This window comes from Nocardia sp. NPDC055321 (assembly GCF_053645575.1).
On the sequence record NZ_JBSHMS010000039.1, the window covers coordinates 1 to 57,671 of the forward strand.

48 protein-coding genes are annotated in these 57,671 nt (G+C 69.3%); 30 read left to right on the forward strand and 18 right to left on the reverse strand.

Annotation, left to right across the window (positions count from 1 at the left end; all coding sequences use genetic code 11):
* Nucleotides 1-363 precede the first annotated feature (363 nt).
* From ACWIGI_RS37785 to ACWIGI_RS37810, 6 genes are all read left to right on the forward strand, one after another.
* Entirely contained in the window at nucleotides 364-1,323 is a 960-nt protein-coding gene (locus ACWIGI_RS37785) for an RDD family protein (RefSeq protein WP_454208398.1), read from the forward strand.
* A 128-nt stretch (nucleotides 1,324-1,451) separates the two neighbouring features.
* Nucleotides 1,452-1,817, forward strand: coding sequence for a hypothetical protein (locus ACWIGI_RS37790; RefSeq protein WP_454208399.1), 366 nt, complete (start codon nucleotides 1,452-1,454; stop codon nucleotides 1,815-1,817).
* Nucleotides 1,818-2,261: 444 nt separating this feature from the next.
* A complete protein-coding gene (locus ACWIGI_RS37795; RefSeq protein WP_454208400.1) occupies nucleotides 2,262-6,743 on the forward strand; it encodes a hypothetical protein in 4,482 nt (1,493 codons plus the stop codon).
* Between the two features lie 174 nt (nucleotides 6,744-6,917).
* Complete coding sequence (locus tag ACWIGI_RS37800) at nucleotides 6,918-7,730, forward strand: ankyrin repeat domain-containing protein (protein WP_454208401.1); 813 nt, start codon at nucleotides 6,918-6,920, stop codon at nucleotides 7,728-7,730.
* A gap of 24 nt (nucleotides 7,731-7,754) precedes the next feature.
* Nucleotides 7,755-8,348, forward strand: coding sequence for an NAD-dependent epimerase/dehydratase family protein (locus ACWIGI_RS37805; protein ID WP_454208403.1), 594 nt, complete (start codon nucleotides 7,755-7,757; stop codon nucleotides 8,346-8,348).
* Nucleotides 8,349-8,423: 75 nt separating this feature from the next.
* Nucleotides 8,424-9,131: an HAD-IA family hydrolase gene (locus tag ACWIGI_RS37810; RefSeq protein ID WP_454208404.1), complete on the forward strand. Its 708-nt coding sequence runs from the start codon at nucleotides 8,424-8,426 to the stop codon at nucleotides 9,129-9,131.
* On the opposite strand, the gene ACWIGI_RS37815 is transcribed toward ACWIGI_RS37810, so the two are convergent.
* Both ACWIGI_RS37815 and ACWIGI_RS37820 read right to left on the reverse strand, forming a co-directional pair.
* The gene (locus ACWIGI_RS37815) at nucleotides 9,062-9,475 is read right to left on the reverse strand and encodes a hypothetical protein (protein WP_454208405.1); all 414 of its coding nucleotides are present in this window, start codon (nucleotides 9,473-9,475) and stop codon (nucleotides 9,062-9,064) included. The genes ACWIGI_RS37810 and ACWIGI_RS37815 overlap by 70 nt on opposite strands.
* A 153-nt stretch (nucleotides 9,476-9,628) precedes the next feature.
* Complete coding sequence (locus ACWIGI_RS37820) at nucleotides 9,629-10,384, reverse strand: hypothetical protein (RefSeq protein WP_454208406.1); 756 nt, start codon at nucleotides 10,382-10,384, stop codon at nucleotides 9,629-9,631.
* Nucleotides 10,385-10,535: 151 nt separating this feature from the next.
* On the opposite strand from ACWIGI_RS37820, the gene ACWIGI_RS37825 reads away from it, so the two are divergent.
* Nucleotides 10,536-11,570, forward strand: coding sequence for a DUF6670 family protein (locus ACWIGI_RS37825; RefSeq protein WP_454208407.1), 1,035 nt, complete (start codon nucleotides 10,536-10,538; stop codon nucleotides 11,568-11,570).
* Between the two features lie 253 nt (nucleotides 11,571-11,823).
* The gene (locus ACWIGI_RS37830) at nucleotides 11,824-12,558 is read left to right on the forward strand and encodes a dienelactone hydrolase family protein (protein WP_454208408.1); all 735 of its coding nucleotides are present in this window, start codon (nucleotides 11,824-11,826) and stop codon (nucleotides 12,556-12,558) included.
* A 62-nt stretch (nucleotides 12,559-12,620) separates the two neighbouring features.
* Here ACWIGI_RS37830 and ACWIGI_RS37835 read toward each other — a convergent pair whose 3' ends face one another.
* The 6 genes from ACWIGI_RS37835 to ACWIGI_RS37860 all read right to left on the reverse strand — a co-directional run bounded on the left by ACWIGI_RS37835 (nucleotide 12,621) and on the right by ACWIGI_RS37860 (nucleotide 22,211).
* Complete coding sequence (locus ACWIGI_RS37835) at nucleotides 12,621-16,601, reverse strand: ABC transporter ATP-binding protein (RefSeq protein WP_454208409.1); 3,981 nt, start codon at nucleotides 16,599-16,601, stop codon at nucleotides 12,621-12,623.
* A gap of 352 nt (nucleotides 16,602-16,953) precedes the next feature.
* Nucleotides 16,954-18,309 (reverse strand): LLM class flavin-dependent oxidoreductase, encoded by a 1,356-nt coding sequence (locus ACWIGI_RS37840; RefSeq protein WP_454208410.1) that lies wholly within the window; start codon nucleotides 18,307-18,309, stop codon nucleotides 16,954-16,956.
* A 10-nt stretch (nucleotides 18,310-18,319) separates the two neighbouring features.
* On the reverse strand, nucleotides 18,320-19,042 hold the full coding sequence (locus ACWIGI_RS37845; protein WP_454208411.1) for an ABC transporter ATP-binding protein: 723 nt from the start codon (nucleotides 19,040-19,042) through the stop codon (nucleotides 18,320-18,322).
* Nucleotides 19,018-19,866 carry an ABC transporter permease gene (locus ACWIGI_RS37850; protein ID WP_454208412.1) on the reverse strand — a complete coding sequence of 283 codons (849 nt, stop codon included), beginning with the start codon at nucleotides 19,864-19,866 and terminating at the stop codon, nucleotides 19,018-19,020. Before ACWIGI_RS37850 ends, ACWIGI_RS37845 begins: the two co-directional genes overlap by 25 nt.
* Entirely contained in the window at nucleotides 19,863-20,906 is a 1,044-nt protein-coding gene (locus ACWIGI_RS37855) for an ABC transporter substrate-binding protein (protein WP_454208414.1), read from the reverse strand. The genes ACWIGI_RS37850 and ACWIGI_RS37855 overlap by 4 nt, the downstream gene beginning before the upstream one ends.
* Nucleotides 20,907-21,071: 165 nt before the next feature.
* Nucleotides 21,072-22,211, reverse strand: coding sequence for an ROK family protein (locus ACWIGI_RS37860; protein ID WP_454208415.1), 1,140 nt, complete (start codon nucleotides 22,209-22,211; stop codon nucleotides 21,072-21,074).
* A 362-nt stretch (nucleotides 22,212-22,573) separates the two neighbouring features.
* Between ACWIGI_RS37860 and ACWIGI_RS37865 the strand changes: the two genes are divergently transcribed.
* The 6 genes from ACWIGI_RS37865 to ACWIGI_RS37890 all read left to right on the forward strand — a co-directional run bounded on the left by ACWIGI_RS37865 (nucleotide 22,574) and on the right by ACWIGI_RS37890 (nucleotide 29,752).
* Complete coding sequence (locus ACWIGI_RS37865) at nucleotides 22,574-23,416, forward strand: SGNH/GDSL hydrolase family protein (protein WP_454208416.1); 843 nt, start codon at nucleotides 22,574-22,576, stop codon at nucleotides 23,414-23,416.
* Between the two features lie 44 nt (nucleotides 23,417-23,460).
* Nucleotides 23,461-23,895: a T6SS immunity protein Tdi1 domain-containing protein gene (locus ACWIGI_RS37870; RefSeq protein WP_454208417.1), complete on the forward strand. Its 435-nt coding sequence runs from the start codon at nucleotides 23,461-23,463 to the stop codon at nucleotides 23,893-23,895.
* A gap of 66 nt (nucleotides 23,896-23,961) precedes the next feature.
* On the forward strand, nucleotides 23,962-24,375 hold the full coding sequence (locus tag ACWIGI_RS37875) for a nitroreductase family deazaflavin-dependent oxidoreductase (protein WP_454208418.1): 414 nt from the start codon (nucleotides 23,962-23,964) through the stop codon (nucleotides 24,373-24,375).
* A gap of 389 nt (nucleotides 24,376-24,764) precedes the next feature.
* Nucleotides 24,765-26,285 carry a PucR family transcriptional regulator gene (locus tag ACWIGI_RS37880; RefSeq protein WP_454208419.1) on the forward strand — a complete coding sequence of 507 codons (1,521 nt, stop codon included), beginning with the start codon at nucleotides 24,765-24,767 and terminating at the stop codon, nucleotides 26,283-26,285.
* 217 nt (nucleotides 26,286-26,502) lie between these two features.
* Nucleotides 26,503-28,131 carry an amidohydrolase gene (locus ACWIGI_RS37885; protein WP_454208421.1) on the forward strand — a complete coding sequence of 543 codons (1,629 nt, stop codon included), beginning with the start codon at nucleotides 26,503-26,505 and terminating at the stop codon, nucleotides 28,129-28,131.
* A 118-nt stretch (nucleotides 28,132-28,249) separates the two neighbouring features.
* A complete protein-coding gene (locus ACWIGI_RS37890) occupies nucleotides 28,250-29,752 on the forward strand; it encodes a DUF222 domain-containing protein (protein ID WP_454208422.1) in 1,503 nt (500 codons plus the stop codon).
* A gap of 905 nt (nucleotides 29,753-30,657) precedes the next feature.
* On the opposite strand, the gene ACWIGI_RS37895 is transcribed toward ACWIGI_RS37890, so the two are convergent.
* The gene (locus tag ACWIGI_RS37895; protein WP_454208423.1) at nucleotides 30,658-31,599 is read right to left on the reverse strand and encodes a polyprenyl synthetase family protein; all 942 of its coding nucleotides are present in this window, start codon (nucleotides 31,597-31,599) and stop codon (nucleotides 30,658-30,660) included.
* Between the two features lie 550 nt (nucleotides 31,600-32,149).
* On the opposite strand from ACWIGI_RS37895, the gene ACWIGI_RS37900 reads away from it, so the two are divergent.
* Nucleotides 32,150-32,602: a nuclear transport factor 2 family protein gene (locus ACWIGI_RS37900; protein ID WP_454208425.1), complete on the forward strand. Its 453-nt coding sequence runs from the start codon at nucleotides 32,150-32,152 to the stop codon at nucleotides 32,600-32,602.
* Here the strand turns inward: ACWIGI_RS37900 and ACWIGI_RS37905 are convergent.
* From ACWIGI_RS37905 to ACWIGI_RS37925, 5 genes are all read right to left on the reverse strand, one after another.
* Complete coding sequence (locus tag ACWIGI_RS37905) at nucleotides 32,557-33,339, reverse strand: hypothetical protein (RefSeq protein WP_454208427.1); 783 nt, start codon at nucleotides 33,337-33,339, stop codon at nucleotides 32,557-32,559. The two genes, ACWIGI_RS37900 and ACWIGI_RS37905, sit on opposite strands and share 46 nt — an antisense overlap.
* A 10-nt stretch (nucleotides 33,340-33,349) precedes the next feature.
* Complete coding sequence (locus tag ACWIGI_RS37910; protein ID WP_454208429.1) at nucleotides 33,350-33,913, reverse strand: hypothetical protein; 564 nt, start codon at nucleotides 33,911-33,913, stop codon at nucleotides 33,350-33,352.
* A gap of 77 nt (nucleotides 33,914-33,990) precedes the next feature.
* Nucleotides 33,991-35,730, reverse strand: coding sequence for a cholesterol oxidase substrate-binding domain-containing protein (locus tag ACWIGI_RS37915; protein ID WP_454208431.1), 1,740 nt, complete (start codon nucleotides 35,728-35,730; stop codon nucleotides 33,991-33,993).
* A gap of 231 nt (nucleotides 35,731-35,961) precedes the next feature.
* Nucleotides 35,962-37,515, reverse strand: coding sequence for a succinic semialdehyde dehydrogenase (locus ACWIGI_RS37920; RefSeq protein WP_454208432.1), 1,554 nt, complete (start codon nucleotides 37,513-37,515; stop codon nucleotides 35,962-35,964).
* A 217-nt stretch (nucleotides 37,516-37,732) separates the two neighbouring features.
* Entirely contained in the window at nucleotides 37,733-37,987 is a 255-nt protein-coding gene (locus ACWIGI_RS37925; protein ID WP_454208433.1) for a hypothetical protein, read from the reverse strand.
* 170 nt (nucleotides 37,988-38,157) lie between these two features.
* On the opposite strand from ACWIGI_RS37925, the gene ACWIGI_RS37930 reads away from it, so the two are divergent.
* From ACWIGI_RS37930 to ACWIGI_RS37985, 12 genes are all read left to right on the forward strand, one after another.
* Entirely contained in the window at nucleotides 38,158-38,742 is a 585-nt protein-coding gene (locus tag ACWIGI_RS37930; protein WP_454208434.1) for a TetR/AcrR family transcriptional regulator, read from the forward strand.
* Nucleotides 38,739-39,383, forward strand: a complete 645-nt coding sequence (locus ACWIGI_RS37935) for an alpha/beta fold hydrolase (protein WP_454208435.1) — start codon at nucleotides 38,739-38,741, stop codon at nucleotides 39,381-39,383. Before ACWIGI_RS37930 ends, ACWIGI_RS37935 begins: the two co-directional genes overlap by 4 nt.
* Nucleotides 39,313-39,570, forward strand: a complete 258-nt coding sequence (locus tag ACWIGI_RS37940) for a hypothetical protein (protein ID WP_454208437.1) — start codon at nucleotides 39,313-39,315, stop codon at nucleotides 39,568-39,570. The genes ACWIGI_RS37935 and ACWIGI_RS37940 overlap by 71 nt, the downstream gene beginning before the upstream one ends.
* A gap of 138 nt (nucleotides 39,571-39,708) precedes the next feature.
* Nucleotides 39,709-40,926, forward strand: a complete 1,218-nt coding sequence (locus tag ACWIGI_RS37945) for a Rieske 2Fe-2S domain-containing protein (protein ID WP_454208438.1) — start codon at nucleotides 39,709-39,711, stop codon at nucleotides 40,924-40,926.
* Between the two features lie 608 nt (nucleotides 40,927-41,534).
* On the forward strand, nucleotides 41,535-42,434 hold the full coding sequence (locus tag ACWIGI_RS37950; RefSeq protein WP_454208439.1) for an alpha/beta fold hydrolase: 900 nt from the start codon (nucleotides 41,535-41,537) through the stop codon (nucleotides 42,432-42,434).
* A 252-nt stretch (nucleotides 42,435-42,686) separates the two neighbouring features.
* On the forward strand, nucleotides 42,687-45,011 hold the full coding sequence (locus ACWIGI_RS37955; protein WP_454208440.1) for a sensor histidine kinase: 2,325 nt from the start codon (nucleotides 42,687-42,689) through the stop codon (nucleotides 45,009-45,011).
* Nucleotides 44,989-45,393, forward strand: a complete 405-nt coding sequence (locus ACWIGI_RS37960; RefSeq protein ID WP_454208441.1) for a roadblock/LC7 domain-containing protein — start codon at nucleotides 44,989-44,991, stop codon at nucleotides 45,391-45,393. Before ACWIGI_RS37955 ends, ACWIGI_RS37960 begins: the two co-directional genes overlap by 23 nt.
* A gap of 14 nt (nucleotides 45,394-45,407) precedes the next feature.
* Nucleotides 45,408-45,992 (forward strand): GTP-binding protein, encoded by a 585-nt coding sequence (locus ACWIGI_RS37965; protein WP_454208443.1) that lies wholly within the window; start codon nucleotides 45,408-45,410, stop codon nucleotides 45,990-45,992.
* Between the two features lie 100 nt (nucleotides 45,993-46,092).
* Nucleotides 46,093-48,561 carry a nitrate- and nitrite sensing domain-containing protein gene (locus ACWIGI_RS37970; RefSeq protein WP_454208444.1) on the forward strand — a complete coding sequence of 823 codons (2,469 nt, stop codon included), beginning with the start codon at nucleotides 46,093-46,095 and terminating at the stop codon, nucleotides 48,559-48,561.
* Nucleotides 48,539-48,964 (forward strand): roadblock/LC7 domain-containing protein, encoded by a 426-nt coding sequence (locus tag ACWIGI_RS37975; RefSeq protein ID WP_354988472.1) that lies wholly within the window; start codon nucleotides 48,539-48,541, stop codon nucleotides 48,962-48,964. The genes ACWIGI_RS37970 and ACWIGI_RS37975 overlap by 23 nt, the downstream gene beginning before the upstream one ends.
* Nucleotides 48,964-49,338, forward strand: a complete 375-nt coding sequence (locus ACWIGI_RS37980; protein WP_454208445.1) for a DUF742 domain-containing protein — start codon at nucleotides 48,964-48,966, stop codon at nucleotides 49,336-49,338. Before ACWIGI_RS37975 ends, ACWIGI_RS37980 begins: the two co-directional genes overlap by 1 nt.
* Nucleotides 49,319-49,924, forward strand: a complete 606-nt coding sequence (locus ACWIGI_RS37985; protein ID WP_454208446.1) for a GTP-binding protein — start codon at nucleotides 49,319-49,321, stop codon at nucleotides 49,922-49,924. The genes ACWIGI_RS37980 and ACWIGI_RS37985 overlap by 20 nt, the downstream gene beginning before the upstream one ends.
* A 112-nt stretch (nucleotides 49,925-50,036) precedes the next feature.
* Here the strand turns inward: ACWIGI_RS37985 and mtnC are convergent, their stop codons facing one another.
* The 3 genes from mtnC to mtnA are packed head-to-tail and all read right to left on the reverse strand — an operon-like array spanning nucleotide 50,037 to nucleotide 53,131.
* Complete coding sequence (gene mtnC / locus ACWIGI_RS37990; RefSeq protein WP_454208447.1) at nucleotides 50,037-50,735, reverse strand: acireductone synthase; 699 nt, start codon at nucleotides 50,733-50,735, stop codon at nucleotides 50,037-50,039.
* Complete coding sequence (locus tag ACWIGI_RS37995) at nucleotides 50,732-51,304, reverse strand: 1,2-dihydroxy-3-keto-5-methylthiopentene dioxygenase (RefSeq protein ID WP_454208448.1); 573 nt, start codon at nucleotides 51,302-51,304, stop codon at nucleotides 50,732-50,734. The genes mtnC and ACWIGI_RS37995 overlap by 4 nt, the downstream gene beginning before the upstream one ends.
* 18 nt (nucleotides 51,305-51,322) lie before the next feature.
* Nucleotides 51,323-53,131 (reverse strand): S-methyl-5-thioribose-1-phosphate isomerase, encoded by a 1,809-nt coding sequence (mtnA, locus tag ACWIGI_RS38000; protein ID WP_454208449.1) that lies wholly within the window; start codon nucleotides 53,129-53,131, stop codon nucleotides 51,323-51,325.
* Nucleotides 53,132-53,365: 234 nt separating this feature from the next.
* Here mtnA and ACWIGI_RS38005 point away from each other — a divergent pair, with 234 nt between their 5' ends.
* Together ACWIGI_RS38005 and ACWIGI_RS38010 are read left to right on the forward strand one after the other, a co-directional pair.
* Complete coding sequence (locus tag ACWIGI_RS38005) at nucleotides 53,366-53,647, forward strand: hypothetical protein (RefSeq protein ID WP_454208450.1); 282 nt, start codon at nucleotides 53,366-53,368, stop codon at nucleotides 53,645-53,647.
* Complete coding sequence (locus ACWIGI_RS38010) at nucleotides 53,644-54,057, forward strand: hypothetical protein (RefSeq protein WP_354988466.1); 414 nt, start codon at nucleotides 53,644-53,646, stop codon at nucleotides 54,055-54,057. Before ACWIGI_RS38005 ends, ACWIGI_RS38010 begins: the two co-directional genes overlap by 4 nt.
* Nucleotides 54,058-54,111: 54 nt before the next feature.
* Here ACWIGI_RS38010 and ACWIGI_RS38015 read toward each other — a convergent pair whose 3' ends face one another.
* Nucleotides 54,112-55,788 carry a cation:proton antiporter gene (locus ACWIGI_RS38015; RefSeq protein WP_454208451.1) on the reverse strand — a complete coding sequence of 559 codons (1,677 nt, stop codon included), beginning with the start codon at nucleotides 55,786-55,788 and terminating at the stop codon, nucleotides 54,112-54,114.
* A 366-nt stretch (nucleotides 55,789-56,154) separates the two neighbouring features.
* On the opposite strand from ACWIGI_RS38015, the gene ACWIGI_RS38020 reads away from it, so the two are divergent.
* Entirely contained in the window at nucleotides 56,155-57,666 is a 1,512-nt protein-coding gene (locus tag ACWIGI_RS38020; RefSeq protein WP_454208453.1) for an MFS transporter, read from the forward strand.
* Nucleotides 57,667-57,671: the final 5 nt, after the last annotated feature.

Consider the following 57,671-nt stretch of genomic DNA (forward strand, 5'->3'; position numbering starts at 1 on the left):
TTGAGGTGCTAGTGTCCTTAGGGACGTGGGGGTTCAAGTCCCCCTCTCGACACAGCAGGGCCCCAATTTCTCTGTAAAGCAGAGAAATTGGGGCCCTTTTCTGTCCGATCTTCTGAACCATGTCGATTGCCCGCGTCCGTCGGCAACGCGTGCCGGTTTTCGGAACATGCTGGACGGCAGGGTTCTGGAAGTCTTTCGGTATCAATCGCGCGCGAACTCCCGGATTCGGAAACATACGCCGTAAATGACCGGACGCAGTGCGATAGGCGGAATCGAATACGCGTCGAGGACAACAATTGTCGCGCACGTGATGCGCCGACGGGCAGTCGGCGCATCGGATTCCGGATAGAGATGCGTACGACGATGACCAGTGCCCCGGCCACTCCCCTCGCAGCACCGTTCGCTCGGCAGTTGGCCGGCTGGATCGCCGACTTCGCGCTCATCCTGGGTGTGGCGGCGTTGCTCGCCTGGGTTACGCACTACCGAACCACCGATTACCTGTCGAGCTGGCCGGAACTCACGCAGACCGGCGTACGCGATGTGCTCGGCTCGCGCGGTGATTGGGGCGGCGCCGGAAAGCAGTTCGGGACCGATGTCGTCCGGCAGGTCCTGATCTTCGTCATCCAGGCGTTCGTCGCCTTGATCGTGGTCACCTTCGCCTATCGGTTCGTGAGCCTGGCGTGGAAGGGCTGCACGGTGGGCAAGATGCTCGCTGATGTGCGGGTGGCCCCGAGGCTCCGCCCCGACAGCGGCCTCGGCACCTGGCCGGCGGTGGCGCGAGCGTTCGGGAGCACGATGACCGACGTCGGGATCTACTCGATCGCCTGCATCGCCCTGCTCGCCGGCGAGTTCGCCCTCTCCTTCGTGCTCTGGCTGGTCGCGGTGGGCGTCCTGACCGTGAACGCCGTCTTCCTGGCTGGCGCCGGCCGCCGGACGCTGATCGACAGACTGGCGGGCACGGTGGTGATCCGCGCGGGCCGGTATCAACGGTCCTGGGACGCGGCACGCGACAACGCCACGGTGCGGCGTGGAATCAGCACCGCGCGAAACGGATTGGGAACCGCCCAGTCCACGACCCGCGCGGTCCGGGAACAAGCGAGTCAACTCGCAGACAGCGATCGCCTCCAGCACCTGCTCGATTCCGACCGGGCGACCCAGATACGACAGCGCGGCCGCGATGTCGCCCGCCACACCGGGGAGTCGGCGCGCCAGGCGCTCGCGTCCGAACGTGGCCAACAGGCCCAGCGTGCGGCCAAACGGTTCAGCGCCGATGTCAAGAACGCCTACACCAAACGCCGCGATGGCGGCGACCACCGTCCGTGAGTCCCCGGATCGGCGGACGCTCGGCCAGCCCCCATTTCCATGGGGTTGAGCCAATTATGCTGCAGCATAATGATTCTCGGCAGCACCGAGCATTCGCTCGGCTGTTGGAGAAATAGAGAGCGCTAACGATGATGAAGAGATTCGCCGCCACCGCCGCCCTGCTGGTCGCGGGCCTGGGCGTGATCGCGGGACCGGCCGCCACGCAGGCTTCGGCCGACAGCAAGTTCGGCTGCAACTACCCGTACGTGTGCTTCTACAAGACCGGCAACGACGTCGCGACCAACCACCCCACGGCGATGTATCAGGACATGGGCTACTGGCAGACCCTCGGCCCGAACAGTCGTGGCGCCCTCCGCGTGGTCAACACCAGGAACGACGACGGTGCGCTGCTGAAGTTCTCCGACGGCTCGACCCAGTGCATCACCCCGAACTACGCGACGCTGCTGTACAAGACAGTCACCCAGATCAAGATCATGAACAACCCGAACTGCTGAGTGCATCTGGGTGCGGCAATGTCACGCTGTCGCACCCAGATGCGGTCGAGTGTCGGCAGCCCGGATCCTGCACTGAGCGCGGCTGTCTCGGCTTTCTGTGCCAAGTGCTTCGGTGTTCTCCATGGGAAGGACCGACCTGGCGCTGGCGCGCTGCTGTTCGCGCGTTGCCGGAGAGCGCGATTCCCGGTTGCCGGCACTGGTGGAGGCTGGGGTCAGCGGGTAAGGCCGCTCGCGGATGCTGTGCTACAGCATCCTTCGTGGGTCTGTTCAGCACCGCGGCCCCGCCAGTTGTCGAGTTTCGAGCGTTCTTCTGACGTCGGCGCTGCGTCCTCTTCCTTGAATTCGGCCTCACTTCAGCCTCGGCCCGCCCAGCGAGGATGGGTCCGGTGCTCGCCCACACCGCTGGGCGACCTGGGTGTCGTTGCCCTTTGGCACAATGCGGCCATGTCGAACTTGGTGCCGTCGGATCCGGAGAATTCCACGTCGTACGCCGAGTGGGTTCGGCAGTTCGATCCCGGCGTCGCCGACGCCGCCGAAAGGCTCAGCGAAGAGGCCCGGGGCACTGTGCACGGCACCGACAAACCGGGGGCGGTCGTGGACGCGCTGGCGCGGGAGGCCGAGCGCCTGCCCGAAGCGCATCGGCCCTGGTTCTGGGACACGGTGGGGCACTGGCTGAGTGCGCACACAGGTAGCTTCTGGTGGGGGAAGCGATTTCGCAGGGCCGCCGCAACCGCCTACGGTCGTGCGCGGGCCGCCGAGCGCGCGCATTTGCTGCCCGTGCACGTGGACTTCCATCGCGCGAACGCGCTGATCTTCGCCCGTGCCGGTGCGCTTCCGGCGGTTGAGATCGCGGCCCATCAGCGCTGGCTGGCCAACGTCGGGTCGGCGCACGAGGCACATCGGGACTTCACGGCCCTGCTCGTGGCGCTGGCCCAGGGTGGGGCGGCACTGGGCGCCGACATCCCGCGCCGGGTACGAGCCTCGGCCGAGGACGCCGGCCTCGGATACGGGGAGGACTCCCGCGTCCTGACGGCGGTGCTCGCGGCGTGCACCTCTGCCAAGGTGTCCGACGGCCTGCTCGACGGCGCGGCGAAGGTGTTCGCGCGAGTGCGGCCCTCCGACCCCGCGCCGCTGGTGGAATTGTTCCCCGAGACCGCCTCCACCGGTGCCGCGCTGCTGCGCATGCTCGACGCCGCCGGCGCGGTCGAGGTCATGGCCGCCGGAACCCTCACGCCCACGCGCGGATTGGCGGGCTGGGTGAGCCGCTTCTTCCACATGTACTGCTGTACCAAGGCGCGCTACGGCGGTGTGACCATCCAGCAGATGCCCGCCGAACTCTTCGACGTGGTCGAGCGGATCGGGCCGAGACTGGCCGAAGCCGGTGTGCCGGTGGATTTGTCGTCGGGCCGCTGGTTCGCCTACCTGGATGCCGACCTGGCCGATCTGCTGCTCGCCCACGGTGTCGGCATCGCGGGCGCGGACAAGGTCCAGATGCAATTCTGGGGCCCGGCTTCGCGCCGTGACCTGCGCGCACTCGCGGCCCACCCGGTCCTGGGCCGCAGACTCGAACGCGTCGTGCACGCCGATGCGCGGACCACCAGCACCGCGATCGGCCGACTGCCGGAGAACCCCGGCATCGAACGCGAGGTGCATGCCCGCATCGTCGCGGTGATGGATCGCGTGGCGGGCAACAGCCTGCTCGACGCCGAAGCCGCGATCGACGAACTCGACAAGCTGCTGGATCAGCCGACCATTCGGGCGCTCGACGGTATCGAGCAGGCACTGGAAAGTCTCGACGGCGTCGATCCCCTCCTGTGGACCCTGCGTGCGGGAATCCCGCACGAATTGTGCTGGCCCGCGCTGGATACCGCGATCGCCGAAGTGGGCGTGGTGCGGGGCGTGACCGCCACCTGGCCGATGCTCACCGTGTACGGCGACGACCGCGCGGTGGTGATAGACCCGCACGGGAAGATCGCCGACACCACGTTCACCCTGCCCCCGGACGTCGGAGGGCACGCGGTGTTCTACGCCGGTGGCGAGTTCTTGATCGGCTACGGCGAAATCCCGAAACCGGTGCCGCCGATCCGTTTCGCACCGGCGCTGCGCGTGCAGGAAGCGTTCTGGGCCAATGCGCCCGAGGAGCGATTCACCCCGGACACCGTGTGCGACTTCGCTCCCCTCGGGAACGGGTGCAGCGGCGATTTGGGCTACAGGTTCGCCACCCCGAACGGCCGGCTCGATGGCACCCACCTGCTGCGGCCCGGCGACCGCTACGGCGTCGGTGACTGCGACGGTCAGATGAGTGACGGTGTGCGGGTATGGAGTTCGAACGGTCTCCGCGCCGGATCAGGCGGTTGGGCCGAGATCGACCAGGCGACCGGCAACCGGGGTGAGTCGGCGCAGCTACCGGACTTCCACACCGAGAAGCCGCTGCCGCGCGGCAGGGTCCCGGCGTGGGATCTGCTGTCGTACGCACGGTTGCCCGCGGGGGTGACCGACTCGCCGCTGGGCGCGGTGGCCGGGCAGAGCGGATATCGCATCACCAGGAACGACCGGCGCGGCTACCCCGCGGATTTTGTAGTGGAGGGCATCGACGCCCGCCGGGCAGAGTTCGCGGGTGGGCCGAAACTGGGTGACCCGTGGGGCCTGGTCCGCATGCCCGAGGGCGGCGCCGAACTGGTCATGACCCGCGTCGGGTCGAATGTTCTCGGCCTGATGCGCGGCTACGACGCCGAGTCGCCGCTGTGGGAGGTCCGTTCGTTCCCCACCTGGCGATCGCAGGTCACCGGCGACCTGGCACGGCTGCCGATGTTCCCGCCCCCGGCCTTCTGGCATTTCCTCATCCCGCGCGATCCGGCCGGTTCCCGGGCGCTGCGGACCATCGACGTGGCGACGGTGCTTGCGCTGCTGGCCGGCATATCGCCGTCCGCGGTCACCGATCCCGTTCTCGCCGAGTCGATACGGGAGTTCGCCGATCGAGCCACGCGGCTGGTGCGCAAGCGGGAGATCATTTCCGCACGCGTGGCATCGGTCCGAGCCGGTGCGCTCGCCGCACCCCGGACACCGGTACCCGACTCCGAGCTGCTGCCCGCCCTGCTCGGGCTACTCGATCACGACTCGCGCTCGTACCCCGCGGTGGCGCCCGCGACCCTCACCGCCATCGTCGCGGACGGCCGTTTCCTGGCCGGGCAGATCGACGACACCGTCCGCCGCATGAGCCCGCCCGCTCCACCGCAGGACTGGACTCCCCTGCTCGGAAACATCGATGCGGTGGCCTGGCGCGCACTCAACGCCCGCACCCCGGACGCCGACCGCGCGGCGCTGATCGCGTTGCTGACCGAGTGGGCCGCACAGCCTTTCGCCCAACCCGGTGCCTGGCGGCTGGGGACGGCCCCGGCGGTCTCGGGCAACCGTACTGTCGCGGTGGGCAAGGGCTTCCTCCAGCCCGCGGACGCCGCGATTCCGCTCGATGCCACCGACGTCCGAACCGTCACGGTCACCCGGAACGATGCCGCCTACCTGACCACTGTCCTGGATCTGCTCGCGCGCAACGGTGTTCGCACCCCTGGCATGCCCGCCGTCCGGTTGTTCGTCGAGCGCACCGGCGTTCGTGAGCCCGTCGCTCGACTGGTGCTGGACGGCATGCCCCGTCGTGCCCACCTCGGCGGCGGATTCGCGACCATGGGCGCCGCGCATACCAAACTGGTCCGGACCAAGCCGTACGGTGCGAATTCCGAGGTTGCCGAGCAGTACGAGGAATACACCCGTCAGCTCGGATTCGAGGGCTGCCTGAGGCTGGTGGCCGCGGGTATGCCCGATGATCCCGCCGAATTGTGGAGCAAGGCGGGCGACCTGGCCGCCGCGGAGCGGATGGCCGCGGTGTGGACAGAGCTGCTGGGCACGCGACCTCGGGTGCCGGAGGATCTCACCGCCGAACTGGAGGCGGCCACCGGTCTGTCGTCGTACTACGCTCGGGCCCTTGCACATCCGGACAGCCCGGATGCCGCGCGAGATGACGTGTTGCTCGGTGCGCCGCGCTCCCGCCCGATGATCCTGGCCCGTTCGAACCGCTTCCGAAGCGTGGCGACAGCGGCGGTCTGGGCGCTGACCGAGCGTCCGGTCCACGACCCCGCCTGCCGTGGAGCCACCGAGCTGTTCGAACGGATTCGAGCGGGACTGCGCGCACCGGATACCCGGGTCTGCCCCGGCTATTTCATGCTCACCGCAGCGCATTTCGGACCGGAGCGCTATGCCTCGGCCCCGGTTGGCAGCACCGTCTACGACGACGGACTGCTCATCGTCGACGGCGCGATCCGGCTCGTGCAGCCGATACTGCGGACGGCCGCGCTGCTGGACCCCGAGCGGGTCGACCACACGCTCGCGACCTGCGCGACCCACGGCTACACGAAACTCGCGGACGCGATCCGCCGCGAACTCGCGATGATCTCCGGCCTCAAGGTGATCATCGACCGCGCCGCCACGACCCCGGTAGCTCCCGGGCACTACGAGGCCGATCCGCGTCAGAGCGTGCCCGACCTGGTCGAACACGTCCGCGCGCAGACCGGAACGGGCGAGGATGCCGCCACGCTCCTGCTGCAATTGCTCACCCTGGCCCGCCCCACCGATCGCAACATCCGCCGCTGGAACGACTGGACGACAGCCCGCCACAAGCAGGCTCAGGCCGAACTCCTCGCCGGGGGCCTGATCGTCGAAGACCGCCGTTCCCGCGCCGGACGCACGGCGTTCATCCCCGGCGGCTGGGCCGACAAGCTGACCAAACCCCACCTGCCGCTGGAGTCGGCGAAACTGCCCCGTTACCTCATCGAAGTCGGCTACGAGGAGATCCTCGGCCCCTACGACGTGATCCTGCCGCCGCGCCCCCTGCACGAAATGTTCGCCGACGCTTGGGCATTCCGCGACAGGTAGGGCGCCCGCCGGTCCGGACCGCCGGCAGTGCGCGGTTCACTGGGTCAGCCGATCGGCTGACCCGGCTGTCAGCCGATCCGCTCGGGTATCGCAGCCGCCGCGCCGATTCGCAGTCGCGACCGGACTCGCAGTATGGAGGTCATGAACCCTCCCTCGGGCGATCAAGCAGCGGATATGAGCGCAGGGCGCCGGCGCTCGCGCGAACTTCGCCTCGCCATCGCCGTGCTGTCCGGCGCCATCGTGCTGGGCGCCTGCGCGGCCGATCCCGGCGCAGGGGTTACCGAGAACCGCTCCGTACCAAGCGAAGCCGCCACGCAGTCGCGCGAATCAAATGCCCCCGCGAATGAACCGGGCCGGGTTGCCCCCGAATCCGCGCCCGCCCCGATCGACATCCCCGTCGCCCAGAACCGAGCCCTGTTGTCCGCGACAGTGTCAGGCGACCCCGCCGCGGTCCGCGCCGCCCTCACCGACGGCGCTCAGGTCGACACCCGCGACACCGCGGGCCGGACCCCGCTGATGCTCGCGGTCCTGTCCGACGACCTCCCGGTCGCCCGCGTCCTCCTGGAATTCGGCGCCGACCCCGACGCCCGCGACGCCCGCGGCGAAACCCCGTGGGTCAACACCGGCGTCACCGGCAGCGTCCCCATGATGGAGGCCCTGCTCCCCGCGCACCCCGACCTCACGCTGCCCAACCGTTTCGGCGGTAACGCGCTGATCCCCGCCGCCGAGAAGGGCCATCTGAACTACGTGCGGGAGGTGCTCCGGCAGACCGACATCGACATCGATCACGTCAACGACCTGGGCTGGACCGCGCTCCTGGAGGCCGTCTACTACGGCGACGGCGGCCCCCGCTACCGCGACATCGTCCAGGTGCTGGTGGACAACGACGCCGACCTCACGATCCGGGACGCCAACGGCCGCACCGCTTTCGACCACGCCGTTCGCCGCGGCTTCGACGACATCGCGGCCCTCGTGAACCCCCACTGACGCAATCCCTTAGCCTCGATAACTATGCGGATCTTTCTGGCGGGCGCCAGCGGCGTCCTGGGCACCCATCTGGTGCCGCTCCTGGTGGCCGCGGGTCACGAGGTCGCGGGCATGACCCGGTCCCCCGCCAAGGCCGGCCCGCTCGCCGCCGCCGGCGCGACCCCCGTGGTGTGCGATGCCTTCGACGCGCCGGCGTTGACCGCGGCGGTCGTCGCGTACGCCCCCGACCTGGTCATGCACCAGCTCACCGACCTGCCCGACAGCGCCGCCGATCTCCCCGCCGGCCGCGCCGCCAACGCCCGCATCCGCCACGAAGGGACCGCGAACCTGCTGTCCGCCGCCCGCGCCGCGGGCGCGTCCCGCTTCATCGCCCAGAGCGTCGCGTGGGAGATGATGGGCGAGGGCCAGGCCGCCAAGGAGTTCCTGGAGTCCGCCGTCCTGGCGGCGGGCGGGGTGGTGATGCGCTACGGCCAGTTCCACGGCCCCGCAACCTATTACCCCGACACCGTGCCCCCGGACCCACGAATCGCGTTGTCGGAAGCCGCTGTCCGCACGGCACGCTCCCTCGAACTCCCGTCCGGCAGCTACGAGATCACCGACCGGACGACCTCCCCCTAGCTGTGGTTCGCGGCCGCACCCCGTCCGTGTGATGATCATGAATCGATACCACCGAGGGCAGGAGCGAGGAGCCCGATGAGCGCGCGTGCCTACGATGCGGTGCTCTGCGATATCGACGGAGTGCTTCGGATCTGGCCCCCGGCCGACGATATCGAGCACGAAAACCGGCTTGCGCCAGGCACACTCGCCGCGATTGCGTTCGCACCCGAGCGGCTGGTCCCGGCGATCACCGGCGAAGTCACCGACGAGCACTGGCGGGCGGCCACCGCCACCGCCGTCGCGGAAGTCTGCGGCTCGGCCGAACGGGCTCGTGCGGCCGTCGCCACGTGGTCGCGACTCGAACCCGAGGTGGATGCCGAGGCCGTGACCCTCCTGCGCGCCGCCCGCGTCCTCGTGCCGATCGCGCTCGTCTCCAACGGAACCACGCGCCTGGAACGGGACCTCGCCCGCCAGGGCCTGCACGACGTGGCGGATGCCCTGATCAACACCGCTCGAATCGGTTTCATCAAACCCGACCCTCGCGTGTATCGGATCGCGAGCGAGAGAGTCGGTGTCCCCCTGCACCGCTGCCTGTTCGTAGACGACTCCGAGCCCAACGTCACCGCGGCCCGCGAACTCGGTATGCCCGCCGTCCACTTTCGCACGATCGCGGATCTCCGCGATGCTCTCGGCCCGCTGCCCGCTCTCCCGGAAACGTCGTCGCCGACGTTTTCTCACGCCGCGCGCAGCGCCTCGCGGATCTTGCCGGCCATCGCGACCACCGCCGGGCTGGGCGTTCCGTGATGCACCCCGAGCGCGGCGTCCACGGCGACCAGCACGGTCGCCCGGAAGTTCTCGGCCTCGGCCGCATCCAGCTGCTCGAGCACGGCCACGGCCGAACTCAGCGCGGGCAGGATCTGATCGGCCAGCGCCGCGACGGTCCGGCCGGGCAACTCGATATCCTTGGTCTTCCCGGCGAGCACGTGCCCGACCAGGCCGGTCGCCGAGTACAGCGCGTAGCTTCCCTGCACGGAAGCCCTGTGCGGCTTGCCTTTTCCGTCGGCGGCGGCGATGAGCGCGACGGCCCCGAACGCGGCGGTCCGGATGGTGGCCTTGTCCTGGTCGGTGAGGGTGGCGGTGATGGTCATGATGTCGTCCTTCGACTCGTCTCGTTCGGTTCGGCGTATCTCCTGTGTGCCGAACCGCTTACGAGAAGAACCTTCGCGCCCCGCGCTGACAGCCCACTGACCGCGCGCTGACACCCCCGCTGACAGGGCCCTGACACCCGCGCACGACCGGTGCTAGTCCTCGCGAACCTGCCAGCCGCCGCGGCGCAGCCGGTCCAGCCCGCGATCGAGCATCGCCCGGCCGGGGGCGTCCCGATTTCTCCATATCGACCAATTGACGTAGATCAGCAGGCCAACCGACAGGTAGTGCCGATCGTTGTCGGACGAGCCGAAGTCGGGGTACGCGCGCAGTTGAAACGGCGGGCCGAACGTCGAATCGCGGGGACCCGTCCAGACACCGTCGGGTCGGCGCTCGATCGGGACCTTCCGATTCCGGAAGCGGTTGTCGGCGTCATCCACCACGACGTGGTCGCCGATGGGAGGGACCAGCGACTCCGGCAGCAAGGCCATGGTGTCGAGCACCTGCATGCCCGTCCAGGACACCCACTCGCCCTCGTTCAGCTCGCACGGCGCGTCGAACAGGGCGTCGACCACCGACAGCATGGTCGCCTCATCGACCGTGTCGACAATTTCCGAATCACCGTGCTCCCGAACCGATTCCGGTTCCCAGTAACCAGGCTCCGGATGACTGTCGGTCTCGAACCAGAGCCCGTCCGAGTCCTCGGTGACGCGCCGGAGGAGCCCGAAGTCCAAGGGCCGGAAGAAATCCCGGCACAGCTCGCCGATCCCGGCCACCGTCAACCTCGCGGCCTCCCTGGCGCATTCGGCCGGCGTGATACCGCCCCGGGCATCCCACTCGAATTCCAGATCCGCGTGGATGAACCGGCCCGAGGTGTAGATGTAATGACCGGAATGTTCGATTTCCCGCATGGGAGGAGATGCTGCCCGCCGAGTCCGGTGTCGGCGATCGAATATTCGTGCCGTCCCCGCGTCCCGAGGCCAAGCCCGCCGCGCTGCCGGCCGATTGACTCCACGCCGACAGTAAACGGTACTGTCAGTAACAGAAACTGTGGAGGTGGGCATGGACAGGGTGACCGGCATCGAGCGGGCCATCGGCGTGATCAACCGAACCCGGCGGCGCAACGCCCGCCCGTTCGACCCGGCCACGCCGATGTCCCCGCCGAGCGGACGCCGGCGCAACTGGGCGCACTACGGCGTCATGGTCCCCGGCCTCGCCGCACCGCACCGTTTCTTCGGCGTCATGTCGATTCTCGGCACGCCGGGTGTGGCGATCTTCGCCAACGACCACGCCATCACCTCCACCCCGGCCGACACCGTCTACCTGAGTTCGGCGACCGGATCGATGACCGGCGGGCAGTTTCTGGTGCGCGAGATCGACCGCGACTGTGAGTTCCGTTCCGACGGAACACGTTTGAAGTTCGGCGACGAGCTCGTCATCGAGGGTGAATACCCGAAGTTCGCCCTGCGCCGCCGCCATCCCGAGATCGAGGTCGACCTCGAGATCGACGCCACGGACGTGGTGTCGCATTTCGCCCACGTCCCGGGTCTGTACGACCACTGGAGCGTGCTCGCCCGCGCTCGCGGCAGCATCACCGACCGGCACGGCGCCGTCCCGATCGACACCCTGTGCACGGTCGAATACGCCACCGGCGTCGGCGTGCACAGCGTTCTCCCGGGCACCCGAGCCACCCTGCCGGTGCCGTTCTTCACCTACCACGTGCTCAACATCGACGAACGGACCCAGGTGCTGCTCGTGCAGGTGCTGGGGCCGGCGGGTCTGCCGATCCAGCGCCGGGTGTACGTGCGCGGGCTCGACGACCACGGGACCGTCCACACCCGCGGCTTCGAGTTCACGGTCGACCGGCACCTGGATCAGCCCACGCCGACCGGCACGACCATGCGCCTGCCCGAGCACCTGCGCTGGCGAGTCCTGGACGACCGCGGCGAGGTGCTGATCTCCATCGCGGGCGCGGCCAACCACGACTACAGCTACGGGCTGGGGGCGGGGTTCGTGGGCAGTTACGACTACGTGGGGAGCTTCCGGGGGGCTCCTATCGCGGGGACCGCGTATATGGAGTACATCGACAGAAGGTGAGAGTGCGAATTTTCGTGCGCGATCCACTCCCTCGTGGCAGGAACCCGCCGCGAGCAGCGCGATTGTGCACGAAAATTCGTCCCGAAAACCTTTTGCCTCCGATTACCAGCCATTGCTACCCTTCCCCCCGACCGTGAACCGGACCAAGGAGGTGATACCCGTGAACGCAGTATCGACATGGGTGCTCCCCTCCGGAGTCATGGTCGGGCGATAGGTCGTCCGGGAGCGCCACGCACTCCCGAAAGGCACGACCATGCACTTCATTTCCGAGAACCGGCTCGATGGCGTCATCGAGCGTGAGTTCACCCTCGGCGAGATCCCCGGCATCCTGTGGACTCCCGACAACGATTCCGAACCGAGGCCGTTGATCCTCATCGGCCACCCCGGCGGACTGCGGGCGATGTACCCGCGACTGGCGGGACGGGCCCGGGACACGGTCGCCGCCGGATACGCCGCGGCCACCCTCGAACTGCCCGGGGCCGGTGACCGCCCGCGGTCGGCCGCCGCCGACCGCGCCCGCGCCGACCTGCGCGCGGCACTGAGCACCGGACGACCGGTGACCGACGGCATCGTCGACCGCCTGGTCCTGCCCCTGGTCGACCAGGCCGTCCCGGAATGGCGAGCCCTGCTCGACGTCCTTCTCGACCGGCCCGAAATCCGCGGCCCGGTCGGCTATTCCGGCGGTGTCATCGCGATCGGCATGCGCCTGGCGCTGGTCGAACCGCGCATCGCCGCCGCCGTGCTGTTCGCGGGCAGCTACGTGCCGCGCTCGATGTTCGAGGAGGCCGCCCGGGTCAGCATCCCGCTGCAGGTGCTGCTGCAGTGGGACGACGAGGGCAACGACCGGCAGCTCGCGCTGGATCTGTTCGACGCCTTCGGCTCCGAACAGAAGACCCTGCACGCCAACATGGGCGGGCACACCGGCGTCCCGGCGTTCGAGGGCCCGTCGGGCAACGCCTTCTTCGCCCGGCACCTGTTGCGAGAGTGACGATTCCGTCCGGATGAGCGACCGGCGGCGGGCAGTGACCCGCCGCCGGTCGGCCCGCACCCCTACCGCGCGGGCGTGCCGACGTCCTCCCCCACGTACGCCGCCCAGAGTCGCCGGTACGGCCCGTCTTCCACGAGCAACTCCGCGTGCCGCCCGACCTGCAACAGCCTGCCCTCACCCACGACCACGATCACATCGGCGTCGGCGGCCGTGGCGAGCCGGTGCGCCACCACCACCGTGGTGCGCCCGGCGGTCAGCACATCCACCGCCGCGCGAACGCGGGCGTCGGTCGCCAAATCCAGCGACGCGGTCGCCTCGTCGAGAATGAGGATGTCGGGTTCGACGAGTTGCGCCCGGGCCAGCGCCAGTAGCTGCCGCTGACCGGCGGACAGGCTCGCGCCGTGCGCGCCGATGGGCTGGCGGTACCCGTGCTCGAGCGCGGCGATCATCTCGTGCGCGCCGACGGCCCGCGCCGCCCATTCGATGTCGGCGGGTGTGGCGCCGGGTTTGCCGTAGGCGATGGCCGAGTGCACGGTGTCACCGAACAGGAACGGTTCCTGCGGCACCACGCCCAGGCGCTTGCGATAGTCGCGCAGCCCGTAGTCGCGCACGTCTACTCCGTCGACGAACACCGCCCCCGCGCTGGTGTCGTACAGTCGCGCAAGCAGTTTCACCAGCGTGGACTTGCCGGCGCCGGTCTCGCCGACCACCGCGACCTTCTGTCCCGGCTCGATCCGCAGATCGATACCGGACAGCACCCGCTTGCCCGCGGGGTCGTAGGCGAACCCCACGTCGCGGAACTCGATCTCGCCCGCGAGCCGCTCCACCGCGATCGCGTCGTCGGCATCGGGGGTGGCGATGGGCTCGCGCATGAGCACGGCCAGCCGCTCCACGCCCACCACCGCCTGCTGGTAGCTGTCGAACACCTGCGACAGCTGCTGAATCGGCGCGAAGAGCAGATCGATGTACAGCAGGAACGCGATGAGCGTGCCCGCGGTGATCGCGTCGTCGCGCACCTGGTGCACACCGACCGCCAGCACCGCCACGGTCGCGATCACCGACATGATCTCCACGAACGGGAAGAAGATCGCCATCAACGTCTGGCTGTGCAGCCGAGCCTGCCGGTAACCCCAGGAGCGACGCTCGAATTCGCGCTGGTTGACCGCCTCGCGGCGATAGGCCTGGGTGACGGCGATCGTGTCGACGTTCTCCTGCAGGTAGGCGTTCGCCGCGCTGACCTGTTCACGCGCCAGGTTGTACGCGGGCACCGAGGCCCGCCGGAACCAGACGGTCGCCGCCACCAGCACCGGCAACAGCGGCACGATCACCAGCGCCAGCCCCGGATCGATGATCACCAGCGCCACCAGCACCCCGGCGATGGTGAGCGAGCTGGTCAGGGCGACCGCGAGCCCGGTCTGCAGGAACGTGGAGAGCCCGTCCACGTCGGTGATCATGCGAGTCATGATGCGGCCGGACAGTTCTCGTTCGTAGAACTGCAATCCGAGGCGCTGCAACTGCGCGAACACCTTCACCCGCAGCCCGTACAGCAGCCGCTCGCCCGCTCGCCCGGTCACCCGCACCTGCGCGACGGTGATCGCCCAGTCGACCGCGACCACCAGCAGCGCGAGCGCCGCCGCGATCAGCAGCACGTCGCGCGCGCCGGCGAGCACGCCGTGGTCGATGCCGTAGCGCACCAGGAACGGGATCAGGATCTGCGCGAGCGCGTCCAGGGCCACCAGCCCGAGCCCTGCCAGCAGCGGCAGCGCGAACGGCCGGAGCAGCCCGCGCAGATCGAACGCCGTGTCCGGGGTGTGGGAGAAGTGTTCGGGTACTTCGGGTTCCCCGGTCACCGGCGGCAACCGGTCGATCAGCGCCCGCACGTCGCCGCTGGGCGGCGCACTCGACACGATCCCGCCGCCGGCGTTCGCGCCCATGGGCCCCGGCGCGCCTGCGGCCCGCTGGGAGAACGCCTTCGCCATCTGCTCCAGGGTGCGCGATTCGTCCCCGTCGGCTTCGGTGTGCGCCCACAGGCCCGCGGTGGCAGCGCCGCGCTCGGCGCCGTCGAGATCGTCGCCGATGCCGACCGGATCGGGCGGGGTGAACAGGGCCCGGAAGAGCTCACCGGACCGCTGCAGCTCGGGCAGCGTGCCGAGTTCGGCGATCCGCCCGCCGTCCAGCACCGCGACGCGATCGGCCAGCGCCAGGGTCGACATGCGGTGGGCCACCACGATGGTGGTGCGCCGCCGCACCTCGGCCGCGATCCGCGCGAAGATCTGCTCCTCCACCTGCGCGTCGATGGCCGAGGTCGCATCGTCGAGCACCAGGATCGGCGCATCGGTGACCAGGGCGCGCGCCAGCGCCAGGCGCTGGCGCTGTCCACCCGAAAGCCGTTGCCCGCGTTCGCCGATCATGGTGTCGAGGCCCTCGGGCAGGGCCGCGACGAACTCCTCGGCCGCGGCCAGGCGCAGCGCGTGCCAGACCTGCTCGTCCGTCGCGTCCGGCACACCGTAGGCGACGTTGGCGCGCACGGTGTCGGCCATGAGCGAGGGATCCTCGAACACCATGGCGACCCGCGCCCGCAGATCCGGGATCTCGCGAATATCGGTGTCGTCCAGCAGAATCCGGCCCGCGTCCGGATCGAACAGGCGGGGCAGCAGCTGCACCAGCACCGACTTGCCCGATCCCGCGGTGCCGGCGATGGCGACCGTCTCCCCAGGTTCGACCACCAGATCCAGCCCGTCGAGCACCGGCGGCTGGTCCTCGAACGCGAAACGCACGCCCCGGAACTCGATCCGATGCACGTGTTCGGAATCGACCGGTGCGCCCCTGTCCTCGACGTGCGCCTTCGCCGTGCGACTCGCTGCCGTTCCGGCACCGGGTGCTGCCCCCGCGGATTCGGCCGCGACCGGCGTCTCGATCACCTCGCGCACGCGGTCCAGCGACGCCCGACCCTGCTGGCTCACGGTGAGCAGCATCGAGAACATGCGAATCGGGTGCACGAACGAACCGAGATAGGTCATGAACGCCAGGAACGTGCCCAGCGTGATCGACTGCCCCAGCGCCAGCAATCCGCCCACGATGAGCACCAGCGCCTGTCCCACCGCCGGAATCGTCTGCAGCGCAGGGACATACCGGCTCGTAATCCGCGTGATCCGCAGCCGCGACCGGTACAGATCCCGCGCCGACGCCGCCAGCCCCGCCAGCTCGTGCGACTCCTGACCGAACCCCTTCACCACACGAACGCCGGTCACCGCGGCCTCCACGCGCATGGCGACCTCGGCCGCCCGCGCCTGCGCGTCCCAGTTGGCGGGGAACAACTCGCGCTGACTACGCCGGGTGATGAACCACAGCGCCGGAATCACCAGCAGGGCAATGGCGGTCAGCGCCGGGGACATGGTCGCCATCAGGGTCAGCGAGACCGCCAGCAGCACCGCGTTGCCGCCGACCATCGGAACCAGCTGCAGGAACATCTGAATCAGCGTCACGTCGGTGATCGCCCGGCTGACCACCTGCCCGGTGTACAGCCCCGAGCGCTGCCGCCCGTTGAGCCGCAGCAGCGCCGCGAACAGATCCCGGCGCAGATCGTGCTGCACGTCCAGCGACAACCGCGAGGACCCGGTTCGCCGCGCGTAACTGGCGATGAACCGCCCGACCCCCACCGCGAGCAGCAGTAGCGCCCACGGCAGCACCGAGGCCGCACCCACGGTGAGCGTGTCGACCACGTGCCGCACGATCAACGGCAGTGCGGCCGTGGCGATCGCGGCCAGCACCGCACCCACGACGGTGGCGACCACGGTGCGCCGATGCGCACCGCACCGCCGCAGCAGATACCGAATCCACCCCGTTCCGGTGTCCGTCCCGCCCGCGCCCGGGTCGGGCTCGTCCAGGTGCGAGTCGCTCCGCATCCGCTCGCCGCTCACTCTCGCGGAGTCCGCGACGACCTCGGGCAGTACGCTCGCCGCCGCTATCCCTGCCCCGGAACTCCTGATCGCCTCCGCGTCACCGGCCCCCGAACCCGGTTCTCCGACAGCTGTCTTCGTCACACCAACTCACCAACTTTCGCACCCGAGAAGGTGCTGCTATCCGAAACCGAGCCACCCGGCCCGACGTACTCGCCCCGTGTGCCTTCGGCTTTCGGCCCCGCCCGCGGCCCGCCCCCGAAACCGGCGGCACCTCCCACGACCTCGCCGGCACGCCACCCACCGCGCGGGAACCGCACATCGGACCCCAGCCGCCGCCCGGGCACATCCCTCAGCTCCGGCGGCCGCGCACCGTCGCCACCGATCAACTCGACCGGACATCGTTCCAGCGCCCCGGAACTCCCCGTCCCCGGAAACGCCGAAGCCGCGGCCTCCGAAACGGAGACCGCGGTGTCGAAACAGTCGGAGTCCGAACTCATCCGGCGACCGCGAGCGGTTCGGCGACCGGCGGCGCGAGATCGTACTGGTTCTCCGGTCGATCCAGCCCGTAGTGTCCGCGCAGCGTCGACTCGCTGTACTCGGTGCGGAACAGCCCGCGCTGCTGCAGGATCGGCACGACCTCCTCGACGAAGCGGTCCAGCCCCGAGGGCAGCACGGCGGGCATGATGTTGAACCCGTCGGCGGCCCCGCGCGTGAACCACTCCTCGATGACGTCCGCGACCTGCACCGCGGTGCCGGCGAAGGTCTTGTGCCCGCGCCCGCCGCCGAGCCGCCCGATGAGCTGGCGCAGCGTGAGGTTCTCGCGCCGGGCGAGATTCACGATCAGCGTGAACCGGCTCTTGGCGCCCTGGATCTCGTCCTCGGACGGCAGATCGTCGGGCAGTTGGCTGTCCAGGTCGAGGTCCTCCACCGGGATCCCCCACACCTTGGCCAGCTGCCGCTTGGCGTATTCGGGCGAGATGAGCCGCTCGAGCTCGGCGTCGAGTTCGCGGGCGTGCTCCTCGGTGTCGCCGATGACGGGCACGATGCCGGGCAGGATCTTGATCGACTCGGGATCGCGACCGAACGCCACCGCCCGGCGCTTGACGTCGCGGTAGAACTCCAGCCCGTCCTCGAGGGTCTGCTGCGCGGTGAACACGGCCTCGGCGTAGCGGGCCGCGAACTCCTTGCCGTTCTCCGACGAACCCGCCTGCACCAGAACGGGATACCCCTGCGGCGACCGCGGCAGGTTCAGCGGTCCGGCGACCTTGAAGAACCGGCCCTCGTGGTCGATGGCCCGCACCTTGGCCGAATCGGTGTGCACCCCCGACTCCTTGTCGGCCAGCACCGCGTCATCGGCCCAGCTGTCCCACAGCTTGGTCGCGACCTCGACGAACTCCGCCGCCTTCTCGTAGCGCAGCTTGTGGTCCGGCACGTCGTCGAGCCCGAAGTTGCGGGCCGCGTCCGCCCCGGCGGTGGTGACGATGTTCCAGCCGACCCGCCCGTTGGACACCCAGTCGACCGAGGCGAAGCGCCGCGCCAGGTTGAACGGATCGTTGTAACTGGTGGAGGCGGTGGCGATGAGCCCGATGCGCGAGGTCTGCACGGCGATGGCGGTCAGCAGCACGGTCGGCTCGAGCTTGCCGCTGGGCCGGCGGCCGGTGTCACCGAACAGCACGGGGCTGTCGGCGAAGAAGATGGAGTCCAGTTTGCCGCGCTCGGCGATCTGGGCCAGGTGCACGTAGTGCTCGATCTTGGTGTTCGAGTACGGGTCCGATTCCGGCAGCCGCCACGACGCCTCGTGGTGGCCGGTGGACATCAGGAACGCGTTGAGGTGCAACTGTTTCGACATGGGGGTCCTTTCAGACACCGGCCGGGACGACGCCCAGCGCGGTCAGCAGCGTGCGGCGGATGCGCTGGAATTCCGGATCACCGGGATCGCGTTCGCCGGGCAGTTCGATGGGCAGGTCGATGGTCAGGCGGCCCGCGTCCAGCACCAGGACGCGTTCGGCGAGCGCGATCGCCTCGTCGACGTCGTGGGTGACCAGCAGGACCGCCGGGGTGTGCCGCCGCACCAGATCGCGCAGCAGCTCGTGCATCCGAATGCGGGTCAGGGCGTCGAGCGCGCCGAAGGGCTCGTCGGCCAGCAGCAGGGCCGGGTCGCCGACCAGCGCCCGCGCCAGCGCCACGCGCTGCTGCTCGCCGCCGGAGAGCTCGTTCGGCCAAGCCCGCTCCCGCCCCGCCAAACCGACCTCGGCCAGCAGCGCGGTGGCGTCGGCGCGCTTGGAACGCGGCTGCCCGAACAGCACGTTCGGCAGCACCCGCTGCCAGGGCAGCAATCGTGAATCCTGGAACACCACCGAGGTTTTCGCGGGCACCCGCAGCGAGCCCGAACCGATCACATCGTGATCGAGCCCGGCCAGCGCGCGCAGCAGCGTGCTCTTGCCCGAACCGCTGCGCCCGAGCAGGGCCACGAACTGGCCCGGCGGGATGGTCAGCGTGATGTCGTCCAGAATCGTCCGGTCACCGAAGGATCGCTTCAGATCCCTGGTCTGGACGCCTAGTTCGCGATGGTCTGACGCCATGACAGCACCTTGCGCTCGAGCAGACGGATGGCCGCGTCGGAGATGAGTCCGAATACGCCGTAGATGACCAGGCCGACCAGGATGACATCGGCCTGCCCGTAGTTCTGCGCGCTGTACATCATTTTGCCCAATCCGTCGGTGGCATTGACGGATTCGACGACGATGAGCGAAAGCCACGCACCGGTGACCGAGAGCCGCAGCCCCAGGAAGAAGCCGGGCAGCGAGCCCGGGATCACCACGCGGGAGATGAACTCGGTGCGCGAAACACCCTGCACCTCGGCCAATTCCACGAACCGCTTGTCGATGGTGGTGAGCGAGGCGTGCGTCTGGATGTACATGGCCACGATGACACCGAAGGTGATCAGCACGATCTTGAACGATTCGCCGATGCCCAGCCACAGGATCATCAGCGGAATCAGCCCCAGCGTCGGCACCGCGCGCTTGAGCTGCAACGGCCCGTCCACCAGCGATTCCCCGAAGCGGGACAACCCGGCGACCAGGGCCAGGGCTGTTCCGACGACCACGCCGATGCCCAGGCCGAGCAACGCCCGGCTCAGCGACGCCGAGACGTTCTCCGCCAGCGAGCCGTCCAGGAACAGCTCCCAGCCCGTGGTCACCACGGTCCACGGCGCGGAAAGCTTGCGCTCGTCGAGTAGTTCGAAGTGCGACCCGGCGGCCCACGCGCCGATCAGCAGCACCACACCGAACAGCCGCGCGAAGGGAACGGCCTTGCGCAGCCCGAGCCGGCGCAGCCGGCGCCGATCGACGAAGCCGTCGGTGACCGGGGCGGTCGCGACGGACAGCCGCGGAATGGCGATCGTCATGACTGCACCTTCTCCCGGTAGGTGGCCGGGACGGCGTCGGTGGCGAGCCCCTCGAAGCGCCGGTCGAACAGCGTCGCGGCGTCGAAACTCTTACCGAAATAGCCGGAGCCGGTGACCAGGTCGACCGTTTCCTGCTCCCACTTGATGGCGTCGTCCCAATTCGCCGGGTAATACGGGCGTTCGGTGTTGCCGATGATGCGCTTGGCTTCTTCCGGCGAAACCTTCTGGTCCTTCACGTAATACGCGTCGGCCCATTCTTCGGGATGTTCCCAGGCCCAGATATCCGCGCGTGCCCAGATCTTCACGAATTCGGTGACAGCGGCGAGTTTCGAGGAATCCTGCAGCACCGCGGTCGGGGCCCACAGCACGGTCAGCGCGTCCACAGCGGGAGTGACGACCGCCTTCGCGCCCTGATCGCCGTACTGGTTGATGTATTTGGTGAGCTGCGGCTCGAACAGCGGGGCCACATCGATCTGATCGCCCTGCAGCGCGGTCAGGAACTGGGGGCTGTTCAGTTCCACCAGCTGCACGTCCTTGGGCGTGAGCCCGGCGGCCTGCAGCGTACGCAGCACGACCACGCCCTGGGCTTGCCCGGGCGAGAAGCCGATCTTCTTACCGCGCAGGTCCTGAATCGAGGCGATGCCCGACTTCGGCGCGGTGGCCAGCTTGTATGCCGGGGTCGTGCGCACCTTGACGCCGACGATCTTGGCGTCGACGCCGGTGGCCCGCGCGTGAATCGGCGGGATGCCCGCGTTGCTGGCCACGTCCACCGAACCGCCCCGGAAGGCCTGGATCACATCGGGTCCGGCCGAGACCGCGGGCCAGTCCGACACCGTGAACGGCAGCGAGCCGAGCTGTCCGGAGGCCTGCAGCGCGATGCGGGTGGTGTTGATCGAGATCGAGAGTTCGGTGTTCGGCGGCACCTGGGTCGGCAGGGCGGCGGTCAGCGCGGTGTCGCCGGTCTCATCGGTGGCGCAACCACTGGCGAGCAGGACCGCGGCGGTCGCCGCCAAACCTATTCTGCGAATGGATTTTCGCACTGTGTTCTCCCTGATTGAAATCGCCTGAAGGTTTCTCGGAAATTCGGGCGGCATCGACAATCGAGGAATTCGAATCGATCGGCGGGTGCGTGCATTTCCATGCTGAGACTGTCCTGGAAGACGCTGTGCTCGAGCAACATTCGTTCGACTTAAAATTACTCGGAATCAAAGGGCGGCCGCCGCGGGCACCGCGACGACGGCCAGCGGATCGCTGTAGAGGCGCTGCAGCACCACCGCTCCCGCCGCCATCTCCAATACCCGGCCCAGGAACGAGGACTCGGTGACGATCTCCTCCGGTCGCTCACACGAGGAGAAACGCCGCACGGTATCCAGATAGGCCGCGCGCACCCCGGGCACCCGCACCAGCGCCGGATCGACGATCACCACCGCGTCCGGATCCAGCAGATCCACCAGGACCGCCACCGCGCGCCCGAGCACGCGGGCCCGTCCGGCGAACAGCTCGCGGGCCACCTCGTGCCGCCCGGCCGCGACGATGAGATCGGGAATCGTCTTGACCGCCAAGCCCTCCCGCTGCCCCCGCGCCACCAGCGCGCGATCGGTGCACTCGGTCAGCGCCTCGGCCACCTCCCCGCCTGCGAGCCGGGTGATCGCGCCCGCCGCCGAGCGCGGCCCGTAGTGCACCCGCCCGTGCACGGCGAACGCCACGTCGATGACGTTGCCCGCGAACAGCGCCACCGTCGCCGAGGCGTGGCGCACCTTGCCGAACAACTGCTCAGCGTGCAGCAGCGACCTGGTGTGACTGTCCAGGCTCACCGGTAGGCCGGTGTGATCCGAGAAGTACTGGCGCACAGCCACATTGCGCCACCGCAGGAAGCCGTGATCGATGACCGACCCCGCGGAGCTGTCCACCCAGCCGCCGATCGCGACCCCGAGCCCGATCACCCGCTCGCTCAACTCGCCCAGCAGCCGCCGGACCTCGGCCGCGGCCCCGGCCAGTATCTCCCCGGGACCCAGCCCCGGATGCGGGATGCGATGCGAGAGCCGCACCGCCCCCGCGATGTCGAGCACGGTCACCGTGACCTGTTCGGCCGCGATGTGCACCCCGATCACGACATTGCCCGCGGTGTGCAACGCCAGCGGCGAATGCGGCCGCCCCATCCCCGCCGGACTCGCGGTCTCGGCCTGCTCGATCAGCAGCCCGGCCTCCACCAGCGCCCGCACCTGCATGGTCACCGTCGCCGGTGACAGCCCCGCCACCTTCGCGACGGCGCTGCGCGGCACCGTGCCGCCCTCCAGCACCGCCCGCAGTACCGCCCCCGCACTCGTGCCCCCTGTCGTCACCATCCGAACGCACCTCCGGTCGACCGAAGCCCCCATGGTCGGTGTGAATTCGACGGGGCGGAACCGTTGCACTCGACGTGATTCCGAGCGGCCGTTCTCGGAGTGATTCCCGAGTGCGCGCGATCGGCGGTGTGTCGCGCACACGCCGTCGCCTGATTTCGACTCGATCTCGTGCGATGCGACTATGACCGGGCGCCGGACCCGATGGCGGAAGAACGGTTATCCGAGGGAGTCCGGTTCGACACAGTCGACCCGCTAGCGGCAAGAGATTATTCGGTATCGTCACGGATCTGTCGAATGAATCTATTGGCAGATGTACTGCATGACAATGGAATTCCGTCGGTCACGAGAATGCTGAGATCGAGATGCGCAAGCTTTCCTTGGTTCTGGCTGTCGTTGTCGGTGCCGCGCTGTTCGCGGCCGCACCCGCGCGGGGCACGCCGCCGCTGGGAAAATATGTGGCGCTGGGTGATTCGTACGCCGCGACCGCCGATGTCACCGACGTCTACGGACCACCCCTGTGCCTGCGGTCGCGCCAGAGCTATCCCAATCGCCTCGTCGCCGCGCTCGGGCCCGCGGTCTTCGTGGACAACACCTGCAGCGGGGCGGTCGCGCGCGAGTTGACGATCAAACAGTTCGACGGGCTCACCGCGGACACCGACCTGGTCACGGTGACCATGGGCTGGAACGATCTCGACCTGCTCGGAACGCTGGGCCCGTGCCTGGCGGTGTCCCTGCTGGAAACGCCCGTCACTCCCGTCGGCAACCCGTGCGAGCGGCAGTTCACCGGCGCCGGCGTGGACACCCTGGCCGCGCGCGTGGAGAACGAGGCGCGGCCCGCGATCGCGGGCGCCCTGGCCGCCGTGCGCGAGCGCGCGCCGGAAGCGATCATCGTCGCGGTGAACTATCCGTCGGTGCTGCCGCCGGCCACCGCCGACTGCGGCTACGGCACCGGCGTCGCGCGCGGCGACGTCCCGTACATCTACCGCACCCTCCGGCACATTTCCACGGTGCTGCTCGAAGAGGCCGCGGCGATCGGCGCCCTGACCGTCGACGCCAATGCCGTCACCGGCCACGATGGCTGCCGCCCCGGACCGCAACGCTGGGTCGAGCCGCTGATCAGCAGTGCGACGACTATCCCCCTGCACCCGAATCCGCGCGGCGCCGCCGCCGTGGCCGACCTGGTGCTGGCCGCCCTCGGCCGGTGACGCCGCCGTCGGGAGGTCCACCGGGCTCTGGTTGGATGGGCTCAGTGACTAGTGTGCCCTTCAAATTGGTCGGCCCCCACCCGTTCGAACAGGTGATGCCGGGGTGGGCCGACCACTTTCCCCGGTACGACCGGGTGGTCGGCTACTCCGATCTCGGGCACGCGTTCCTCATGAGCACCCGCACGGGGGAATACGCGGTGCTAGACCCGTACAGCGCCGGGGCCAAGGCGCTCGGAATCCATTCCGACATCGGCGCTTTCGTGGATCGGGTGCTCTTCGACCCGGACTTCATCACCTATGTGCTGCAGCCCGGTCACGTAGCCGCCATTCGCAAGCGTCTGGGCCCGCTCGCCGAGAACGAGGTGTACATCGCCACCCCGTACCCCTTCCTCGGCGGCTCCGAGGACCCCGAATCCTATGACCGGGGCGGGGTCTGGGTGTTCTTCGACCTGGTCGCCCAGGCGCACGGCTTCGAATAGCCCTTCCCCGGAATTTTCCGGGCCGCGGTGCTGGTTGCTGCCACGAGACACTGCGAGAGGACGGGCATGAGCACCTTCGACGACACCGTGATCGACGAGTTCCGCGCCAACGGCGGCAAGGTGGGCGGCCCCTTCGAGGGCCGCACGAACCTGGTGCTGATCACGACCACCGGCGCGAAGTCCGGGCGTGCGATCACCAACCCGCTCGTCTACGTGCCCGACGGCGACCGCATCATCCTCATCGCCTCCAACGGCGGCGCCGACAAGAACCCCGCCTGGTATCACAACCTCCGCGCCGACCAGCGGCTCACCGTCGAGGTGGGCACCGAAACCTATTCCGCGAAGGCCGAATTCGTCGCGCCGCCGGAAAGTGACGAGCTCTACGCCCGCATGGTCGAGATCATGCCCCAGTTCGCGGACTACAAGCTGAAGACCGCCCGCGACATCCCGGTGGTGGCGGTGTACCGCGAAACCGCCTGACCTGGACCGCCGGACCCGCGCTCGTGAACCGTGTCGGTGCGAGTGCGGGCGTCGGCGAGCCGGGGCGTGTTTGCCGGTGCGGGGGTGGGTTGCCGAGGGTGGAGCCGATGGGAGTATGCTGTGGAAACGAATCGCCCGCGTCGGGCACTCTTCCCACTCTTTCCCCGGGAATCGAAGTATGTGTAACCGACGGTTACATGTAAACCGGCGCGACTCGCCGCCCTCCCGGCAGCCCCCTTCTCACTGATCTTCCAGCCATGTCTTCTCGCCGCTCGAGCGGTGCTTCCTTCGGCCGTGAACCCGCGTTCGCGGGGCGTGACACTCCGGCCCGACTGCGCCGGATCGTCGATCAGGTCGGCGCGCCATCACCGTTTTGTACACTCCACAAGGTGTCGGTTCCGGTCAGTTGGATCCTCGCGCAACCCGATCTGTCGATACCGCTTCGCGGCGGTGCGGCGGGGCTCGCACGCACGATCGACCTGGTCATCACCACCGAACTCGAAGATCCCTTCCGCTGGCTCTCCGGCGGCGAACTGGTGCTCACCACCGGCACGCGCCTGCCGCACGCGCCCGCCGCCCGCGCGGACTACCTGCGCGGCCTGCACCGAAAAGGCGTTGCCGCAATCGGTTTCGGGATCGGCGTCTCGCATCCGGAAGTGCCGGCGGATCTGGTGGCCGCCGCCGACGACGTCGGCCTGCCGCTGTTCGAGGTTCCGCTGCCGACCCCGTTCGCCGTCATCGTCAAACGCGTCGCCGACCGCGCCGCGCAACTGCAGGCCGACGCCGTGCAGCGCGCCGCCCGGGCCCAGCCGCGCATGACCCGGGCCCTGGTGCGTTCGGGCGCCCGCGCGATCGTGCGCGAACTCGCCACCTCCCTGCGCGCCACCGTGCTGGTCCTGGACTCGGCCGGGCGCGTGACCGCCGCGCACCCCGACGCACCCGACGACGCCCTGCTCGAGACCGTGCGCGAGGCCCTGGCCACGGAGTCGGTCGCCCCGCCCGACACCCGCCCCGAGCGCACGAGCAGCGGCGTGACCCATCAGCGCATCGGCGTCGGCGGCCGCGCGCACGGCGATCTGGTCGTCGTCGGCCCCGGACCGCTGGGCCCCGCCGAACAGATCCTGCTCGGCCACGCCAATTCGCTGCTGTCCCTGGCATTCGAGAAGCCGGCCCGCCTGTGGGAGGCCCAGCACCGCCTCAACAGCACCGTGCTCGGCCTGCTCCTGAGCACCGAAACCGATCTCACTCCCGCCTGGACCCAGCTGGCCCAGGCCGCCGACGCCGCCGGGCGCATCCGCGTGCTCGCCGCCGACTGCGACTCCGCCGAGTCCGTCGAGGACGTGCGCGCCACCGCGGAGACCATGGCCGTGCGCGGCGGGCACCCGCTGTTCCTGCACGTGCGCCGCCGCCGCGTGCTGCTCGCGCTCCCCGGTGTCGCCGCGGTCGCCTTCGCCCGGGAGTTGGCCGCCGACCTGGCCCCCGGCAGCACCGTGCGCTACGGACTCAGTGGCGAACATCCCCTGGACGAACTGGTCGCCGCCGCCGAAGCCGCCGAACTGGCCGCCTCGGCCGCCGAACGCGGCGGCGCCCCCGCCGAGTTCGGCACCCTGACCGGCCGCTCCCTGCTGTCCTTCGACGCCACCCGCCGCGTCCTGGACACGATGGCGCGCACGGTCCTGGCCCCGCTCGCCGACCACGACACCAGCCACGGCACCGATCTGGTCGAGTCCCTGCGCGCCTACCTCGAGGCCAACGGCCACTGGGAGTCGGCCGCCGCCGACCTCGGCGTACACCGCCACACCCTGCGCAAGCGGATCGCGACCGCCGCCGACGTGCTGGGCTGCAACCTGGACAGCGCCCGCGTCCGCGCCGAGCTGCTGCTGGCGTTGCTCGCGCGCGGAAAACCCTGACCCGTGTGGGGGGTTCCTTTTCCCGCCCTGCCCTCGCCGCGGGATCCCGATCCTCGCGGCGTCGCGGTGTCGGCTGCTGCTACCTCCCGGCGGCCGGAGCGAATGGGACAGGGGTACCCGCGGTCCTTCGCGGACCTGGGCCCGGGATCATGGAGGAGCCGAGTCCGGCTCCGGCCGGTGCGTACAGGGCGCGGGAACCGCGGTCAGGAGTGAACCCATGAGCCATGCCGACCTGGTGTTCGTCGGCGGCACCGTCCTCACCATGGACGCCGCCCGCAGCGCCGCGACGGCACTGGCCGTCACCGGCGACCGGATCAGCGCCGTGGGCGACCGCGAGGTGCGCGAATCGATCGGCCCGGCAACCGAAGTCGTCGACCTGGCGGGTGGGGCGCTGCTGCCCGGATTCCACGACGCACACATACACGCCGCGGCGGCGGGACTGGAACTGGCGGCCTGCGACCTGACCGGCACCGTCGAGATCCGCGACTACCTGCGCCGGGTCGCGGACTACGCGGCGGCGAACCCGCACCGGGAGTGGATCACCGGCAGCGGCTGGTCCCTCGAGAGCTTCCCCGGCGGCCTGCCGACCCGCGACCTGCTCGACAACGTCGTCGCCGACCGGCCGGTGTACCTGGTAAACCGTGACCATCACGGCGCGTGGGCCAACACCCGGGCGCTCGAGCTGGCCGGCATCACCGCGGACACCCCCGACCCTGCCGACGGCCGGATCGAACGCGAATCCGGCGGCGTCCCTTCGGGAATGCTCCAGGAGGGCGCGATGACCCTCGTCGAGCAGGTGCTGCCGCCGATCACGCACGCCGAACGCGTGGACGGCATCCTGCGCGCCCAGCGCACGCTGCACGCGCTGGGCATCACGGCCTGGCAGGAGGCGATAGTCAGCGTGGACGGCACGCCCTTCGACTGCGCCGCCGCCTACCTCGACGCCGCCGAACGCGGCCTGCTCACCGCGCGCGTGAGCGGCGCGCAATGGTGGGACCGGGAGCGCGGCGCCGAACAGATCCCGGATATGCTGCTACGCCGCAAGCGATTCGCCGCCGAGCGCTTCCGGCTCGACACCGTCAAGATCATGCAGGACGGCATCGCGGAGAACTACACCGCCGCGATGATCGACCAGTACCGCGACCACCGGGGGTGCTGCACCGGCAATGCCGGGATCAGCTTCGTCGATCCGATCGCCCTGCGCGAGTACGTGACCGAGCTGGACGCCAACGACTTCCAGGTCCACTTCCACGCCCTGGGCGATCGCGCCGTGCGTGAGGTGCTCGACGCGCTCGAGGCCGCCCGCGCGACCAACGGCCCGCGCGGCAACCGGCACCACCTGGCCCACCTGCAGACGCTGCACGCCACGGACATCGCGCGCTTCCAGCCCCTCGGCGCGATCGCGAACCTGCAACCCCAGTGGGCCGCACACGAACCCCAGCTCGACGAGCTGACCCTGCCGTTCCTCGGCGGCGACGCCGCGACCCGGCAGTACCTCTTCGGCGATCTCGCCCGGGCCGGGGTCACCCTGGCGTGCGGCAGTGATTGGCCGGTCAGCTCGCCGGATCCCCTCGAAGGCGTGCATGTCGCGGTCAACCGTGTCACCCCGGGCTCGGCGCTGCCGCCGCTCCTGCCGGACCAGCGCCTGGACCTCATGACCGCACTCGCGGCGTACACGGCGGGGTCGGCTCACGTGCTGCGCAGCCCGGACACGGGGACACTGCGGCGGGGTGCGCTGGCGGATGTGATTGTGCTGGATCGCAATCCGTTCGAGGGGGCGGCGGAGGAGATCGCGGATACGAAGGTTGTTCAGACGTTCGTGGGCGGGGTGCGTGTGCACGGGTGAGTTGGGATTTCGGAATGGAGAAATTGCTCATTCGTTCAGTTGATAGTTGTCCGAAATGCGTTGTATTACAAGAGAATTGGGCTATTCATACTTGCTATAGAGGGGTAGAATTGGGGGTATGAATTCGGGAGAGGTACCCACAATCGCGCAGAGTGCCAAAGCACTCGCCGCCGCGGTGGAGAACCTGCTCGAATTACCGATGTACTCGTTGCCCGGCAACGAGGTCATCGAAGTGATGCAGGAGCTCGAAACCAGCTTCCGCAAACTCGAAGCCGTGAAACAACGGTTCGCGCTCGAATGCGCGGCACAGGACCTGCCCTCCAAAGCGGGCGTGAAGAACCTGACCCTGTTCCTGCAACAAACACTGCGACTGTCCTACGGCGAGGCCGACGCCCGAGTCAGGAATGCCGACTTGCTGTCTACGGTGTCGGTGGGTTCGAGCACCCGCCCGCCGGTCCTGCCGCTCGTAGCGGCAGCACAACGGGCCGGAGAGATCTCCGCCGACCACATCAAGGCCATCAACGATGCGATGAAGCAGATCCCCGATGCCGCGGGTCCCGAAGTCAAAGACCGCGCCGAACAGCACCTCACCTCTTATGCCCGTCAGGGTGACCCGAAGGGTGTGACCAAGCTCGGAGTTCACATTCTGGCCCACGTCGACCCGGACGGGCGCTTGATCGAAGACAGGGACCGCCAGCGGGTCCGCGAGATCAAGATCGGGCATCAGCGGATCGATGGCATGTACCCGATCTCGGGATTCCTGACCCCGCAGTTGGGTGCGGTCATGATCCCGGTGTTCGAGAAGTTCGGGCGCCCCGGCATGTGCAATCCTGATGATCCCGAAAGCCCGTGGACCACCGCTGAACTCGGTCTCGATACCGAACTCGACGACGGCGACGAGAACACCGACGATATCGATACAGACGACCCTTCGTTGAGCCCGGCCGAACGAGCCCGCGCCGCACTTCGAGCGAAGCTGCGCGCGGCAGCCAAAAGGGATCACCGCACGGCTGCTCAACGCAACCATGACGCTCTGCTGGTGTTCTTCCGCCCGGATATGGGACCCAGGCGACTGGGATCGCATCGCGGACTTCCGGTGTCGACGATCATCACCATGAGTATCGAAGACCTCGAGAAGCGCGCAGGCGTAGCGACCACCGCGACCGGCGGCACGATGTCGATCACCCAAGCCCTCCAGGTCGCCAGAAACTCGACCCCGTATCTGGTGGTGCTTGATCGCAACGGCCGACCCTTGCACCTGTCTCGCGGGCAGCGTCTCGCCAACCCCGCACAACGCTTGGCGCTCACCGCGACCGAGCGGGGTTGCACGCGCCCCGGTTGCGACGCGCCAGCAAGCCGCTCCGCTGTACACCACATCCGGGAATGGGCTGATGGTGGCGAAACGGACATCGAGAACCTGACCCTGGCGTGCGATGCCTGCCACGCACAGATCAATACCGGCCCGAACGGGTGGGAAACGGTTGTGATGGGCGAGGATTCGGAGAATCCGGGCAAAACCGGATGGATCCCACCACCACACATCGACCCAGGTCGTAGGCCGCGTGTCAACTTCCGTCACCACCCCCAAGTACCGGGTGTCCCCGCACGATGGCGCTGTTAGCGGGCCTGCCCGGCCACCATTCCCACCGCCGTTGCCCACTCTGCCTCTTCGGCTTTCCCCCGCCGAAGGGGCTCCCCGTTCGTCCAGACCCTGGCCCGCTCTTCACACCCGTGCAGCCGGTCCGATCACACGCATCAGCGTTCACGCCCGTGGCCGACGTAGCCCGCCTCACACTTACTCTCCGGCTTCCGGCGGCGTTCGGGAGAGCAGGCAAAACAGATGCGACCGTGCTGGTTACCTCGCCTGCCGTACCCGACCTTCGGCTCCCCAGCCGGGAGCGCCCTCGCCATCCCAGCCGGGCCGGCCGGCCGTGGGAACCTTCTCGAGACTCACCGACAAAGACTCGTCATCAACACAAAGGGGTTATGTCCAGGGCGGTGATTGCCGCGCCCGGTCCAGGGATCGGAACCCGGCCACGCATCCACGGGCTTCGATCCCCCATATCGGCCCGGAAGGGCTGGAACCGCCGCCGAGGCACCCAACCCGCCCCCGCTGGTACTCCGTTATCCAGGAATCTTTTCCCCGGCAGGGCACCCAACCGCAGTCGAGGCACCCAACGCGCCCCGTCGGTACTCCGTTATCCAGGAATCTTTCCCAGCCGGGCTCCCAACCACAGCCGAGGCACTCAACGTGCCCCCGCCGGTACTCCGTTTTCTAGTTGTCTTTCCTGCGGTAGGCCTCTCAACCGCCATCGAGGCTCCCGAAATGGCATCGCCGGTACTCCGTTGTCCAGGCGTCCTTTCCCAACCAGGCACCCAACCGCCGCTGAGGCCCCCAACACACCCCCGTCGGTACAGCCAACTCGCAAACCGCAGCCGACACTCTCCAAGCCCCTCCAATCCCCCGACCCAACAAAGAAAACGGCCGGCGCCATCCGGTGCGGGGATGGCGCTGACCCGTCACCCTCACCGATCCCGATGCGCCACCAAATGCGCGAGCGCCGTCAAATCCCCCGTAGCGAGATCCGTAGGCAGCGCGTCCAATGCCGCCGCCAACGCCGCCCCCGCCCGGTCGAGCGTCTCCTGCCGACCCCCCGCCTCTTCGATGAGACTCGCCGCCCGAGCCGCCCGCGCGGCCGTAATCGGCTGCCGCGCAGCGTAAATCCGCCCCAGCTCCCGCCCCGCCGATGTATCCGAGGCCAGCGCACTGACCACCGGGAACGATTGCTTGCGGCTGATGAGATCGCTGTGCGCGGGCTTTCCGGTCACCGCCGGATCACCCCATATATCGATGACATCGTCCACCAGCTGAAACACCAGCCCGATTTCACAACCGAAGATATGCATGGCCGATACCACGCGATGATCCGCTCCGGCGCACAATGCCCCCAGCGCACAGGCACATCCGAGCAGTGCCCCCGTCTTCCCCGATGCCATCTGCAGATATTCCGGCACGCTGATACTCGCTCGGGTGGCGAAGGCGCAATCCTCGTACTGCCCCCGGCACAGCGTCATCGTGGCGCGCGCCAATCGAATAACGGCCTCGGCCGTCACCGGTTCGGGCACGCCGTCCGACAGCACTCCCAGCGCGAGGGCCTGCATGGCGTCCCCGAGCAGGGTGGCATTGGTTTCGCCCCACAGTCGCCAAATGGTTTGGCGGCCATGGCGGAAAGGATCGCCGTCCATCACATCGTCGTGCACGAGCGAGAAATTGTGCAGTAGCTCGATCGCGGTGGCGGCGTGTACCGAGTCCGCGATCGAACCGCCGCAGGCCGCGGCGGCGGCGAAGGTCAGGGCGGGGCGCAGTGCCTTGCCCTGCACTCCGTTGGTGATCTCGACGCCCTCGGCATCGCACCAGCCGAAGTGGTAGCCCGCCATCTGATCCAGCGGTTCGGCAAGCCCGCCCACCGCGGCTCGCAGGACCGGTTCGATCGCGATGCGCGCATCGGCGAGTTGCTTCCGGGCTATTCGCTCCACCGCGGATTGCCCGGCGTCCGCCGTTCGCGGCCGCGCATCGGTGTGGCCGGTCAGGGTGGCCACCGCGGGACGCGAGAGTCCCCACCGGCGTTTGGTCTCGCGGCGTTGTCCCACGGTGGAACTGTTCGGTTTCGACGCTCGCATGTTCGGCCCCGCTCACTCGGACACGGCCCCCGTAGCCACCCTGCGGTGAACGGGCGGCCATGCATGGAAGAAGCCCCATACTCCCACCGTCGGCGGAAAACGCGGGGCCGCCTGCGGGTTTCAGTTCGGCAACAGCCCTCGCGGATAGGTCTCGGCTCGGCGGCAATCCGCACTCGAACCGTTCCCGCCAGCGCGTCGGCTCGGCGTGCCGACCTCGCAAACCGGCGAAGTTCGCCGAACCTGCGGTCATATCTTTCGCAAAGCACAAGATCATTGGGCTCGCTCGTCGTACGCTGCCCACCGATCGCAAGAGTCACGGCACGATTCGGAGGCCCCCATGCTGTCCCTGCAGGAGATATCGGACCGAATGGAGATAGTGGACCTCATGGTGCGCTACTCCCACGCGGTGGACACCCACCAGTGGGATTCGCTGGACGAGCTCTTCACCGCTGACGCCCACATCGACTACACCGCGATGGGCGGTCCCGCCGGAGATCTGGCCTCCACCAAGCAATTCCTGGCCTCCGTCATGCCGAATTTCACCGCCTTCCAGCACCTGGTCAGCAATTCCTCGATCCAGGTGGATGGAGACAGCGCGACCGCCCGCACCATGTGCCACAACCCGATGGTGGTGGCCGGTGCGGACGGTCATCAGCGGCTGATGCTGTGTGGACTCTGGTATCTGGATTCCTTCACCCGTGTGGACGGCGTCTGGCGGATCAGCCGGCGGGTCGAGGAGAAGTCCTATATGTTCGTCGCCCCGCCCGCGGATGCGGTCGTCACCAGCTGATCGAACAGGTCGCGGTAGCCGCGCAGCGCCTGGCGCAGTTCCTCGGTGTCGACCTCTCCCCCACTGGACCAGCGGGTTTCGAGCTGCTGCAGGCGCTGGGCGTAGCCGTCGGTGAGGCGCTGCAGTGCCCCGGAGACGAGGTCGTCGGCGCGGGTGACCGCGTCACGCGGATCGTCGACGAACGCGGTCTGAACTTCACGCCACTGCTCGCGCAGCTTGCCCGCGTCCTGGGCGCCGGGAATGGCGTTGCCGCCGTTGCCGGTTCCGGTGCGGTGGGCGTCACCCGCGTGCGGCTGCCGCGCGTCACCGGGCTGCTGGGCCGCGCCGGGCTGCTGGGCGCCGGGCTGGTGAACGCCGCCGGGCCGGTGCTCGCGATCGGATTCGGCCGCGTGCGCACCGGGTCCGGCGGGCTGCTTCTCGCCGGCGGTGGGCGCGTGCACGCTGCTCGCGGCGGGCCGGTGGGCGTCACCGGAAGCCTCAGAACCCGGCTGCCGGACGCCGGGGCCGGCCTCCCGAATTTCGTTGCCGGTCACCGTGTTCGCGGGCTCGGCAGCGGGCCGCTCCCCGGCCTGCGCCGGGTTCTCGCCGTGCGGGCGCTCCCCGGCCGATTCGAGGCGTTCGGCTTCGGCGCGGGCGCGCTCGGCCTCGTGCCGCTTGTCATCATCGCGCGGGGACTGTTCGGTCTCGATGCCCGCCGCGGCGGCCTTCTTCGCACGGCCGGATTCGAAAATGCTCATGGTTCTCGCCTTACTTGTTGGGTGCGGTCTGACCGGCGCGATTGCCGTCCAGCACATCGACGAACAGTTCCCGGTAGTTCACGATCGCGGTGCGCATGTCCTCGGTCGAGGCCTGCCCGTTCGCGGCTCGTCCGGCGATTTCGTGCGCGGCCCGGAATTGCTCGAGCGGCGCGGCGTGCCGGACCGAGAGGTCGGCCAGCTGCTGCTGGAAGTCCTCGGTCGGGTAGCCGCGATCGGACATGACCGCCACCAGCAGTCGGTCGGCGTTGTCGAGCGAGCGCACCGGATCGTCGACGAACTGCTCCTGCACGTGCGCCCACTGCTGCCCGTAGCGGCGCTTCTCGTCCTCGTTCAGGTCGCGCAGTTCCAGCTGCCGGTGGCGCTTCTCGCGATCGGTCAGCTCCTGTTCGGCGGCGCGGCGATTCTGCGATTCCTGCACCACTCGGTCGTATTCCGAGCCGAATCGATCCTGTAATCGCCTGCGCCGCAACCACGGACGCACGGCCACTCCGATGGCGAGCAGTACCGCGAGCACCACCACTACGATGAGCACCGTCATTCCTGCACCCGACATCTGATCCTCCTCGTCGAGTTCGTCTCTGTGACGACGTAATGCCTCGACGAGCAGGTCTCAAACGTGCGGCGTTCGGGTCACTCGTGCAACAGGCCGGCGAGGAACCCGTTGGCGAAGACCCGATGCGGGTCGTAGCGATCCAGTGCGGAAACAGCGGTGTCCCAGGTGTTTCCGGCCTCCAGACCGGTGCGATAGGCGGTGGGAACGACCGTGTCGAGCACGCCGGGATCGGCCCAGGCCGCGGTGTCGCTGTAACCCCAGCCCTTGGACCATTCCGGCCGCACCTGGGCGTAGTCGCCCGCGTAGTTGGCCAGAACCCACTGTTCGGTTTCCCGGTAGAACGCGATGCTGCCGGGGGTGCCCGGGATGGTGAGGATGTCCAGCCAGATGGCCACCTCCCACTCCGGCTGATCGGGGCGCGGGCGGATGGCCGACAGCGCCGGGGTGACCGCGCCGGGCACGTCCACATCGGCGGCGTCGTCCAGCCCGGTCACGCGAATTTCCAAGGGCCCGTTCATGGGATAGATCCCCTGGGCCGCGTACCGGTTCAGGCCGTCGCGGAAATAGGCGTAGAACTCGCTGACCACCCGCTGCACGTCGGCGCGCCGGGTGAGGATGGCGTAGCCGTTCGCGGTCACCTTCAGGGTGGTGGGCCGCACGTAGAGCAGGGTGTTCTTGGACCAGCCCCACAGGTCACGCGACGCGGTGGCGGTCAGGCCCATGTCGACCATGGTCATGTGCATCCGGCACAGCGCGGGGGTGAGCCCGTACGCCCCCGCCTCGACCCGGCACATGAGGTCGGTGACAGGATCGGGGATGGTGTCGCAGAACGGATAGTTGAACGGCCCGTTGACCATTCGCGCGCCGACCGGCTGTTCGGGACACACCTCCCACACCTTGAGCCACGGCGTGCTCGTGTATGGGAACCAGATGGCCTCGGCGCGACCGGTGGGCTCGACCCAGGCGCCGAAAGCATCCCGGCCCGCCGCGGCCGGTGCCGCGAACAGGGTGTCGACATCGATATCGGTCAGGCTGCGGCACCGCAGCCGGGTGTTCTCCCCGGTGCGCAGGGTCGCCTCGATGAGGAAGGTGCGACCGAGATTGACCAGTAGCGGGGCGATCGCCGGATCGTCGCGCTCGAAGGTGCGCAGGGTGTAGCTGCCCGCGTTCGCATCCCAGACGACGGCGGTGAGCGCCACGACGAGATTGCTGATCGAGCCGAAAGTGTGTCCCGCCGTCGCGGTTTCGCCGGCCGCCGGAATGCCGGTGCCGTGCCCGCCGATGGCGAGGACGCCACCCAGGGTGATGTCGCCCGGCGCGGGGGTGGCGGTGAAGCCGAGACCCGCGGATTCGAGCGCGGTCATGAGGACTTCCATGTGCACGCCCGCCTGGGCGGTGACGCTCGCGGGCGTGCCCGGTGCGACGGTGACGCGGGTGAAATGCCGTGTGGTGTCCACCAGCAGTACCCGATCGGCCTCGTGCGCGAGCGCTGTCAGCGGCGACCAATTGTGCCGCTGACCACTGGCTCGGATGGTCCAGCCGTGCGTGTGGGCCCAGTTCGCCAGTGCCACCACCTGATCCGCGTGCGTGGGCGCGCAGGTCCACATGCGGTCGATGAACACCTCGCCCGACCAGTTCTCGTACGCCTGCCGGTACACCTCGACGCCGCCCGGCAATTCCGGCGGAATCACGCCCTCCGCGTGCGCGGCCGGTACCCGGAATGCCGGGGTCCAGCCGAATGCCGCGAAGGCCGCTGCCCCGGCCAGACCCCCGAGTACGCCACGGCGACTCGGCAGGGCGCGGTTTCCCTCGATCACTTGCCTACCACTCCTCTGATTAGGGGAGGCTTACCTTAGGGAAGGATCGTGTGCTGTGGGGTAGCCAGGTTGCTTCGTGCGGTGCATGACACAGCGGCGGGTGCGGGTGCATGGCTATGACACGGGCAACCGGCGGCGCGATTCCGGGCGCGCCCGTGAGGTCGATGAGTGGTCCGGAAACGACGACCGCCCCGGCCGTATCGGCCGGGGCGGGTCGCGGAGCCGGAACTGTCAGCGGCCGGGCAGGAATCGGATCGCGCGGGCGATGCCCATCAGCAGCGGCTGCCACTTTTCCTGCGAAACCAGCGGCGGCGCATCCAGATTCAGGAAGCGGGTGACCACCACGGTCTGCGATTCGGTGAACTTGAGCAGGCCGTCGGGACCGTGCCTGCGGCCGACGCCGGAGATGCCCATGCCGCCCATGGGAGCGCCCGTGCTGCCCCAGGCCGGGGCGTACCCCTCATCGACGTTGACCGTGCCCGCGTGGATGCGGGCCGCGATGCGCTCGCCCTCGGCCTTGCTGCCCGCCCAGACGCTGGCGTTCAGGCCGTACTCGGTGTCGTTGGCGCGCGCGATGGCCTCCTCCACGTTCGCGACCGGGTAGATCGAGACCAGCGGGCCGAAGGTTTCGTTGCGGCCGCACTCCATGGCGTCGGTGACGTCACTGAGCACGGTGGGCTCGTAGAACAGCGGGCCGAGATCGGGCCGGGCGTTGCCGCCGACCAGGACCTTCGCGCCCTTGGAGACCGCGTCGGCCACATGCTTGGAGACCGTTTCCAGCTGCGCTTCGGAGATGAGGCTGCCGACCGAGTTGGAGAAGTCGTAGGAGGCGCCGATGGTGGTGTTCTGCACCGCGGCCACGAATTTCTCGGTGAATTCCGCCGCGACCGAACGGTCCACGTACAGCCGCTCGATCGAGATGCACAACTGGCCCGCGTTGGAGAAGCACGCGCGCACAGCCGCTTTGGCGGCCTTGTCGATGTTCGCGTCGGCGGTCACGATCATCGGGTTCTTGCCGCCCAGTTCGGCCGAGAAGCCGATGAGCCGGCGGCCGCACTGTTCGGCCAGGGTGCGGCCGGTGGCGGAGGAACCGGTGAACATGAGGTAGTCGCACTGGTCGACGATGGCGGTGCCGACCACGGTGCCGGGTCCGGTCACCACCGCGAACAGATCGCGCGGCAGTCCGGCGCGGGCGAGCAGTTCGGCGTTGGCCAGCGAGGAGTACGGGGTCTGGCTGTCCGGCTTGACCACCACGCCGTTACCGGCCAGCAGTGCCGGGATGGAGTCGCCGATCGAGAGCAGCATTGGGTAGTTCCAGGGCGCGATCACCCCGACGACTCCCTTGGGCACCGCGCGCACCGATGCCCGGTTCAGCACCGGGAACGCGCCCGCCACCCTGTGTGCGTCGAGCAGGCCGGGCGCGACGCGGGCGAAGTACCGGGCCGCGAAGATCAGCCCCATGATCTCTTCCTGAGCGGCCCAGCGCGCCTTGCCGGTCTCGGCCTGCACGACGTCCATCAGGTACTCGCGGTTCTCCACCACCAGTTCCCGGTACCGCTCGAAGACCGCGGCCCGCTCCTTGGCCGGCCGGGCGGCCCAGTCCGCCTGCGCGGCACGGGCTTTGCCCACCGCCGCCGTCACATCGTCGGCGGTCCCGACCGGCACGCTGCCGAGCGTCTTCCCGGTGAAAACCTCGGTGATCGCACGGGTGTCACGGTCCTCGGTGGTGTCCACCGCCGCGAACGTCCGCAAACGCTCGAAGACTGCGGGTGACGGCACGGGCATCGTCGCCTCCTACTTACGGGTAACTACTGATTACACGCAAATCTACCCGTAAGGGATTAGTGCGACGCCCGAGTCCGCGATCCGGGCCGCTCGCATCGGCTTTCCGTCCGGAAATGTCGATGCGAGCGGGCTGGACGCGATACGCCTCGAGTGACGGCACCGCCCGGACCGCGAGCGCTATCTGGACCCGGCGTCCGACCACGGAGGGCGCGAGCGGTTATCCGCGCGGTGATCCCGATCCGGCGATCTCGGCGGAGGTCGGCGCGCGGCCCGACCCGGCGTCGGAGAGCGCGCGAGCCAGGCGTCCGGAGCCGGTACCGAGCTCGGCGGCCAGATCGATCTCCGGCCGCGCCGAGCCCGAGTCGGCGATCGCGTCCGCCGGAACGGCAGGCGCCGCTTGGGCATCGGTGGCCGCGCCGAACAAGAGCGGGACGGCGAGGGCGGTGGACGCGAGCGCGATCCGGTGTTTCATCGAGTACGTGCCTTCCTGTGCAAAGGGCCAACGGTAGGCAACTCGCGCGGAGCTGCAACGCCCATACTTTTCGCGGCAGCGGGTCCGGAATGGAACGGGGCCCCGATGGCTACCCACACCAAACCTATGTATCTTAGGAATTGTCCTAATAGTCATAGGAAGAGGTGCTCATGTCACCACGCGCCGGGCTCACCGCCGACCGCATCACCGCCGCGGCCGCCGAGCTCGCCGACGAGATCGGGTTCGACAACGTGACGCTGGCCGCGGTGGCCAAGCGATTCGGGGTCAAGGACCCGAGCCTCTACGCGCACGTGCGGAACCTGCGCGATCTGCGCACCCGCGTCGCGCTGCTGGCCGCGGCGGAGATGACCGACCGCATCGGCGCCGCGGTCGCCGGGCGGGCGGGCCGGGACGCTCTCGTCGCGTTCGCCGACGCCTATCGGGGGTACGCCCTCGAGCATCCCGGTCGCTACGCCGCCACCCAGAGCCGACTCGAACTCGCCGACGTCGCCGATGCCCCCGGCTACCTGCGCAGTGTCGAGCTGACCGCCGCGATGCTGCGCGGTTACGACCTGGACGGCGATGCCCTCATCGACGCGGGCCGCCTGCTGCGCAGCACCTTTCACGGCTACGCCACCCTCGAGCTCGGCGGCGGCTTCAACCATTCGCGCGAGACCGACACCACGTGGCCGCGCATTCTCGACGCCCTACATCACCTGCTGTCGCAGTGGCCCGAACAGGAGATCCCACAATGAAATCCGGCACCCTGCGCGTTCCCGGCGCGACCCTCTACTACGAAACGCGCGGCGCGGGACCGCTGCTGCTGTTCCTGCCGGGCGGCGGCGGTGACGCCGGAACCGTCGATCCCCTCGCCGAGGTGCTCGAACGGCATTTCACGGTCGTCGCCCTCGATCCCCGCGGCTACTCCCGCAGCGCGCTCGACGGCCCCCAGGTCACCCAGCGGGTCGAGGTGCAGAGCGCGGACGCGTATCGACTCATCACCCATCTGACCGACGAGCCCGCGTACGTGGTCGGAGGCAGCGCCGGCGCGATCGTCGGCCTGGACCTGCTCGCGCGCCATCCCGATCGCGTCCGCCACCTCGTCGCGCACGAGCCGCCGTGCTTCGCCGTACTGCCCGACGCCGCCGTGCATCGCGCCATGATCGAGGAGGTCCACGCGCTGTTCCGCACCGACGGTCCCGCCGCCGCCTCGGCCCGCTTCCTCGCCGGGATCGGCAACGCGATGAAGCCCGCCCCCGTCGCCGCCGAGCTGCCCGCCCCGCGCGGCCGAGATGTGGACCCGGCTCGCGGCCAACGGGCCGCTCATGATCGAGCACGAACTCCGCGAATTCACCTCCTACATCCCCGATTACGCGGCGCTGACCGCGCACCGTGACCGCCTGACCCTGGCGGTGGGCCGCGAGACCGCGCCCGCGCTCCCCTGTCGTCCCGCCGTCGAGATCGCGGCCCGGCTCGGTCTCGAGGTCGCCGAATTCCCCGGCGCGCACAACGGGATGCGCACCGAAGCAACGGAATTCGCCGATCGGCTCGTCACCGCCCTCGGCGGCTACGTGCGCGCCTGAACCGGTGCTCGAGTGATGGCCGCCCCCGGATAACTGAGAGGTTTGTCTCCCAAGTGTTTTCGCGATTTGCGCCGGTGAGGGACACCGTCAAAGCTTGATCGGTTCAGTGTGTGAAGTAGCAGGGAGGGAATTTCTACCATGGCCACGACTCCTCCGAGGCAGCCGCACAGAGTTCGCGAGATCGACGTGGGCACGGCGCCGGACCGGTTCGCGCGCGGGTGGCACTGCCTGGGCCTGTCGGCGTCGTTCCGGGACGGGGAACCGCATTCGGTGCAGGCGTTCGGGACCAAGCTGGTGGTGTGGGCGGACAGCGCGGGTGAGCTGCGGGTGCTGGACGCGTACTGCCGTCACATGGGCGCAGACCTGTCCAAGGGCACGATCAAGGGTGACAACATCGCGTGCCCGTTCCACGACTGGCGCTGGAACGGCTCGGGCAAGTGCGCGGACATCCCGTACGCGCGGCGGGTACCGCCGCTGGCGCGCACGCGGACCTGGACCACGCTCGAGCGCAACGGCCAGCTGTTCGTCTGGCACGACCACGAGGGCAATCAGCCGGCGCCCGAGGTCACCATCCCGGTGATCGAGGGCCCCTACGCGCAGGACGGCTCGTTCAACGCCGAATGGACGCCGTGGACCTGGAACTCGCTGCTCATCGAGGGCGCGCACTGCCGGGAGATCGTCGACAACATCGTCGACATGGCGCACTTCTTCTACATCCACTACGCGTTCCCGGTCTCGTTCAAGAACGTGTTCGAGGGTCACGTCGCCACCCAGCTGCTGAAGACCAAGCCGCGCACCGACATCGGCTCCGCGGCCGACTACGGTGACTCGCTGCTGATCTCGGAGGCGTCCTACTTCGGCCCCTCGTACATGATCAACCCCCTGAAGAACATGCTCGGCGGCTTCGAGATCGAGAGCGTGCTGATCAACTGCCACTACCCGGTCTCGAACGATTCGTTCGTGCTGCAGTGGGGCATGTCCCTGCACAAGCCCCAGGGGTTGCCCGACGACGCGGCCGAGATGCTGGTCGCGACCATGGAAGAGAGCATCAGCGCCGGATTCCTGCAGGACGTGGAGATCTGGAAGCACAAGTCCAAGATCGACAATCCGCTGCTCTGCGAGGACGACGGTCCGGTCTATCACCTGCGCCGCTGGTACGAGCAGTTCTATGTCGACGTGGCCGACATAGATCCGAAGGCCGTGCAGCGCTTGGAGTTCGAGGTCGACACCAGCAAGGCGAACCAGGCGTGGGAGGCCGAGGTGCAGGACAACCTGGCCCGGCGCGCCGCCGCGGTGGAGTCCGAGACCGACGCGGCGTCCGCGCCCGATGTCGAATCGGCAACCGCCGGGCACTGATTCGAGCCGGAAACACATCCAATTTGTCGCATTTGTACTGGCTTGAAAAGTGATGTGTAACTCTCCGGCCGCCGCCGACGAACAATCCCCCAGCAGTACCCCCGAATGACAACCGTCGAATTCGGCGTTCGGAAGGGATTGTTCCGATGGCTCGTACCGCTCGACCGCGCTCCACCCCGTTCGGCGGCGTCGCCGACCGCGACCTGTCCGCTCCGGCCTACATGATGAGGGTAGCCGGGCCGGACACGTCGACGCCGTCTCGGGTGCCGCGGATCCCGCCCGTCGTGGTGACCGGCCACGACCCCCGGGATCCGCGGGTGCGCGGCGCGGTCGGCCGGTGCGACATCGGGTTTCACGGCGGTCACGGGCGCGGCAGGGGGCGTTCCCGGCGACGGGACGCCCGCGCCCCGATGACCGTCCGGGCACGAGAGAACAGGTGACGGTGAAGCCGGCGCGCGAGCGAGGGGTCCGCGCGCCGGCTTTCGCCGTGGCACGACCGCGCTGATTCGGTATTTCCCCCACTGGAACATATATCGCACGCCGGGGCTTGCCGCAAGCCCCGGGCAACGGTCCATACTCGCAGGTCGAACCTAGGAGATGGGGTAATCGTGGCCGAAGAACTAGCCGTGAGTGTGGGGCCTTCCGCGATCGATATGGCCTTCGAGCGATTCGGCGACCCGGGCGATCCGCCGGTGCTGCTGATCATGGGCGGCGGGGCGCAGATGATCAATTGGCCCGAGGGCTTCTGCGGCGAATTGGTCTCGCGCGGACTGCATGTCATTCGATTCGACAATCGCGACGCCGGACGTTCCACCCACTTCCACGACGCGCCACCCACCGACATCCGGGCGGCCATGGCCGGTGACCTGTCCGGCGCGGTCTACAGCCTGTCCGAGATGGCCGCCGACGCGGCCGGTCTCCTGGACGTGCTCGGCCTCGGCAGCGCGCACGTGGTCGGCGCGTCCATGGGCGGCATGATCGCCCAGACGATGGCGATCGAGGCGCGCGAGCGGGTGCGCTCGCTGACCGCCATCATGTCCACCACCGGCAATCCAGAGGTCGGGCGGACGAGTCCGGGCGCGTTCGGCCCCGGCGGGCCGCAGCCGGCCGATCGCGAGGGCTACATCGACTGGCAGGTGCGCGCCGCCCGCGCGTCGGCCTCGCCCGGTTTCGTCTTCGACGCCGCGGCGGTGGCCGAGCGGGCGGGCCGGACCTTCGATCGCGGTGTCGACTTCGAGGGCATGATGCGGCAGATGGTTGCGGTGCTGGCTTCGGGCGACCGCACCGCCCGGCTGGCCGAACTCGACATTCCGACCCTCGTGCTGCACGGCGCGGACGATCGAATCTTCGATGTGAGTGGTGGCCGGGCCATTGCCGACGCGATTCCGGGCGCGAAATTGATGATCTTCGACGGGATGGCGCACAACCTGCCCCGCGAATTGTGGCCCGTATTCGCCGATCACATCGCCGAACTCGTCCGGCATGCGGACTTCGTTCCGATGGAGTGAGGCAAACCGCTCCCCCGCGCCGCGCCGCCCGGCTATTGTCTGGGCAACGGAAAATAAACGTGCATCACAGGTGGTGGCCCAGCTTTGGGTAGACCGTGGTTGAAAAAGATTCTGTCGCAACGGATTCGAGCACAGCTCCGCACTCGGCCCCCGCGCGGGGATATACCGGACGTTCGGTCCGATAGTCAAATCCCGTCCCGCCCAAAAGGACTCGTCCGGGCGGTGCGGGTATTCGATGGCTACATTCGGGCAATGCGCAGCTGGCGGCTCGGTGTCCGCACCCGGATTTTGGCGATCGCCCTGGTTCCGAGTTTGGCGCTGGTGGTTATCGGGCTGGGCGCCGCGGGTGCGCTGGTGGATCGCTCCACCGACGCCCGCGAGTGGGCGCGCGAAATGCGCGAGGGCATCGCGCCCACCCGCGAACTCATCGAGGCGCTGCAGGAAGAACGCCGAATCACGCTCTGGCACATCGCGGGCGCCGACACCGACGTGCGCGCCCTGACCACCGCTCGCCTGCGCCTGGACACCGCCCTGCGCCAGCTGGCGCCCGCGCAGTCGAAGCTGGCCGAACTCGGCCCCGACGCCATGGGCGCGAGCGTGGACGCCTTCACCGCGCTGGCCCCCGGACTCGTCACCCTGCGCGCGGGCGTCGACGCGGGCATCATCCCCGCCGAGGAGGCCTACGCCTTCTACAACCGCATGCCCGACCTCGTGCAGGCCGGGGTGCGCGTCGCCCAGGACTCGGCGCCCGATCCGGCCACCGCGCTCGAACTCGCCGAATCACGCGAGGTACTGCGGAGTTTGGAGGCCATGAGCCGGGCCACCGCCCTCGGCGCGGCCCTCATCGACGCCGGCGCCGGCCTGACCCCGGATCTGGGCGCCGAATACGTCCGGCTCGTCGGCTACTACCGCACCCGCGTCGAGGGCCTGCGCGCCGACTCGGACGCCGACCAGGCCGCCGCCGCGGGCGCGCTGCTGGACAGCGACTCCTGGCGGTTGCTCGGCACGATGGAAACCGCCCTCGCGCAACGCGCCCTGCCCCGCACCGGCGCCGCCCCGCGGGCCGCCCTCCCGCTGAGCGCGGATGCCTGGCAGGCCGACGCCGAACGGGTCACCCTCGCCCTGGCCGAACTGTGGCAGTCGCAGAACACCGAGGCCCAGCGCCTGGCCGGCGACGCCGCCGCGGCCACCACCCGCAACTCCCTGTGGGCAGGCGCCGGCATGCTCACCGTCGCCCTCGCCGCCATCCTGGTCGCGCTCGCGCTGGCCAATCGGATCATCGGGCGGCTGCGGCGACTTCGCGACCAGACCCTGTCGCTGGCCGACGATCACCTCGCCGACACCATGCGCAGGCTCGCCGCCGGGGAGACGCTCGACATCGAGGCACAGACCCCGGCGCTGAACTTCGGCGGCGACGAGATCGGTCAGGTCGCGGACGCCTTCCAACACGCCCACGCCGCCGCCGTCACCGCCGCGATCACCGAATCACGCACCCGCGAGGGCGTGAAGGCCGTGTTCCTCAACATTGCGCATCGCAGCCAGGTGGTGGTGCACCGCCAGCTCGAGATCCTGGACGAGGCCGAATCCGAGCAGCAGGACCCCACGCTGCTGGACATCTTCTTCCGCCTCGATCACCTCGCCACCCGCGAACGCCGCAACGCCGAGAACCTGGTCATTCTCGCGGGCGGGCAGCCCGGGCGGCAGTGGCGAAACCCGGTGCCGCTCATGGAGATCGTGCGCAGCGCGGTGGGCGAGACCGTCGAGTACAAGCGGGTGCGCACCGGCCGCCTGCCGGAGGTCTTCCTGAGCGGTATCGCGGTGGGCGACCTCATTCACCTGCTCGCCGAACTCATCGACAACGCGACCTCGTTCTCCCCGCCGCAATCCCAGGTCCGCATCACCGGCACCACCGTCGGGCGCGGGGTGACCCTCGAGATCGCCGACCAGGGCATGGGCATCGCCGATCCGGAGCTGGCGCAGGTGAACGCGCGGCTGGCCAGCCCGGCCCGCACCGCCGATTTCGGGCTCACCCTGCTGTCCGAGGACGCCCGGCTCGGGTTGTTCGTGGTCTCGCAACTCGCGGCCAGGCACGGCATCTCGGTGCGGCTCTCGGAATCGGACTACGGCGGCGTGCGCGCGATCGTGCTCGTGCCGGACTCCCTGATCGCCGGGCCGACCCCCGGCCCCGACTACAGCTCCGGGCAGCTGCCGGTGCCGCGCCGGACCGAAAACGCCGTGGCCGAGTGGAATCCGGACGCCTCGGAGCACCCCACCCTGACCACCCTGCCCGCGATCACCACGACCCCGCCGCCGGACCCGACCGGCGGCCGCCCCGAGCTACCCAGGCGCCGCCGCCAGGAGCACCTCGCCCCCGAGCTGGCGCACGACCCCGCACCGGCGTTCGATCCGTGGTCCGCCCTCGCCGACCCCGCGCCCGAACGCACCCCCGAACAAGCCCGGGACCTGTTCTCCGCCATCGAGAACGGCACCCGGCAGGGTCGGCGCGCCGACCCCGGTCAACTCCCACCACTTCGACATGTTCAGGAAGGCGACGGTGACTACTTCCCCCGCCGGTGACCTCGGCTGGCTGCTCGACGATCTCGTCGACAAGCTCGCCGGGGTACGCCACGCCGTGGTCCACTCGACCGACGGTCTGCTGCTGGGTCGTTCGGCGCTGATGACCAGGGAGGACGCCGAGCACTTCGCGGCGATGTCCTGCACCCTGTACGGACTCTCGCGCAGCGCCGGGCATCGTTTCGACGGCGGCGACGTCCGCCAGGCCGTCATCGAACTCGAACACGCCGTGCTGTTCGTGACCGCCGCGGGCAGCAACGCCTGCCTGGCCCTGCAAACCGGGGCCCAGGCCAATCTCGGCATGGTCGCCTACGAGATGAACCTGACCGTGCAGCGGGTCGGGGCCTTCCTCTCGACCACCGCGCGCCGTGGCGAAAACGGCTGAGGCCCATGGTCGACATGGGGTCTCTGCGGGCCGGTGAACCGACCGCGCAGCCGCTCGCGCAATCGGTGAAGATCCTCGTCGCGGGCGGTTTCGGGGTGGGCAAGACCACCATGGTCGCCGCCATCAGCGAGATTCCGCCGCTGCGCACCGAGGAGATCATCACCGAACGCTCCGCGGGCGTGGACGATCTGACCGGCGTGGAGGCCAAATCCACCACCACCGTCGCGCTGGACTTCGGGCGCATCACCATCGACGCCGGGCTGGTGCTGTACCTGTTCGGCACACCCGGGCAGGACCGCTTCTGGTTCCTGTGGGACGAACTCGCGCGCGGCGCCCTCGGCGCGGTGATCCTGGCCGACACCCGCCGCCTCGAAAACTCCTTCGCCGCCATCGATTTCTTCGAGCGGCGCAGGGTGGGGTTCGCGATCGGGGTGAACTGCTTCGACGACGCCCCCCGCTACGGGATCGACGAGGTGCGCGACGCGCTGGATCTGGGCCCCGGCGTACCCATCGTCATGTGCGATGCGCGCGATCGGGATTCGTGCAAGCAGGTGCTCACCACGCTCACCGAATATCTCATCACGCAGGTCGCCCGCTGAGCCAGTTATGCTGAATCACACATAACATAGACAGTCAATCATGTTCCCGTTCAACGGGACCGGTGCGCAGTGGATCACACCCGTCCGTTACGTTGTGCCGATGTTCAGAGCGAGGCTCGGGGTCCGGACCCGTGTTCTCGCCATCGCACTGGTTCCCAGCCTCGCGCTGCTCGGAATCGGTGTGGGTGGCGCGGGATATTTGGTGGTAGAGGGAAAGAACGCGCGAGAATGGGCGGACGCACTCACCGCGGCCACGCCCCTCACCAAGGAACTCGTCACCTCGGTGCAGTTGGAACGCCAGCTCACCCTGGCCCAATTGGCCGGAAACGAAACGAATCCGCTCGATCTCACCGCCGCCCGCATGCGCCTGGACGACGCGCTCATCGGCATGGGCGCCACCACCAAGGACATGGAGGAGCTCGGACCCGACGCCGTCAAGGGTGACGTCGGCGGCTTCCGCACGCTGACCCGCACCCTGGCCGCGATCCGCACCCAGATCGACGGCAACGCCCTCCCGCTCGCCGACGCCTACCAGTTCTACGGCCACCTGCTCGACCTGATCTCCGTCGGCACCAAGGCGGTACAGAACTCCGCGCCCACCCCCGAGGTCGCCACCGAGACCGGCGAGACGCTGGAAATCGTCTCCGTCTCCGAAATGCTCTCGCGCTCGGCCTCGCTGGCCGAGGTGCTGCTCAACGAGGGCACGCTGGCGCCCGAGCTGGCGATCGAGTTCTCCCGCGTGGTCGGCGCCTATCGGGTCAATGTCGGCCTGCTCGCGGGCGACGACGGCAGTCAGGGCAACGCCGCGATTCAGGCCGTGGTCGGCAGCCCCGAGTGGCAGCGGCTGATCATGATGGAGAACGTGCTGCTGGCGCGCGCGCTCGATCCGCTGACCTCCGCGCCCGCGCGGCCCGGCAGCACCAACTCCATGGCGCCGCTGACGTTCACGCCCGAGGAGTGGCGCACCGCCGTCACCCAGGTCAACAAGACGCTCATCGAACTGTGGGACGCCGAGAGCAAGCAGGCCCTGGGCATGGCCGCCGACGCCGCCGACCGCAGCGCGCGCAACTCCGCCCTCGCCGGCGGCGCCATGCTCGCGGTCTCGCTCTCGGCCTTCCTGGTCGCGCTGCTGCTGGCCAACCGAATCATCGGGCGGCTCAAGCGGCTCCGCAACGAGACCTTCGCGCTCGCCGACGAGGGCCTGCCCGAGATCATGCGACAGCTGCGCGAGGGCAAGGCCGTCGAGGTCTCGGCCGAAACCACCGAACTGGACTTCGGCCACGACGAAATCGGCCAGGTGGCCAAGGCGTTCAGCCACGCGCACAGCGCCGCCGTCGCCGCCGCCATCACCGAGGCCCGCACCCGCGAGGGCGTGAAGGCGGTCTTCCTCAACATCGCCCACCGCAGCCAGGTGGTGGTGCACCGCCAGCTCGAGATCCTGGACGAGGCCGAATCCAAGCAGGAGGATCCCGGCCTGCTCGAGATCTACTTCCGCCTCGATCACCTCGCCACCCGCGAACGCCGCAACGCCGAGAACCTCATCATTCTCGCGGGCGGTCAGCCCGGCCGGCAGTGGCGCAACCCCGTCGCGCTGGTCGAGGTGGTGCGCAGTGGCGTGGGCGAGGCCCTGGACTACACCCGCGTCAAGATCGCCCGCTTGCCCGATGTCGCGGTCGCCGGCGGCGCCGTCGCCGACATCGTCCACCTGCTCGCCGAACTCGTCGACAACGCCGCGCACTTCTCGCCGCCGCAGTCCCAGGTCGAGGTGCGCGGCAACGTGGTCGGCAAGGGCATCGCCATCGAGATCGTCGACCAGGGCATGGGCATGCCCGAGGCCGAGATGACCCGCGTCAACGACATGCTGCGCAACCCACCGGATTTCGGCGTCAACACGCTGTCCGAGGATTCGCGCCTGGGCATGTTCGTGGTCGCCCAGCTCGCGGTCCGCAACGGCATCTCGGTGCGCCTGACCGAATCCGACTACGGCGGCGTGCGCGCCATCGTGCTGGTGCCCTCCTCGCTCACCGTCTCGGCCCGCACCGGCGAGATCCCGGTGGTGCCCAGGCAATTCGACACCTCCCAGCAGCTGGAGCCGGTGCGCGTGGAGAGCGCGCGCCTGCTCGAGGCGCCCCGCGAACTCGAGCCCGGCCCGGCCCCGGAATTCGCCCCCGAACAGCGGGTTCCCGAGCAGCAGCTCTCGTTCGAAACCCCGCCCCGGCCCTTCGAACCGTTCGCCGAACCCAATGCGGCGCGGCCGCAGCCGGATTCGGATTCGGCCTACCGGCCTCGCGAACGTGATCGATCCCAGTACACTGGCTCGGACGTCCGGCCCGCGCTACCGCGTAGGCGCCGGCAGGCAAGTCTCGCACCGGAATTGGCGCAGGAGACCCCGTCCACCGAGACGGAATCTCAGCCCACCCGCACGGCCGAGCAGGCCCGAGACCTTTTCTCCGCCATCGAAAACGGAACCAGGCAGGGCCGCCGGGCCGATCCCGGTGTGGTCGAGCCGACGTTCAATCCATTCCAGGACCGACAGGAAGGCGACGGTGACCACCTCAAACGCTGGTGATCTCAACTGGCTACTCGATGATCTGGTGGATCGGCTCGCAGGCGTGCGGCACGCGGTGGTGCACTCCACCGACGGCCTGCTGCTCGGGCGCTCCTCCGCCATGAGCCGTGAGGACGCCGAACACTTCGGCGCCATGTCCTCGACCCTGTACGGCCTCGCCCGCAGCGCGGGCAGCCGATTCGACGGCGGCGGCGTACGCCAGGCCGTCATCGAACTCGATCGCGCCGTGCTGTTCGTGACCGCGGCGGGCAGTCACGCCTGCCTCGCCCTGCAGGCCACCGAACAGGCGAACCTCGGCATGGTCGCCTACGAGATGAACCTGACCGTCCAGCGCGTCGGCAACTACCTGTCCACCACACCGCGCCACCACCTGGCCGGACAGGTCAACCCCAGGCTGTCATGATGGCCAGGCCGGGGGATCACTGGTTCGACGAAGCTGCAGGTCCGTTGGTACGCCCCTACGCCAGGACCGGCGGTCGAACCATGGGCGCGGGGCACGATCTCGACATGCTGACGGTGGTGGTGGTACCCAATACCGCACCGCCGCTGCGCCGAGTCGAGCCGGAGTACAACGACATCGTTCGGTTGTGCCGGCTTCCGCTCTCGGTGGCCGAGGTATCGGCCGCCATCAGATTGCCACTGGCTGTGACCAAGATCCTCGTCGGCGACCTCATCACCGACGGCATCCTCAAATTCCGCGCGCCGGTCTCCGCGGAGGCGGCTCCCGGCGACCTCAACATTCTGCGAGCTGTTCTCGATGGCATCCGAAAGCTTTGACAATTCCCGGCCCCTGGCCGCCTCGGTGAAGATCCTCATCGCGGGTGGCTTCGGCGTCGGCAAGACGACCATGGTCGGCGCGATCAGCGAGATCGCGCCACTGCGAACCGAAGAACTGATCACCGAACTCTCCGCGGGCGTGGACGATCTGCGCGGCGTGGAGGGCAAGACCACCACCACGGTGGCCCTGGACTTCGGTCGCATCACGATCGACCCGAGTCTGGTGCTGTACCTGTTCGGCACCCCCGGACAGGACCGCTTCTGGTTCCTGTGGGACGAACTGGCCCGCGGCGCCCTGGGCGCGGTGGTGCTGGCCGATACCCGGCGGCTCGAGGGTTCCTTCGCGGCGATCGACTTCTTCGAACGGCGCGGCGTGTCCTTCACCGTCGCGGTGAACTGCTTCGAGGGGGCCCCGCTCTACACCCCCGTCGAGGTCCGCGACGCCCTCGACCTCGACGAGCGGATTCCGGTGCTGCTGTGCGACGCCCGGGATCGCGCCTCCTGCAAGAACGTGCTCATGACCCTGGTCGAGTACCTGATCAACAAGGCCGCCGCGGCGCCCGGCGGCCAATTGATCACCCCCTGACCGGATCTCACCGGTCACCGCACGAACGCGTCGCGCCCGCCCCGGCTTCGGGGGCGGGCGCGATTCGCGTTGCGGGCCGACTCGGGCCCCCGGAGGCGCACCCGACGCCGGGTCAGTTCGGTTTCACCTCGGCGAAATCGCTGATCCAGCGGTGCGGGGGACGCGGCGGGTTGGGCTCCCCCGGCCGGGCCACACCGATCGCGGACCAGCCCGCCGCCACGGCGGCGTCGAGCTCGTCGGGATGATCGGACAGGAACAGGATGCGCTGCGCCGGAACGCCGATCGCGCCCGCGATCTTCTCGTACGAGGCCGCCTCGCGCTTGGGCCCGGCGGTGCTCAGATCGAAATGACCGCTGATGAGCGGGGACAGGTCGCCGCCGCGCGCGAACTCGAACCAATCCCGCTGATTGCGCACCGAACCCGAGGAATACACGTAGAGCGCGAAACCGGCGGCCTGCCACTCCCGCAGGGCCGGGGGCACATCGGGGAAGAACTCCCCGAACAGCGCGCCCGAACGGAAGCCCTCGGCGCAGATGATGCCCTGCGCCGTCTTGAGCGACTCGGCCTTCACATCGGTGTTGAGCCAGTCGATGAGAATGGCCGCCACCCGCGCGGGGTCGGCATCGGGTTCCCCGGCCTGCGCGCGAGCGCCCGCGATCACGGGATCGGCCGCGCCGCCGGCGTTCTCGGCCAGCCAGCCCGGCAGCCGGGTGCGGGTGTAGCCGTACAGGTCCTCGCGCACCGAACTGGTCGGGCTCGTGGTGCCCTCGATATCGACGACGATGGCCTCGATGGCGCGACTCTCGCTCACGCGGTGAGCAATTCGTCGAGGGTCGGGAAGCCGCCGGAGATCTTGTCACCGGTGAAGTCGCCGATCCAGCCGTCCTCTTCCTCGAAGAAGCGCACGGCCACGAACTCGGGCTCGGTACCCATGTCGAACCAGTGCAGCGTGCCGGCGGGCACCGACACCAGATCGCCCGCGGTGCAGACCGTCGCCAGCACCTCATCGCCCAGATGCAGGTAGAAGCACCCCTGCCCGGCGGCGAAGAAACGCACCTCGTCCTCGGCGTGCCGGTGCTCGTCCAGGAACTTGCCGCGCGCGCCCGCGGCCTTGGCGGGCCACTCCGGATCGGCGGCGTCGGGGTGGATGCGGGCCACGTCGATGAACTTGTAGCGGCCGTCGGCGTTGAGTTCGGCGATGCGCCCGGCGTATTCGGCCTCGATCTCCGCGGTCGGGGTGGCGCCGGTGATCTCTAGCAGCGGCCAGCGCTCGAAAACGATGCCGCGCTTTCCGAGTTCGGCCGCGATCACCGCGTCGTCGTCGGTGCGGAGCTTGACGTCGGCGGCATCCTTGTCGGACATGATCTGTAGCAGTGTCATTGCGGTTCCTCCTCGGAACTAATTCTCGCGCACCGAGATCTCACGGCGTCCGGTCAACGTGGTCAATTCACACATGGCTTCCAGGCACTCGGCGCGATCACGCGCCTGCGCCAGGCTCGAGCCCCAGGCCGTGATGCCGTGCCCGGCGATGAACAGCACCGGCGGCGCGTCCGGGTGCTCGAGCAGGTACTTCTCGATGTCCGCGCCGATCAGGGGCACGTCCGCGTGATTCGGGAACACCGGGATGTCGATCAGGTCCGGACGGTTGCCGCCCAAACCCTTGATCAGCTCGTACTCGGCGAAGCGCACCGGCTGCGGAATGGCGGCCGATGCGATCACCGACAGCGCGGTCGCGTGCGGCGGGTGCACGTGCACCACGGCCAGCGCCTCGGTGGTGCGGTACACCGCGGTGTGAATGCTGGTCTCGGCCGACGGCTTTCGCGCTCCCGCGTGCACCGGCCGCGAATCGGCGATGCCGACGGTGACCGTATCGTCCTCGGTCAGTTCGCCTTTGGACAGCCCGCTGGCGGTGACCACCGCGTGCTCGGCCTGGCGCACGGAGATGTTGCCCGCGGTGCCCGGCATCCAGCCGTTGGCGTACAGGCCGCGCGCGATGGCGGCGATGCCGTGGCTGCTGGCCCACGGGCCGGATTCGCCCGCCGGAACGGCCAGTACCTCGCCGATGTCATCGCTGTTGTCGGGGTGGTCGTAGTCCGCGACCCAGCGGGCGTCGAGTTTCGCGCTCAGGCTCTCCTCGGGCGCGCCGATGCCGCGCAGCTGCTCGGCCAGTTCGGCGACGACCTGCGCGGCGGTGAAGACGCCCTCGGGCTCGCGTTCGGCGCCCAGCACGCCGTTCTCGGTGACCACGGCGGTGACCAGGTCGGGCGGGGTGACGTCGAAGGCGGGGTTGAAGGTGGCGGTGCCCTCGGGAGCCGTTGTCACGCCGCCGAATCCGGTGACCTCTGCGGCGGCGCGCTGCTCGACCACGATCTCGGCACCCGTCGCGGTGTCGAGATCGCGGGTGGATTCGGGCGCGACCACGATGAACGGGATCCCGTGCCGCTGCGCCGCGATGGCCAGCATGTAGGTGCCGATCTTGTTCGCGACCGAACCGTCGGCCGTGATGCGATCCGCGCCGACCAGCACCGCGTCCACGCCCTCGGTGGCCATGGCCCAGGCCGCGGCCGAATCGATGGTGAGCCGGTGCGGGATACCGGCTTCGGCCATTTCCCACGCGGTCAGGCGCGCGCCCTGCAGCAGCGGTCTGGTCTCGTCCACGATGACCTCGGCGAGCGCGCCGCGCTCGTGCAGGACGCGCAGCGCGCCGATGGCGGTGCCCACCGCGGTGGTGGCCAGCCGGCCGGTGTTGCAGTGCGTGAGCACGCGCAGCGGACGGTCACCGCACAGCCGCTGCACCAGGTCCGCGGCATGCGTGGCCGCCGCGAGGTTCACCCGCCCGTCCTCGGCCAGCATCTCGAGGGCCTCGTCGAGCACGGCCTGCGTCCCCTCGGACAGCTGGGCCAGCGCGCGCTTCACACCCCAGGCGAGGTTGACCGCGGTCGGCCGGGCGGCGGCGATCCGCGCGGCCTCGGCCTCGATCCGCGCGATGTCCGCGACCCCGTCGACGGTGGCGGCCCGAGCCGCGATCACCACACCGAACGCCCCCGACACCCCGATGGCCGGCGCCCCGCGAATCGCCAGCGAGGTGATCGCGTCGATGAGGTCGTCGACCGTCGTGATCCGCAGCTCCCGCAGTTCGTGCGGCAGCGCCCGCTGGTCGATGGTGACCAGGGCACCGTCGACCCACGCGATCGAACTCTCATCCATCTATGTCTGTCCTCTGGGCTGGGGGAACGTCGGGCGCGCCCGGCTCACCGGACACGTGCCGGGAACCATGATGGGCGCACGCCAACCGTATCGAACCTGGATCGCCGCGTGACCGGCAGGTTTCGGATGACCGGAATCCGAATAGGGCGACACGGACACGGCTCCGGGCCTGGTCGATGAGATTCACACGCTGCCATGTCGCAGACCGCGCACATACCCACGTACCATTCGGGTATGGCGAGAGAGCGTCGCACCCGAAAGATCACCGTGACGATGCCCGAAGAGGTCGCCGCCACGCTGGACGAGTGGCGCAGTAAGGGCCGGATCGAATCGGTTTCGGCCTTCGTCGCGGAATCGGTGAAAGTTCGTGTGGATCGGGCCCAGTCGCTGGCCCGCATCGAGCAGGTCTTCGGCGGGCGACCACCCCTGGATCTGATCAACAAGGCGCGGGCCGTGCAGGGCCTGCCCCCTTTATCTGAGGAGGATGCCACCGGCGACCATGCCGGCGCGGCATGACCTCCGCGGGATCGACACTGGGCGGCGTCGTCTTCGACACGGCCGCCCTGACGGCGTGGGCGCATCGCGTCGCCTACGTGCAGTCGGTGGTGTGGGCCACCGCCGACGCGGGCCACACGATCATCATTCCGGCGACGGCGCTGGCGGCCGCGCGGGCGCTCATCGCGCCGGGGCGGCTCGACATTCTCACCGTGCTGCTGGATCTGCCGAACACGGTCATCCAGCCCCTGGATCGGGGCGCGAGTGATCACCTCGGCGCGGCGCTGGCCGATCGGCCGGACGCCGACGCGCTCATACCGGCGGGACACGCGACCATCGAAGCGGTGAGCAGGGATTGGCCCTGCCTGACCGATCGCCCGGACACGCTCCGCAAACTCGACCCGCGGATCCAGACCGACACTCTGCCCTGAGCGGGGACCCGGGCGCCGCCGATCGCCATGGCGGCCACGCGACTTCGCCCGGGTTCAGCGCGCGAACTCGCCGTGCATCTGCGTGGCGATGTGCGTCGCGTCCAGATCCGCCAGCGCCTCGGACAGGATGTCCGCGTCGAACGTGCCGTTGTCACGGGCGTCCAGCAGGGCCGTGCGCTGGGCGGCCAGCACCGCCAGCCGCTGCTTCTTGGCCGCGTCGAACGCCTCCCGGCTCGGCGGCCGATCGCCGAATTTCGGTACGGGCGGGACGGATTCGGCACTCGTCCGCAGCAGCTTCATGATCTCGGCCGTCTGTGCCGCGGTCTGCTCGGCGGCCTCGGCGTCATCGGCCCGGGTGCCGAGACGGTCCAGCAGCGGGCCGATGGTGCCGCCCTGCAGCAGCAGCGACATGATCGCCACCGCGAAGGCGATCAGCACCAGCGTCGATCGGTACGGGGTGTCCTCGGGCAGCGTCTGGGCCGCGGCCACCGTGACCGCGCCGCGCATGCCCGCCCACACCACGGCGACGCCTTCGCGCCAGCCGAGCTGTTCGCGCAGCAGGTAGTCGATGTCGGCGAGCCCGCGGGTGACGCGCAGCGAGAAACGCTCGAGATCGTGCGGCGAGCCCCGCCGCCTGCGGAAGTGGTGCATCTTGCCGAACGCCGCGTCCTTGCCCTCGGGGGTCTCCAGGCGCTCCTGCCAGTCCTGCAGGATCGGTTGCAGCTTCTCGTTGCGATGGGACCAGCGTTGCAGCAGGCCGAGCAGCGGCGCGACGTACGCGGCCCGGATCACGATGGTGAGGGCCAGCGCGCCGAGCGCGATGAGCAGGGTCGCCCCGACGCCCGCGTGGTCGTCCTGCACGTGGGTGACGATCTCCTTGATCTGCACGCCCATGGTCAGGAACACCGCGCCCTCGAGCACCAGTTCGACCGCCCGCCAGTTCTGGGTGTCCGAGAGCCTGGTCTCGGGTGAAAGCACCCGGGGCGCACTGATTCCGGTGATCAGACCCGCGACCACGGCGGCCACCAGACCCGAGCCGCCGAGCAGTTCGGCGGGCACCGACGCCACGAACAGCACGGTGAACGACAGCACCGTGTTGACGGTCGGATCGGTCACCCGCCGCCGGATCGCCAGATCGATACGCCCGACCGCGACACCGACGACGACCGCGACCACCACCGAATAGACGAAGGTGCCGAGCGCGCCCCAGAACGCGAATCCGGCCGCGGTCGCGACGATCGCCGTGCGCAGCAGCACGAGCGCGGTCGCGTCGTTGAGCAGACTCTCCCCGTCCAGGATCGTCACGACCCGGGTGGACACCGGGGTCTTCTTGATGATCGAGGTGGCGACCGCGTCGGTCGGGCTGATGATCGCGCCCAGCGCCACGCCCCAGGCGAATCCCAGGTCCGGGATCACCAGCATGAAGAACACCCCGAGCAACAGCGCGCTCGCCACGACCAGCAGCACCGACAACCCGCCGATCGCCCCGAAGTCCCGCCGGAAGTTCATGGCCGGCATGGACACCGCCGACGAGTACAGCAGCGGCGGCAGCACCCCCTGCAGAATCCACTCCGGGTCGACGTGGGTGTCCGCGAACACCGGCAGGAAGCTCGCCGCGATCCCCACCGCGACGAGCACGAGCGGCGCGGCCACCCCCAGCTTCGGCCCCAGCACCGCCGACCCGGCGATGGCCAGCACCGCCAGCACGGCCAAGAACAGAAACTCGATCATGTGGCGCTCCCGGGTGTGCGTGCGACGGGCTCGGCGAGAGATCTTCGGCAACGGTGCGACGGCAGCGGTTCCACCCTACAAACCGGCCCCCGCCCATCCCCCGCCGCGGCGCGCCGAAGGCCGTTGCCGCGCCGCTGCCCGGTTATCCGACTGCCGACCGCCGACCGAGAGTCACGTCGATCATGTTGCGGGCCAGTTGATATCGGGGCGGATTCCGTCTCGACGGCGGTTACCGGCGCATGCCCGGGTGGCGCCGGTCCGTGCGGGGGCGCCTGTTGCGGAAACGGCCTGTCGACCGTAGCGTCAACAATACGCACGATCGTTCGTGTTGTTTCAGCCAGTCTTCCTTTCATCGAAAGTCGCGCCATGACCGACGTTTCCGCACGGCCGTCCGCCGTACCGCCACCCGAATCCGCCCCACCCGAGTCCGGCATGGTCTCGCCCGGCTCGGAGCACGTTCAGCCTTCGTCCCCCGGGCTGTCGCCGAGCACCCCGAATCCCGCACCGGCACAGCCGGACTCGGCCGCACGCCGTGCGTCCCGGCGCGCGCTGCTGGTCGCGTGCGGGGCGGCGTTCGTCGCCTTCCTGGATCTATCGGTGGTCAACATCGCGTTTCCGGCCATGGCGCGCGACTTTCCCGCCACCGCGGCCACGACGCTGACCTGGGTGGTCAGCGGGTACGCCGTCGCGTTCGCGGCACTGCTGACCCCCGCCGGGCAGTTGGCCGACGCACTCGGGCGCGGTCGCGTATTCCTGTACGCGCTGGCCGGTTTCGCCGTCACCTCCCTGTTGTGCGCACTCGCACCGAATGCCGAATGGCTGATCGCGGGGCGCTTCCTGCAGGGCGCCACCGCCGCGTTCCTCATCCCGGCGGGGCTCGCGCTGGTCCTGGGCGTCACCGCGCCCGAACGGATCGGCGTCGCCATGGCGGCGTGGACGGCCGCGGGCGGATTCGCCGCGACCGTGGGCCCCGCGGTCGGCGGTGCGCTGGTCGAATGGTTCGGGTGGCGTTCGGTATTCGTCATCAACGTGCCGATCGTGGCCGTGCTGATCGCCGTCGGATTCGGCCTCGCCGCCGGGGACCGGCGCGAACGCGACGGCCTGCCCGACCTGATCGGGACCGCCGGCACCGCCCTCGGGATCGGGGCGCTGGTGGCCGCGGTGACCGAGGGGCAGCGGTGGGGCTGGGATTCGTGGCGCACCCTGGCCTGCGGGATCGGCGGGGCGGTACTGCTCGGCCTCGCGCTGTGGCGTTCGCGGCGGCACCCGCGCCCGGCCATCGCCGTGGGACTGTGGCGCAGCCACCGCTACGCCCTGGTGAACGCGACCGCGTTCGTCTTCGGCGCCACCATGTTCGCCTGGCTGCTGGCCGGGCCGCTCTGGCTCGACTCGGTCTGGCACTACTCGGTTCTGGAATCGGCCGGCGCCATGACGATCGGCGCGATCGCGTCGATGATCACCGCCGTGGCGGCGGGGCGCGCGCCCGAGGCGTGGCAGCGCTGGGCGGGCGTGCTCGGCGCGCTCATGTTCGCCGCCGCCACCTTCTTCATGAGCACCGATGCCTGGAACGGCACCCCCGCGCTGTGGAGCGCGTGGCTCCCCGCCGGTCTCCTCGGTGGCGGCGGTATCGGCCTGGTGATCACCGTGCTCGGCACCGCGGCGGCCCGATCCCTGCCGCCCGAGCGCTTCGCCGCGGGCGTCGGCATGAACCTGACCGCCCGCCAATCCGGCGGCGCACTCGGCGTCGCGCTGCTGGCCGCGGTCTTCGCCGCCCACCCCGGAGACGCCCTGGCCGCCTTCCACACCCTGTTCGCCCTCGGCGCGGTCATCGCCCTGGTCGCCGCCGTCCTCGCCGCACTGCCCGTCGCCGAGCGCTGACCCGG

Bases quoted from the DNA above. Each gene is read 5' to 3' on its own strand.
- ACWIGI_RS38015 (WP_454208451.1), bottom strand. From the start codon at position 55,788: ATGATCGAGTTTCTGTTCTTGGCCGTGCTGGCGGTGCTGGCCATCGCC.
- ACWIGI_RS37800 (WP_454208401.1), top strand. From the start codon at position 6,918: ATGAGCGCAGGGCGCCGGCGCTCGCGCGAACTTCGCCTCGCCATCGCC.
- ACWIGI_RS37830 (WP_454208408.1), top strand. From the start codon at position 11,824: ATGCACTTCATTTCCGAGAACCGGCTCGATGGCGTCATCGAGCGTGAG.
- ACWIGI_RS37970 (WP_454208444.1), top strand. From the start codon at position 46,093: ATGTTCAGAGCGAGGCTCGGGGTCCGGACCCGTGTTCTCGCCATCGCA.
- ACWIGI_RS37785 (WP_454208398.1), top strand. From the start codon at position 364: ATGACCAGTGCCCCGGCCACTCCCCTCGCAGCACCGTTCGCTCGGCAG.
- ACWIGI_RS37925 (WP_454208433.1), bottom strand. From the start codon at position 37,987: ATGAAACACCGGATCGCGCTCGCGTCCACCGCCCTCGCCGTCCCGCTC.
- ACWIGI_RS37845 (WP_454208411.1), bottom strand. From the start codon at position 19,042: ATGGCGTCAGACCATCGCGAACTAGGCGTCCAGACCAGGGATCTGAAG.
- ACWIGI_RS37940 (WP_454208437.1), top strand. From the start codon at position 39,313: ATGATCGAGCACGAACTCCGCGAATTCACCTCCTACATCCCCGATTAC.
- ACWIGI_RS37920 (WP_454208432.1), bottom strand. From the start codon at position 37,515: ATGCCCGTGCCGTCACCCGCAGTCTTCGAGCGTTTGCGGACGTTCGCG.
- ACWIGI_RS37980 (WP_454208445.1), top strand. From the start codon at position 48,964: ATGGCCAGGCCGGGGGATCACTGGTTCGACGAAGCTGCAGGTCCGTTG.
- ACWIGI_RS37805 (WP_454208403.1), top strand. From the start codon at position 7,755: ATGCGGATCTTTCTGGCGGGCGCCAGCGGCGTCCTGGGCACCCATCTG.
- ACWIGI_RS38005 (WP_454208450.1), top strand. From the start codon at position 53,366: ATGGCGAGAGAGCGTCGCACCCGAAAGATCACCGTGACGATGCCCGAA.
- ACWIGI_RS37965 (WP_454208443.1), top strand. From the start codon at position 45,408: ATGGGGTCTCTGCGGGCCGGTGAACCGACCGCGCAGCCGCTCGCGCAA.
- ACWIGI_RS37930 (WP_454208434.1), top strand. From the start codon at position 38,158: ATGTCACCACGCGCCGGGCTCACCGCCGACCGCATCACCGCCGCGGCC.
- ACWIGI_RS37840 (WP_454208410.1), bottom strand. From the start codon at position 18,309: ATGTCGAAACAGTTGCACCTCAACGCGTTCCTGATGTCCACCGGCCAC.
- ACWIGI_RS37875 (WP_454208418.1), top strand. From the start codon at position 23,962: ATGAGCACCTTCGACGACACCGTGATCGACGAGTTCCGCGCCAACGGC.
- ACWIGI_RS37860 (WP_454208415.1), bottom strand. From the start codon at position 22,211: ATGGTGACGACAGGGGGCACGAGTGCGGGGGCGGTACTGCGGGCGGTG.
- ACWIGI_RS37810 (WP_454208404.1), top strand. From the start codon at position 8,424: ATGAGCGCGCGTGCCTACGATGCGGTGCTCTGCGATATCGACGGAGTG.
- ACWIGI_RS37905 (WP_454208427.1), bottom strand. From the start codon at position 33,339: ATGAGCATTTTCGAATCCGGCCGTGCGAAGAAGGCCGCCGCGGCGGGC.
- ACWIGI_RS37825 (WP_454208407.1), top strand. From the start codon at position 10,536: ATGGACAGGGTGACCGGCATCGAGCGGGCCATCGGCGTGATCAACCGA.
- ACWIGI_RS37820 (WP_454208406.1), bottom strand. From the start codon at position 10,384: ATGCGGGAAATCGAACATTCCGGTCATTACATCTACACCTCGGGCCGG.
- mtnA (WP_454208449.1), bottom strand. From the start codon at position 53,131: ATGGATGAGAGTTCGATCGCGTGGGTCGACGGTGCCCTGGTCACCATC.
- ACWIGI_RS37795 (WP_454208400.1), top strand. From the start codon at position 2,262: ATGTCGAACTTGGTGCCGTCGGATCCGGAGAATTCCACGTCGTACGCC.
- ACWIGI_RS37995 (WP_454208448.1), bottom strand. From the start codon at position 51,304: ATGACACTGCTACAGATCATGTCCGACAAGGATGCCGCCGACGTCAAG.
- ACWIGI_RS37955 (WP_454208440.1), top strand. From the start codon at position 42,687: ATGCGCAGCTGGCGGCTCGGTGTCCGCACCCGGATTTTGGCGATCGCC.
- ACWIGI_RS37815 (WP_454208405.1), bottom strand. From the start codon at position 9,475: ATGACCATCACCGCCACCCTCACCGACCAGGACAAGGCCACCATCCGG.
- ACWIGI_RS38010 (WP_354988466.1), top strand. From the start codon at position 53,644: ATGACCTCCGCGGGATCGACACTGGGCGGCGTCGTCTTCGACACGGCC.
- ACWIGI_RS37900 (WP_454208425.1), top strand. From the start codon at position 32,150: ATGCTGTCCCTGCAGGAGATATCGGACCGAATGGAGATAGTGGACCTC.
- ACWIGI_RS37985 (WP_454208446.1), top strand. From the start codon at position 49,319: ATGGCATCCGAAAGCTTTGACAATTCCCGGCCCCTGGCCGCCTCGGTG.
- ACWIGI_RS38020 (WP_454208453.1), top strand. From the start codon at position 56,155: ATGACCGACGTTTCCGCACGGCCGTCCGCCGTACCGCCACCCGAATCC.
- ACWIGI_RS37890 (WP_454208422.1), top strand. From the start codon at position 28,250: ATGAATTCGGGAGAGGTACCCACAATCGCGCAGAGTGCCAAAGCACTC.
- ACWIGI_RS37865 (WP_454208416.1), top strand. From the start codon at position 22,574: ATGCGCAAGCTTTCCTTGGTTCTGGCTGTCGTTGTCGGTGCCGCGCTG.
- ACWIGI_RS37910 (WP_454208429.1), bottom strand. From the start codon at position 33,913: ATGTCGGGTGCAGGAATGACGGTGCTCATCGTAGTGGTGGTGCTCGCG.
- ACWIGI_RS37945 (WP_454208438.1), top strand. From the start codon at position 39,709: ATGGCCACGACTCCTCCGAGGCAGCCGCACAGAGTTCGCGAGATCGAC.
- ACWIGI_RS37935 (WP_454208435.1), top strand. From the start codon at position 38,739: ATGAAATCCGGCACCCTGCGCGTTCCCGGCGCGACCCTCTACTACGAA.
- ACWIGI_RS37885 (WP_454208421.1), top strand. From the start codon at position 26,503: ATGAGCCATGCCGACCTGGTGTTCGTCGGCGGCACCGTCCTCACCATG.
- ACWIGI_RS37790 (WP_454208399.1), top strand. From the start codon at position 1,452: ATGATGAAGAGATTCGCCGCCACCGCCGCCCTGCTGGTCGCGGGCCTG.
- ACWIGI_RS37850 (WP_454208412.1), bottom strand. From the start codon at position 19,866: ATGACGATCGCCATTCCGCGGCTGTCCGTCGCGACCGCCCCGGTCACC.